Below are 54,953 nucleotides of genomic sequence, written 5' to 3' on the forward strand. Positions count from 1 at the left end.
CGAGGGGCCCCGCCGGGAACAGCTCACCGTCCGGCAGCTGATCGGCCGGCTCGGCGGCGGCCGGGGTCACCGGGTCGTCGCCGGTACGCCGGAGCAGGTCGCCGACCAGATCGAGCTGTGGTTCACCCAGGGCGCCGCCGACGGGTTCAACATCATGCCGCCGTACCTGCCCGGCGGGCTCGCCGACTTCGTCGACCACGTGGTGCCGGTGCTGCGTTCCCGTGGGCTGTTCCGCACCGAGTACACCGGTCGGACGCTGCGCGAGCACTACGGGCTGCCCCGACCGGCCAGCGCGTACGCCGCGTCGGCCCTGGTGCCGGCATGACCACCGTGGAACGGCCCTCGGCGGACATCGTCGAGCTGCGACCGGTGAACGCTGACCTGTTCCGCGCTCTGCTGCGCCGGCAGGCCAGCAGCGTCACAGTGGTCACCGCTGTCGCCCGTGCCACCGAACCGGCCTGCCTGGGCGGGGTCGGCGCGCCCAGCCGGGCGGGGTTCACCGCCACCTCGTTCACGTCGGTGTCGCTGGACCCGCCGCTCGTCTCCTTCTGCCTGGGGACGGCGTCGTCGAGTTGGCCGGTGCTGGCCCGCGCCGAGCACGTCGCCGTGCACCTGCTGGGCGCCGGGCAGCGGGAGGCCGCCACGGTCTTCGCCACCAGCGGCATCGACCGGTTCGCCGCGTACCCGGACTGGACGTCCGGACCGTTCGGCGTTCCGCTGCTCGGCGGTGTGCTGGCCCGGCTGCTCTGCCGGGTGGTGCACCGGGTTCCGGCCGGGGACCACACGCTGGTGATCGCCGAGCCGCTGGCGCTCGGCGACGGCGGCGACGGCGCACCGCTGGTGCACCACCGGGGTCGCTACACCACCGCCGGCTCGCCGAGGTGACGGCACCGACCGCGCCGGACCTGCTCGCGTTGGACCGGGCCGCCCAGGACCTGCTGTTCCGGGCGGCCCGCACGGCGAACACGTTCACCGACGAGCCGGTCACCGACGCCCAGGTCGCGGCGATCCACGACCTGATCCGGTACGGGCCGACCGCGTACAACGGTCAGCCGCTGCGGGTGCTGCTGCTGCGCTCGCCGGAGTCCCGGGCCCGGCTGCTGCCGTACGTCTCGTCGAGCAACCGGGCGAAGACGGCCAGCGCTCCGCTGACCGCGATCCTCGCGGCCGACGTGGACTTCCACGAACGGCTACCCGAGCTGTACCCACACCGGCCGCAGGCCCGGCACTGGCTGGCGGACCGTGCGGCGCGCGCCGAGCAGGCCCGGTTCAGCGCCACCCTTCAGATCGGTTACCTGCTGGTGGGCGTACGCGCCGCCGGCCTGGCGGCCGGCCCGATGGCCGGGTTCGAGGCGGCCGGGGTGACCCGCGAGTTCTTCCCCGACGGCCGGCACGAGGCGCTGCTGCTGCTCAACCTGGGCCACCCCGGCCCGGGCGCCTGGGCGGAGCGGCTGCCCCGGCTCGGCACCGGGGAGGTGGTGCGGACGCTGTGAGCGGGCGCAAGGTCAGCGCGGCTCCCACGCGTCGGGCAGCGCGGTGAGCTTGCGGACGTGCGCGGGCAGTCGACCGCTGACGATCTCGGCGAGGCTCACCTCGTCGACGACCCGCCGCACGGCGGCGCGGACGGCCACCCACAGGCCGGGCAGGTTTTCCGCCGAGCCTTCGTACCGGGTCTCCTCGGGGCGCAGCCCGCGTACCCCGGCCAGTGGGCCTTCCACGGCGCGCAGCACCGCGCCGACGGTCACCTCGCGGGGCGGGCGCGCGAGGGTGTAGCCGCCCTCGGCGCCGCGCTGGGCGCGGACGATGCCGGCCCGGCGCAGATCCGCCAGGACCGCCTCCAGGAACTTGCGGGGCATGTCCTGCTCCGCGGCGATGGCCTGGGTGGACAGCAGCGAGGGGTACGCGGTGGCGAGGCTCAACGCCGCCCGTACCGCGTAGTCGCCGCGCGCGGAGATCTGCACCCTGCCATCATGCCCGCCCGGTGACCCCGGGCCCTGCGGCGGGCGGCCCCGGTCTCGTGGCGTGCCCGCCGTTGGCGGATTCACCGGGGGTGCCGGGGCGGAACCGGCCGCCGTTGGCACCGGTCGGCTCGGCCGGCGGTCGAGGTCGGACGACCCGGCCGACCGCCGGTTGGTCCCGTGCGGCCCGGAACGCGCCGGGGCTGACCCCGACCTCGCGGGTGAAGAAGCGGCCGAAGTTCGTGGGTTCGGAGAAGCCGAGCCGCCGCCCGATCTCGGCGATCGGCTGATCCGTCGTGGCGAGTAACCGGCCGGCCTGCAACGCGACCCGCTCGTCGATGACCTGCTTGGCGCTGCGACCGGTGACGGCGAGGCAGGCCCGGGTCAGGGTCCGCACCGAGCAGCCGAGCTCGACAGCGTAGTCCTCCACCCGCCGGGTGTACGGATACCCGTGCTCCACCTCGCGGCGGAACCGGTGGAACGTCTCGTCCTCGGGCCGGGACGGCGACCGGTCGGCGTGGGCCAGGGCCAGTCGCAGCAGCAGCACGGCCAGTTGATGCCGGAGCAGCACGCGAGTGGTGGGACCGTCGGGGTGCCGCCGACAGTCCACCGCCAGTTGGCTGACCTCGCTGATCACCGCGTCCTCGTCCTCACCGGCCAACTGCCGCCAGGTCGCGGCCGTGGTCAGGTCGACGTCGAAGCCGCGCAGCGCCTCGGGATCCCAGGCGACCACTGTGGCGTCGAACTGGGGGCCGGCGCAGCGCAACACCTGGCCGGGGCGGACCCGCAGCAGCGTGCCGGGCCGGCAGGGCAGCAGGTGAAAGTCGAGTTCCGCGTCGCCGTGCCCACGCGTGGTGAGAATCAGCAGTTCCCGCTCGACGATCACCGGCCGACGCCAGCCCGGATCACCGGCAAGATCGGCCAGCGCGAACGTGGCTATCTCGTCGGCTACGGGAGACGCCGTTCCGATCGATGGCGCGGGGGAGGGATCGGTGGAGACCATCGCCTGCGACGGTAGCCCGAACCGCAGGTCACCGCATCCCGATCGACGTTCGAGCCGAAATCCGCGGTGCGCCCCGGGCTTGTCCCGGTCCTGGCGGCCAGGCTACGTTACCCGGCGGTAGCGCCTTCCGGTCCGCGGCCCACCCGGCATCCGCCGCACACCCCGACCGGCCGGCGGCCCCCGCCGACTCGCGATGGGATGGGCATGACGCAGCTGTTCTCGGTCGAAGGTAAGACGGTCCTGGTCACCGGCGGGTCGCGGGGGATCGGGCTGATGATCGCCCAGGGTTTCGTCCGGGCCGGCGCACACGTGATCATCTCGTCGCGCAAGGCGGACGTCTGCGCGGCGGTCGCCACCACCCTCTCCGCCGAGGGGCGCTGCGAGGCCATCCCCGCCGACCTCAGCGACGACGCGGGCGCCGAGACGCTGGCCGCGACCGTGCGCGAGCGTTTCGGTCGCCTCGACGTGCTGGTCAACAACGCCGGCGCGACCTGGGGCGCACCGCTGGAGGACTACCCCGAGGCCGCGTTCGACAAGCTCTGGGCGGTCAACGTCAAGGCCGTCTTCCGGCTCACCACCGCGCTGCTGCCGGCGCTGCGCGCCGCCGCCAGCGCCGACGACCCGGCCCGCGTGATCAACATCGGGTCGATCGACGGCATCCGGGTGCCGTTCATGGAGGTGTACGCGTACTCGGCCACCAAGGCCGCCGTGCACATGCTCACCCGCAGCCTCGCCCACCAACTCGCCGGTGAGCAGATCACCGTCAACGCGATCGCCCCCGGCCCGTTCGAGAGCAAGATGATGGCGTTCGCGCTCGACGACCCGGCGAGCCGGGCCGCCATCGAGCAACAGGTGCCGCTGGGCCGCATCGGGCGCCCCGAGGACATGGCCGGCACGGCCATCTACCTTTCGTCGCGCGCCGGCGCGTACCTCACCGGAGCGGTCATTCCCGTCGACGGCGGCATCACCACGCACGGCTGAACACCGGCCGACCCGAGGGGCGCTGTCCGCGTACCCCCCGGGTGTGTGCCGGGGCCGCGCGGACTCGGCAGATCCGCGCGGCGCCGGTGTGGCCGGTGTTGCCCGTTCGGGCGGTCAGCGACCGGCAAGCAGCCGGTTCACCGCCGTGTCGACGTCCAGGTGCTCGGCCTCGCGGCCGCGCGGGACGACGACGTAGGTCCGTCGAAGGAAACGCACCAGGACGCTGCGCGGCACCTCGAAGAGGGCGTTGCCGTCCGGTGACGAGAGGGCCAGCGCGACGAAATCGCCGCGCGGTGTGGCCCAGGGCCAGACCCGCACATCCCCGATGCCGGCCGGCTCGTCCAGGCCGGTGACCAGTAGTTCGCGAGCGAACGACCAACTCACCGCCTCGCCCCCGGCCGACTCGGCATGGAACAGGACATGGACCGCATACGGGTCAGCAGGGTCGTAACGCAGACTGGCACGCACCGGCAAGGCGGTGGCGTCAGGTGCGACGAGCCTTAGCGACGTCTCGACCTCTACGGTCGTCGGTCGGATGACACTCATGGACGTTCTCCCCCCGGCACCGCTGCGGAACGCGCGTGTCCCGCTTTTCCCATACTCAGGTGCTACTCCTGGCTACGCTCCGCCATACGCTGACTTCACCCAGTGGTGGGAAGGGGGACGGAAAGGCCGCGTGAATGTGAGCATTCATGTAGGATTTCCGGTTCTGCCCAGTGCGTGATCCCGCCCGGTATCGGGTGGCTCAGTCGTCGACTTACTCCGGTAACGTCCAGTCGGCCGTTGCAGTGACGGGCCCGAGCGACACTGGGGGGTGAAATGGTGACGAAGCAATCCTCAGTGGATGCGTCGGCGGCACCCGGCCCGCCGAAAGTCGCGGTCCGAGCAGCCGAAAAGCGGGGGTACGGAGTGCCGAAGGAGCAGCCCGAACGGGCCGGTCGGCCGGCGTCCGACGCCGGTCGTTCCGGTGGTGATGGCACCGGTCGCGGTGGCGTCAGCGGTGCCGGTCGCGGTGGCGGCACCGAAGCTGGTCGCGACGCCGGTGCCGGAATCGCCGTGCAGGACCCACCGCGCCGCCCCCGCTGGCGCGAGCGGATCTCACTGACCCTCGACCTCATCCGCGCCAACCCCACCGGCCGGATCGCACTCAAGATCTTCATCGCGATCGCCGGGGCGCTGGTGGTGACCATCGGCATCGCCCTCATCCCGCTCCCCGGGCCGGGCTGGCTGCTGGTGATCGCCGGCCTGGGCATCTGGGCCGTCGAATACCACTGGGCGCGCAGGCTGCTCGGCTTCACCCGCCGCCACGTCCACGGCTGGACGCGTTGGGTGACGAGACAATCGCTGCTGGTGCGAATCGTGCTCGGCTCCGTCGGCCTGGTCTTCGTGGCCACGGTGGTCTGGCTGTCCCTCAAGTACAGCCTCGGCATCGACGTGGTCGCCGAGGCGATGCAGTACCTCGCGACGCACTGACCCCGGATTTCCGGTCCGGTTCCACGATCGGGTAGAGTCAGTGGCGCTGAGGGCGATTAGCTCAGTGGGAGAGCGCTTCGTTCACACCGAAGAGGTCGCTGGTTCGATACCAGCATCGCCCACGCAGGTCAAAGGCCACTTCCCAGTATTGGGAGGTGGCCTTTCTGCTGTCGTACAGCAGCTAAGTGCAGCAACGGTAGGCGAGCGAGCGATGACTGGCGATGATAAATCCGCCTCTGCTGTTACTTTGCCAGCCGTGAATGATCAGCTGACGTCGATCGACCGGATTATCGACGTGACCGGATGGCGCCAGGAGCCCGAGGATCGTGTCGGCTGGGAGCAGGTGGAAGCCGAGCTCGGCGTCGCGCTGCCGTCGGACTTCAAGGAACTGTGCCGCCCGTTCGTGCCGGGGGCGTTTTACGCCCAGACCTTCTACGGCCGACCGACGATCACGCGCAGCGCTGCCAGCTGCGGCAGTGTGGCGGGCGACGTGCCGGTGGACTGCGCCGAAGGACGGGGCGGTGAAGGTGGCGAAGACGACCGGGTGCCGGCCCACCGAGGCGGGGACACCCTTGCCGCCGGTCAGGCCGCAGCGCACGACCTGGTAGGCGTCGCCCCGGTAGACCTGCCGCAGCTGGGGTGTGCGGACGATTGTCCAAGGCCAACGACGCGGACGGACCCCGCCGGACGAAGCGCCCAGATCTTGTGCGCGAGAACGTCGCGGCTCGAATTCGGCTGGCTCAAGGTGGCGGCCAGTGGCGCGAGCAGGGGGCGACGCGGCCAGCCAGGCGCAAGATGAGACCGGCAAGCTGCCAGCGTGTCTAGTCGACGAGCCAGCCGAGCAGCGTCTTGACCGGTGGAGTCAACGAGGAGGCGGCAACGAGGGCCGTGAGAATCGTGCTGAGGATCAGGCTTCGCCGGTGCACGGAGGTCCGCATCGTGGCCGTCAGGAGCCGGGGGACGGCGACGAGCGTTGCCGCTGCAGCGATGTACGGCGCTACGCCGATCACGACGATCATCGCTAGCGCCGTGGGCGCCCAGAGGCCCGGCCAGAGATTGGCGTTACCGGTGTGCTCGTCGCCCTGATGAGGCAGGTAGAGGTACCCGGAGAAGGATGCGGCCCGACCGATGGCGACGCCGATGGCGCCGATGTAGACGGCGGCCAGGACGAATTGCGTACGCGCCAAGGCCCGGCCGGAAGAACCTGGTGCAGGGGGCGGTTCTACGTCGGCGGTCGTCATGGCGCGAATGCTAGTTCCGATCAGCCGGGCCGGTGAGCCTGACGGCCTCTGCCAGTGCTGAGCAGCCAAACGAGCAGCCAAACCGGCGACCGACAGCGGACGAGCGCGGACGCGGACACCACGTCGCACAGAAGGACCAAACAGCTGACCAGCGCCGACCAAAGAGAGCCCGAGATGACGACCCCTTAGCTCCATGAAAGCGCGGGTGGCTCACCACCTGACCTGAACCGGGACCTCACCGCAGAACGCTGGCGATGCCAGATCGGCATGAACCCCGCCAGTTCCGTCTTCGACCGCATGCTGGATCCCTGTCAGGGTCGAGTCCTGTCCGATCGGCGCTGTCCGGCGCCGGTCCACGTATCAACAGGGAGCGATCATGGTTTTTGCGGCACACCGCCTGGTGGCCACGGCGGCAGTGGTGTCCCTGGCCGCCTGCAGTCCCGCCGATGCCGCCGAACAGCCGGCGCGGGACAGCACACCGACGGCGACCGCACCCGCCGCCGCCGACCGGGACCACGAGTTCCGGCAGTTGGAGGAAAGGTTCGACGCGCGGCTGGGGGTCTACGCGATCGACACCGGCACCGGCCGGACCGTGCAGTACCGGGCCGACGAACGGTTCGCGTACACCTCGACGATCAAGGCGTTGGCCGCCGCCGAGATCCTCGACGAGACCACCGACGCCGAGCTGGACCGGGTGGTGCGGTACTCGGCGGACGACCTGGTGACCTACTCGCCGATCACGGAGCAGCACGTTGGCGACGGCATGACGCTGCGCGAGATCGCGGACGCCGCCGTGCGGTACAGCGACAACACCGCCGGCAACCTGATGGTGCGCCAGCTCGGAGGACCGCAGAAGTTCGAGAAGGAACTGCGCGAGGTCGGGGACAAGGTCACCGATCCGGCGCGCTACGAGACCGCGCTCAACGAGGCGAAGCCAGGTGACCGGCGGGACACCAGCACCCCGCGGGCCCTGGCCCAGGACCTGCGGGCGTACGCCGTCGGCGACGCCCTCGAACCCGCGGACCGCGACATCCTCAACGAGTGGCTGCAGGGCAACACCACCGGCGGTGAGCTGATCCGCGCCGGTGTCCCGGACGGCTGGGTCGTCGGGGACAAGACCGGCGCCGGCGGGTACGGCACCCGCAACGACATCGCGGTGATCTGTCCCCCGGACCGGGCGCCGATCGTCCTCGCCGTCCTGTCCAGCCGTGACCAGAAGGACGCCAGCTACGACAACGCCCTCATCGCCGAGGCGACCAAGGTGGTGATGGCCGGCTGGTGATCGGTCGACCGGCGCCCTACTCCTCGCCGAGCGCCCGCCCGGACGAGTCGGACACCGTGGGGTGGCAGCGATGGAGGATCCGGCCGGGCCTGGAACGGCGACCGGCGGGCCGCTGCCGCCCCGCACCCCTATGGATCGAGGTGACCTGGATGCGGAAACGTGACCACAATGTGCTGACCAACGCCGCATCGCTACTCGTGTGTGGCCTGCTGGCCGGCGTGGTGGTCGCCGCGGCGGCCTTCCCCGCGGTGGCGATGTCCGGCCTGGCCGCGAAAGCCGGCGCCGAGACATTCGGTGCCCTGCCCACGGAGCTGGCGGTGGCCCGCGCGCCGCAGATCAGCTACCTGCTGGCCTCGGACGGCAAGACCCCGCTCGCGACGATGTATGACGAGAACCGACGCGACGTGAGGCTCGCCGACATCTCCCCGTACATGCGGAAGGCCATCATCGCGGCCGAGGACCATGACTTCTACAAGCACAACGGCGTCGACATCAACGGTGTCGCCCGCGCGTTCGTCAACAACCAGAGCGAGGGCTCCGGTCGGCAGGGCGCCTCGACGCTGACCATGCAGTACGTCCGGCTGGCCATCGCCTACTCGGCCACCCACCCGGCCGACGTCGTCGCGGCGACCGAGGACACCAGCGCCCGCAAACTGCGCGAGATGCGGTTGGCCCTCCAGGTCGACAAGGAATTCTCCAAGGACGAGATCCTCACCCGCTACCTCAACCTCGCCTCGTTCGGCAACGGCGCGTACGGCATCTACGCCGCCAGCCAGGTCTACTTCGGTAAGCCGCCGAGCAAGCTGAAGATCGAGGAAGCGGCGTTGCTGGCCGGCATGGTCAAGGCGCCGACCACGAACGACCCGACCACCGAACTCGGCTACCCGCTCGCGCTGGATCGGCGCAACTACGTCATCCAGAACATGGTCGACATCAAGGCCATCACCCAGCAGGAGGCCGACGCCGCCAAGGCGACCAAGCTGGTGGTGAAGGACAAGCGCACCCCGAACGGCTGCGTCGCCGCGAACGTCAACGAGTGGGGCTTCTTCTGCGACTACTTCTACCGCTGGTGGATGGATCAGGAGACGTTCGGCTCGACCAGGTACGACCGTGAGCGCCGGCTGAAGAGCGGCGGCTACACCATCGTCACCTCGCTCGACGTGCAGGTGCAGCGCGGCGCCGACACGGCGGTCCGCAAGGCCAAGAGCGTGAACAGCAAGGAAGCCGCAATGGTCGCGGTGGTCGAGCCGGGCACCGGCCGCGTCCGTGCCCTCGCCGTCAACCGCACCTTCCGGCCCGACAACCCGAGGAACCCGACCAACGGGCCGCACAGCAACCCGAAGCAGCGGGCGAAGGGCGTCTCGGGCAGCTATCCCAACACGATGAACCCATTGCTCACCGGCGGCGACGGCATCACCGGCTACCAGGCCGGATCGACCTTCAAGATCTTCACCGTCGTCGCCGCCTTGGAGAAGGCCATCCCGCTCAGCTACACCATCGACGCGCCGCAGCGGTTCCGCTCGGAGTACGTCATCGATCGTGCGAGCCCCACCGCGTGTCCAGGAACCGATCTCTACTGCCCCACGAACTCCGACAAGAAGGCCGGCGGCGTGCTGACCATGTGGAGCGCGTTCGCCCGGTCGACCAACACCTACTTCGTCCCGCTCCAGCAGCAGATCGGCGCGGAGAACGTGGTCGACGTGGCCAAGCGGCTCGGCATCCGGTTCCGGGTCGACCGGGAGGACCGGTGGGCCGCCGACCGGGAGGCCGCCCACGACTGGGGCGCGTTCACCCTGGGCGTCTCCGACACGACCCCATTGGAACTCGCCAACGCGTACGCGACGCTGGCCGTGGACGGCACCTACTGTGAGCCGATTCCCGTGCAGGCGATTCGCGGTCCGGACGGCGGGACCGTGGACGTCGCCGGCCCGCGCTGCGAGAAGCGGGTGAGCACCGGAGTGGCTCGCGCCGCCGTCGACGCCGCCCGCTGCCCCGTCGGGGACGACTCCGCCACCAGCCGGTGCGGCGGCAGCCGTACGGCGGCGCAGGTGAAGGCTGCCGTGGACGCTCCGGTCGCCGGCAAGACCGGCACCACCGACGCGGAGAACTACGCCTCCATGGTCGCCATGACCAAGCAGTACGCCGTGGCCGGCATCCTGACCGACCCGGACTGGCCACAGACCACCGTCAAGATGGGGCACCAGCAGCGGGACGGCATCAACCCTCCGGTGTACGAGAGCTTGGCGGCGGCGATGCAGGGCAAGCCACGCATCGATTTCGCACCGGCGCCGACGGACCTGACCAGCTGAGCCCCGCGCGACGCGTACGTCGAGACGTCGCAGTGCGGTAGTCAACGGGGCGGCACTGCCCGTCGGGGGCGATGAGCGGTGCAAGGAATGCCCGGGAGTGCGGACATCGAAGCGGCGGGCCCGGGCCACGAACGCCGGTTAACCCCACCAGGGCAGGGTGCCCGTGCGCAGGTGGTCGTGCAGCGACCGGGCGACCTGCGCCATCGTCGCCTCGCTGCCAGGCTGGGCGGCGGCGGGCACCCGGGAGGCGGTCAGCGCGGCGACCGCGTACGACTGCCCGTCGGCGTGCTCCACCACCCCCACCTCGTGGCGCAGGTGCAGCAGGGTGCCGGTCTTCGACGACCAGCGGGAGGCATCGGAGGTGAAGTCCGGGGCGAGCCGCTGCCGGTGCAGGTTGTCACCCAGCAGGGCGCGTACCCGCCTGGCGGTGGCCTCCTGGATCGTCGAGGGCCGCCAGAGGGCGTGCAGCAGGTCGACGAAGGCGTGGGCCGACCCGGTGTTGGCGCGGCTGACGTCGAGCTGGGCGACGGGGTGGCCCTGCCCGGGGGTCACCGCGCCGATGGCGAGGGAGTGGGCCAGGTGCACCTCGTCGGGGCCGAGACGTTCCGCCGGCGTGTCGGCGAGGTCGCTCGCCCGGTGTCGCACGGCGATGCCGTCGACGCGCAGTCGCTGCAGCTCGGCGGCGACCGCCGCCGGCGGTACGAGGTCGAACAGGGCGTCGGCCGCGACATTGTCGCTGATAGAGGTGCTCAGGTAGAGCAGGTCGTCCACGGCGATCCGCGCCGGGTGGCGGAAGCGGCTCAGCCCGGTCGGACCCGGTGTGGTGACCCTGCCGGGCGGGACGTCGACAGGTGTCGCCGGGTCCAGTTCCCCGCGCGCGATCCGTTCCAGCACGGCGACCGCCAGCGGGATCTTCACCAGCGACGCCGCCGGGTACGGGGTCTCCGTGTCGAAGCCGATCTCCGCGCCGGTGTCGAGGTCGCGGACCAGGAAGGCACCGTGCAGCCCCGCCTCGTCGAGCAGGTCCTGGGCGTTGCGGACGACCGCGGTGGCGCTCACGTCGGCTCTCCGGTCGACGGGCCGCCGGGTGGCGACCCCTCGGTCCGACTCTCGTGGCCGTCGGAGGCGCCCAGGCAGCGTGCGATGTCCGCGTACAGGACCGTGCTGAGCTGATCGAGGTCCTCGCGTACGCCGGCCGCGACGTCATAGCCTCGCAGGAGCCGCGGGCCGGCGAGCGGGCACCAGTGCAGCGCGAAGTCCTCGGCCTGCTCACGGGAGCAGAGCAGCAAGTCGGGGGAGCCGAGGGCTACCGCCGCGGCGTCGACCAGCGAAAGCGCGACCGTCACCTGGGCCGGTGCCAGGCCAACCGCCTGGCCGACGCGGGTCAGCGGGTCACGGAGGTGCGCGACGTCGTCCTCGGGTTGGATCAGGATGCGCCGGCGTGCCTGCGTGCGGGCCCGGCCGCTGCGCAGCGTCTCCAGGAACACCGTCGGCGCCGGAAAGGGGGTACGGGCGGCCAGCCCCAGCGGGACGCGCCAGGCAGCCGTCGCCTCCGGAACCGCCACGATGGCAGCGCCGACCTCCGGGGTCCGGCAGAGCTCTTCGCGCTGCTGCGGGCCGGCCGGCCGTACCTCCAGGTGGATCCGCTGCCGCCGCGCCGCGACCACCAGATCGGCGAGGCGGCGCGGGGGGCAGATCTCGGGTACGGCGACCCGCAGCGGGCGCAGCCGGGCCCGCTCGGCGTCGTCGGCCATCGCGTCGGCGAGGTCGACCAGGCGCCGGGCCGACGGCAGCATGTCCTGCCCGAACGGCGTCAGCCGCACCGCCCGGGACGACCTGTCGAACAGCCGCCCCCCGAAGTGCTCCTCCAACGCGGCGATGCGGCGGCTGGCGACCGACTGGGGGATGCCCGCGGCGGCGGCGCCGGACGTGAAGCTGCCGTGGCCGCTGACGGCGACGAAGGCCCGGCAGGCGGCGACCACATCCACCCCTCGAACCTATACCCGGAACGCATGGACGAACCGGCAAGGCACCTGCCCAGCATCGGGCCGGAGCCGGCGTTTCATGCGGCCGGCCGGCGGCCGGTGGATGACCTCTTCGGCGTGAAGGAACTACCAGCCGCCGACGAGCTGCAGAAGCAGCATGTCAAGTTGATCGAACGGCCCGCCCGAGTCCTTGGCCGTCCATCAACAGCAAACGCAGATCCAACGACAGCTCCCTGAGTCATGGTGGACTGCACCATGATCAAGTGGCCCGTCTGGTGCAGTTAACTCAGTGGGGAGGTCATTGTGGGCTCCACAGGAGAAGCTGGAAGGAATCCTCGCCGCAGGTGAGCCAGGTGCTGTCGCCGAGCGCGATCGGGTCTCCCGACACCGGTTTCGGATACTCCACCTGGCCGAGGATGTTCCCCCGTGCCGTGTCGATCAGCCAGTGCCGTGGCTGCTCGTTCCTGTCGCTGGTGCTCGCGATGACTGTGTGCTCGTTGACGAAGCCGCACCGGTAGCCCCAGGAGAGCTCTTCCTCCGCGTCTGGCGGCGTTTGAGGCCGGGGGTCGGTGGTGATCTCGTGCGTCACCGCGCCGTCGGGAAGGCGATGGATCGCAGGCTCCAATCCCCAGTGAGAGATCGTGAGGAGCCGCGTCCCGCAGGGGCTGACGTCGACGAGGCAACGGTCGTCATCCCCGATGCGGGTGACGGTGAGTCGAGCACCGTCCCACCGACCCCACAGCAGCGGGACGCCGTCCTGACCCTCGCCGACGCTGAGGCCCATCTGCCCAGGGGCGGGGTGGGGGATGTGGTGGGAGCCGGCGGCTGCGGTGTCGGTCGAGGCCCGTCCCAGGACGCGGCCGTCGGCGGCGTCGAGCACGAGCCACTCCTCGTCGAGTTCCGACTCGGCGTCATCTGGCAGCGGTGTGCGTACGTGAGCCCAGACCGTCGAGCCGTCCGCGCTGATCCAGCAGGAGCCCGAATCGGGGTTGCGGTGTTCCTTGTCGTCCGCGTACTCCTGGTAGGAGTTGTGGTGCGACAAGCAGGACGGGGCCCAGCATGCGTGGCACACCCTCCAGCGCAGCGCGCCGGCGGCGTCGACCGCGTGTAGTGCGTGCTCGCCGCTGAAGACCGCCAGGTCGATGGTGGGGCTGACCGCATCGATGCCGCCGGCTCGGCGGGGCCAGGGTGCCGGGAACCGGGCTGCGGGAGCGTGGTCGCCGGCGATGAGCCGTCCGAGGTCGTATGCCAACAGTTCGTCATCGCGCCGGATCACGACGAGCCGGCGGCGCGGCCACCGCTGGACGGCGGGCGTGTCGGCGGTGTGATCGGAACCGGGTACGCGAGCAGCGTTCGCCGGGACCCGGAAGGACGCCATAAGGCGGGGGGTGACGGGCACCCGTGCATCCTGCCAAGCCCGCTCACGGCGGGCGCGGTCGGTGACAGCGCCCTGCTGTCACTGGCCCTTGGCAGAAAGTCCGCTTGCCTAGCAAACGACACCATCCGCGTCCGTCGCCCAGTCATCGCGGTTGTTGTGGCTGGCGCGACCCTGGCAATGGGGGAGCAGATTGGGTGCAGGTTGGCGAAGTGGTTGCGTCAGACTTTGGCGGTCAGGTGGCGTAGGGCGCGGGCGGTGGGGCTGCCGGGGTCTGCGGTGATGAAGACGACCTGCTGGTCGTCGTCGGGGATGGCCAGCACGTCACAGTTGAGGCGCAGCGGGCCGAGCTGTGGATGGGTGATGGTCTTGGTCCGATGGCCAGGGGCGCGTACCGGGTTGGTGTTCCAGATCTCGGTGAACTCGGTGCTGCTAGCGCGCAACTCCGCCAGGAGGCGGGCGATGGGCTCGTCGCGGGGGTAGCGGTCGGCGGCGGCGCGTAGCCGCGCCACCGCGATGTGACCGAACTCCTCGGCGCTGGAGCTTTCGTAGCCGTTGAGGCCCAGGAACCGTCGGCGGGCCAGGTTGGGCTCCTGCCTGAGGTCACCCAGCAGGGCGTCGGCGAGCGGGTTGAAGTCGATCACGTCGTAGCTGGCGTCGGTGACGACGGCCGCCGCTTCGGGGATGCGGCGCAGCAGGTTGACCACGTACGGGCGGACCTGGCGTACCGGGCCGGCAGGCGGTGTCGGGCTCGCCTCGGCCAGCCGGAACAGGTGGGTCCGCTCGGCCGGCGACAGCCGCAGCGCCTCCGTGAGGGCCTCCAGAATCCGTGGCGACGGGTGGGGGCCTCGGGCCTGTTCGAGGCGGGTGTAGTAATCGACGGACATGTGTGCCAGCCGGGCCACCTCCTCACGGCGCAGGCCGGGGGTACGGCGGCGCGGGCCGGCGGGCAGGCCGACGTCGGCAGGGCCCATTTCGTCCCGCCGCTCGCGCAGGAACCGAGCCAGCTCCTGTCTGGCCATCGCACCTCCTCCACTGCCAGGTACCGGTTGTCCCTGGATGCGCCGGTTTGCCGACGGCATCGTCGACATCATGAACCCCATGAACGATTCCACAGCACTGGTCACCGGTGCCAACAAGGGCATCGGTAAGGAGATCGCGCGGCAGCTCGCGGCCGCCGGGCTCACCGTCTACGTCGGCTCCCGAGATCCGCTACGGGGACAGCAGGCCGTCGACGAGATCGGCGGCGACGCCCGACTACTGATCCTCGACGTCACCAACGCCCAGAGCATCGCCGAAGCCGCCCGTCAGGTCGAAAACCTGGACGTCCTGGTCAACAACGCCGGCATCTCAATCGATTTGAACCCGGCCACCGAGACCGACGTCGACGCCTTCCGCCGTACTTATGAAACCAATGTGTTCGGGGTCGTCGCGGCCACCAACGTGTTCCTGTCCGCGTTGCGTCGCTCCGCCCGGCCCCGGATCGTGAACATCTCCAGTGGCACCGGATCACTGGGCTGGAGCACCGGCCCGCAGCCGCAGTTCCCCGCGACGGGCTCACTCGCCGCATACCGGTCGTCCAAGACCGCACTGAACGCGCTGACGGTCTTCTACGCCCAGGCGCTCGCCGCCGACGGCTTCAAGGTGAACGCCCTCGCGCCCGGGCTGCGCAAGACCGATCTCAACGTGACCGCCGCCGCCAGCGGCGGAGACCCGGCCGAAGCCGCGGCCGGCGCGGTCCGACTGGCATTGCTACCCGACGACGGCCCCACGGGTGAATTCCTCTCCTGGGACGGGACGCCCGTGCCCTGGTGAACCGCCATCCACCGGAGGGCGCCCGACCGCAGCGGTCACGACAACCGAGTTGACCGCTGCGGCCGCCTGGCTCATCGGGACGCGCGCTATTGCCGCTGACAAGGCGCGGCGATCGTGGGCGTGCTCCCCGGTCGACCGATGCGGCTGCGGGAGCCACCGCTGGTGCCAACCAAGGCAGTGGGCTGGCAGCTCACGATCGGTCGGCGGCCCGGTGTGAGCCCGGTTGGGGGGGAGCAGGTTGGGAGCAGCGGGGTGCCTCAGCACCTGCATGGGGACTCTGGGATGGACGTCGAGGTCGGCTAGGAACGGCGCAGGTCAAGCCCCGCTGGCGAGGCAGCGGCCGACGGAGCTTGACGTCCATAGGAGCATCGGGATGGCACAGGTTCGACGGCGTTAGGCGGAGAGGATGCCTGCCTGGTGTTATCAGCGTGGCCCGATCAACTCCACCTAAGCCCGGCGAGTTGTTGCTTGAACTGTTTCAGGGTGAAGCCGTGGCTCTCGGGCGGTATAAGCGACAGGGAGTAGGTGACCTGCCCGAGCTCCCACCAGACCGTCCAAGAGCCTGGTGCGCCGTAGGTAGTGATGATGCCTTGCTGTGAGCGGATTGGGACCGTGGCGATAGTGGCGGGCCGGTGCACTCTGGTTGTGGGCTGCGCGTCGAGGAGCAGCATTGTGCCGCCAGGGTCGCGAAAGCTCTGAAACCAGCGTTCGTCGGGTCGCAGGTGTCCTCCGGAAGGATCCCACCGCTTGTCTGCAAGGACGTCCGGCACATCCCGCTGAAAGTAGGTCGGATGCGGCCGGGTGGTGGTGGCGTCGCGCAGAACTCTGTCACCGAGGGGTTTCTGCAGCGACACGAAAGCGGGCGCAGCGTCACCGGTGGTGGCGCATACTTCTTCCTCTGCTCGCACGATGCTCGTGGTCACCGAAATGACCACCTGGGTTTCGTCCTGACGGGTGATCGTCGCCTCGGGGGAACGCGTGGACTCTCCGCAGATTGCGCTGTCTATGCCGGTGGCCACGGTGATCGAGGTGTCATCGCGAGCGACGACCGCCGCGACCCATGGCAGCACGACGGATCCATCCGGCGTCGAGGCTCGATTCTCATGCTGCGGTGCCGCCGACGCGGACGATGTCGCCTCTTGTGGAGGTTCCGCTACGGCGTCTCGGCGACCTGTTCCGCAGGCACCACATAGCGTCGCGACGAGCACTGCTGCGGTGATGCGCCCAACCTTGCGCGAGCTAATGATCACCACCGCAGCCTGCCAGAAAGTGGAAGCTCACCGCTGCCCCTCACTGCACCGAGCCGGTGACCACCGACGAGCCAGCCGCTCGGGCGAATGCTCCGGGATCTGTGGGCAGCCCTCGGGGGAAGGCTGGGCACAGATGGGAGGCAAGATCGCAATCCGTTACGACCCTGGTCAAGGTCGCGGCTTGACACCTGTAGGAGCACCGGGATGGCAGCAGCGCTCGGGGCCTGCCGCTGGCCAAAGCAGGGTAGGTGCGTCGTCGTGGACACCACCTAGTGGTGGGCGGACTGCTGAGACCCGGGGGTTGTATCCCACTGATCTCTGTGGATACCATCAGGGCCGGCTAGATCAGCGGGGGCCTTAGATTCACCAGCAACAACGTCAATGTGGTATGCGTGGAGTGCGGCTACAAGCTGCCGTTTCGATACCGTCGGATTTTCAATTCGGCAAATCGGCCATGGGAATCTACCGTATTTGACCTAATGCCCCCGCACACTCACATCAGGCTGTCGAGATTCGATAGTCGTGTCGCTGGAGGTGTGTCGTGAGAAAAATTGGCAGGACGTTGGTCAGGGCGGCGCTAATTTCAAGCCTCGTAGCCGTCGGTGGGCTGGTTGCCGTCCAGCCGGCTTCCGCGCACAGTGGCACCTGGGAAAGGATCCGCAGCGGCTGCCGCTACACGGGTGGCGTGACGTCCAACCACCAAGTTGCCTGGACCCAGAAAGTATCGGGTAGTTGCACGGGGCACGCGTGGCTGTTGGTGAACTACGAGGAGGACGGCTGGATCGTCACTCGTGAACTTCACCAGGCCGATTACGTCGCGGATTCCCCGCCGGCTGGCTCGAGCTTCCGGAGCGTATGCCACAAGACTCAGGAGAACGAGTCCTACGGGTGTTCACACTAGGAGTGAGAACCGGCTCCGAACCACATGACGGCCGGTCGGCTGCAGTCATCCTGCAGGCTGGTAGGAGCCTCCTCGTGGCTGCGTTGATCCTGGGAGTGGCGGGCTGCTCGTCTTCGACGAATGCCGGGCAGCCTCAGCCGGACAAAGTAACGGCATCTACGCAAGTCGCACCGTCCGTCCCCGCAATGGGGTCGTCCGGCGAGGAGTCGGACCGGGCGGAATATGAACTTGCGGTCCGGCGACTGGAAACCTGCCTCAGCGCGTCGAAGGTCACCCTTGTCAACGACGGCTGGGATCCGATCGGCAACGACGAGATGATTCTCGGGTACGCATCGGCTGACCTGACGCTCGACGAAAAGATGAGCGTTGCCCGCCGGTGCCGGGCAACTCACCTCGATGCTGCGGCGGAGCGTTTCCGGAAAACCCACGCACCTTACGTGTCACCAGATCTGCTGGACACGATTCGAAAGTGCCTCGCCGCCAGGGGCGTACGGCTTGCGAACGAGGAAAAGAGCCCGGAAGGCATATTGCGAGCCGTGCCGACAGAAAGGCGCCCGGATTTGATCGAATGCGTGCATGAGGGTGGGCGCAAGTTATACCCAGATACGCCAATATCTTTCCCATAGTTCAGATGTCCGGCCGCTGTTGGCGGCCGGACATCCCCAGGGCTTATGCAAGGTAGAGACAGGACCGGATCGCCGGTTTTGAGGTAGTCACGGTGTCCACATCGGTGACCACATCCGCTGGCGCAACCAACGAGCCCGACCGAGGTCCGGATTCGCGACCAGCCCGAGATCCGCTGCCTGGACTACCCGTTCATGGCTGCCTGACGAGGCACTAGTTACCGACGCCGAGGCTCGACATGAACGCCGCCGGGTAACGGTCACCGAGTGCGGCACCCTTCGGCACGGCCGCCTCGATCTCTTCGAGATCCTCGGCCGACAACTTCACGTCCAGCGCCGGAAACGCCTCGGCCAGCTGCTGCCGGGTGCGTGCACCGACCAGCGGAACGATGGACGGGTCCTGCGCCGCCACCCACGCGATCGCCAACTGCGCCACCGTGCACCCCTTCGCGTCGGCGACCCGACGCAACGCCTCCACCAGGGTGAGGTTGTGCGACGCGTTCTCGGCGGAGAAGCGGGGACTGTGGTTACGGTGATCGTCCGGCCGCCCCGGCACCCAGTTCCCCGAGAGCAGGCCACGGCTCAGCACCCCGTACGCGGTCAGCCCGATGCCCAACTCCCGCAGCGTGGGCAGCACGTCGGCCTCGACCGCCCGCGACAGCAGCGAATACTCAATCTGAAGATCAGCAACCGGATGTACGGCGTGCGCCCGCCGGACGGTCTCCGCGTCAACCTCGGAGAGCCCCACGTACCGCACGTAACCGGCGTCGATCATCTCCTTGATCGTGCCAATCGTGTCCTCGATCGGCACCGACCGGTCGAGCCGGGCCGGCCGGTAGATGTCCACGTAGTCGACGCCGAGCCGGGTCAGCGAGTAGCTCAGGAAGTTCCGCACCGAAGCCGGGCGGGAGTCCTGACCGGCGAACCGCATGCCCGGCCCCACCTGCTGCCCGAACTTCACACTCAGCAGATAGCTGTCCCGGTCGCGTCCCCGCAACGCCTCCGACAGCAGCAGTTCGTTGTGCCCCATGCCATAGAAGTCGCCGGTGTCGACCAGCGTGACCCCCGCGTCCAGCGCGGCCCGTACGGTGGCGATGCTCTCCTCGCGATCGGCCGGGCCGTACGCGCCCGACATGCTCATCGCCCCCAGCCCCACCGCGGAAACCTTGGGACCCGTGTTACCCAGAGTGCGTGTCTGCATCGAAACTCTCCCTCATCGGTCGATCTCGGTTCCACCCTGCGCCGCTTTCCGGCCCGCCGACAGCGGAGCGCTTATCGTGGGAGCGCCGCTCCCTGGCTCGGTGCCCAGTCCCCGGGGCACCATGGAGGCATGCAGCGTGAGCAGCTCGCCGACTTCCTGCGGCGCCGGCGCGAGACCATCCGCCCCGCCGAGGTCGGCATCGCCGACGGCCCCCGCCGCCGCACCGCCGGCCTGCGTCGCGAGGAGGTCGCCATGCTCGCCGGCATGTCCGTCGACTACGTCGTCCGCCTTGAGCAGGGCCGCAGCAGCCAGCCGTCGACCCAGCTGCTCGGTGCCCTGGCCCGGGCCCTGCGCCTGACCGACGACGAGCGAAGCCACCTGTTCCACCTGGCCGGCCACCAGCCGCCGCCCGCCGACGGCATCGCCCGCCTGGCCAGGGCCGGCCTGGTCCGCCTGCTCGACCTGGTGGGCGATATCCCCGCCATGGTCCTGTCCGACCTGGGCGAGGTCCTGGCGCAGAACCGCATGTCGATCCTGCTCAGCGGCGACCACACCGGGCTGACTGGCGACCGCCGCTACGTCGCCTACCGTTACTTCACCGACCCGGTCATCCGCGACCTCCACGGCCCCGAGGAATGGCAGCGGCACGCCCGCCAGCAGGTCGCCGACCTGCGCGCGGTGGCCGGCCGGCGGGCCGGCGACCCGGCTGTGACGGGCCTGATCGAACGGTTGCGGGCTGCGAGCGACGACTTCCGGCGGCTGTGGGCCGAGCACGAGGTGGCGGTGCGCCGGGCCGACCGCAAGACGTTCATGCACCCGCGCGTGGGCCGCATCACGATGGACTGCGAAACCCTGGTCACCCCCGACCTCGGCCAGCAGCTGCTGGTGCTGACCCCGGCCGACGCCGAGGCCCGGGAGAAGCTTGAGCTGCTGCGCGTGCTGGGGGTCGAGGAGTTCCCGGCCGGCGTGCCGCACTGACAGTGCCCGCGGTTCCCACGCCCATGGGAGCTCTGACGACCCGTCACCGCGCCCGAAGTGCTCACCGACGCTGGACAGAGAGACGGGGGCTTCGACCTGTGGTGATGCGGTCGAGCGGTGCGGCGTGACCTCCCAGTAGAGGTCGAAGTGCTCAGGGCGGCGTGGTTTGACCCGTATCCGTATGCTCGCGAATGTTCGAGCACTATCGGGAGGGCGATCTATGTCGATGTCACGGGACGCGAGTGGGGACTTCGCCAGCATGCTCGATGCCACTGTCGGTGCCCTTCGGGCGGTGAGCCCACAGCCGGAAGACGAGGAAGTCGCCCGGCAGCGGCGGATCGGCGAGGCAGCGGATGGTCATGTCTCTGCCGAGTTCGGTGCCGACGGTCGGCTTTCGTCGCTTACCGTGGATCCGCGCTTGATGCGCCGGGGCTCCGCCGAGCTGTGTGACCGGATCGTCGAGGCGGTGAATGCGGCGATCGACTCCATGCGTAGCGGCGTCTCCGCGCCGGGTGCTGCGGACCTTACGCAGCTCACCGAGCAGCTGCAGCAGGTCAGGGATACGGCCGTGCCGCGGCTGAGCACGTTTCTGCAGGCATTGACCGAGGCGCAGGCCCGGATGTCCGGCGGGAGTGCTGACCGGTGAGCGGTTTCGAGGTGGAGCCCGCAGCCCTGCGAGCCGGCGCTGATCAGGTGATCGGCGCGGCCGATCGGTTCATCGGGCAGCTCGAGAGTTTCGAGGCGCAGATGGCCGGCTACGGCGAGCCCTGGGGCGGCGACGACATCGGCTCGCTGATCGGGGGCGTCTACACCGGAGTTTCGGCCTGGGTGCTGGACTGCATCGGTGTGGCTGCCGAGGAGATCGGCGCGGCGGGCAGCGATCTGACCGCGATGGCTGACAACTACGAGTCGGTTGAGCGCGAAACCGCGAACGCGATGCGCGACATCCTCGGAATTCTGGGGTGAGGGATGGGACTTCAGCTGCCGGGTGAGCTGGTCACCGCCCTCGGTTGGATCGGCTTTTCCTGGCCGGAGGGTGACGAGGAGAAGCTGTTCGAGATGGGGCAGGCCTGGATCGACTTCGCCGGGACGGTCGCCGACGCCTCCGGGGAGGCGGGCGCGGCCGCTGCGGCGGTGATGTCGAAGCAGAGCGGCGAGGCGATGCAGGCGTTCGCCCAGTGGTGGGAGAAACCGGAGAGCGGGCCGGGTACCCTGCCGGACTACGCTCAGGCGGCGATGCTGGTCGGCACCGGCCTGATCATCTGCGCCGGGATCGTGCTCGCGTTGAAGATCCAGATGATTGTGCAGCTGGCCATCTTTGCCTTCCAGGTGGCGCAGGCCATCGCAACCGCGGTCGTCACCTTCGGCGCGTCGCTGGCTGAGATCCCGATTTTCCAAATGATCACGCGGGAGATCGTCGGCCTGCTGGTCGACCAGGTGATTGCGGAGCTGATAAGTGGCTAGCCGGGGCGGTCCCCGGAAGCGAGGTGGCGCGGCCAAGCCGAAGGTGGGCAAACTCGTCGGCGCGGCGGTGAAGAAGGCCTCCGCACCCCCGGTGAGGCGCAACAATGATCTGCCCGAGGTCACCATCCGGGTCCAGCGTAAGAGCACACACCACCGCACCGACTTCGACCGCAAGATGGCCGCCCTGAAACGGCTCAGCGATCAGGAAAAGCTGTTCAAGCAGGCGAACCCGGTAGCGCGCGACACCAGCATTACCGGCGGGTTCAAGGACCGGATCATCCGGAAGATCCACAACAAGTACATCAAGAACAACAAGGGCAGCGACGCGCAGAAGGCCAAAGACCGTGAAGCGGCCGAGCGGATGAAGCAACGGGTACGCGACCAGAACCCCGATCATGTCTGGGAGCTGCAACTTGGCGGTCCTGACGAGGTCAGTAACCTGAAGCTGATGGACGCCGAGACCAACCAGGACATCGGCACCCAGATCCGGGTGCAGATCATGAACCTGCCGGACGGCACGCCGATCCGAATAGAGGTAGTGGATTGAACCCCGATCTGCGGGAACTCATCGAGGAGTTGCGCGCCGACCTGGTGGCGGACGAGGACAACACCGTCAGCTGGGGAGAGATCAGCGCGGGCGCGCCGACCGACAAGATTCCGGCCGAGGTGCCACAGCCGGTACGCGAGCTGATGGAGGTCGCCGAGAGCATCGCGGCCGGTGGGTTCTACCTGCCCGGCATCTCCTCCTCAGCGCGTATGCAGAGCGGTCTGAAGATGATGCCGGAATACACCGGCGTCGCCGCCGAGCCCGACGAGTGGTTCTACCTCGGGCGCCTCAAGGAGGAGCCGCTGTTGCTGCGGCGCGACTCCGGCGCGGTCTGGTACTTCCCGCAGGTCAGCACCGACGAGTGGTTCATGCGCGAGGCTTTCCAGGAGATCGCCCCGGACCTGGACTCTTTCCTCGATTACTACCTGTTCGGCGCGGGCTACGCCGAGATCGGCTCTGACGATGACGACTGGTGGCGGTTCCTTGAGGAACAGGACCTGACCACGCCGGGCGAGCAGGAGGACGAATGAGCGTGTCGTTGGCGGAACTCACCGCGCTCTGGGGCGCCGACGGCGTGATCGAGGTCCCGGCCGGTCTGCTCGGCGACGTGCTCACACCGGGAGTCCTGCCGGCCGGTGCCGCTCTCCCGGTCGAGGTGCCGATCCTGTTCACCGCGGACGTCACCGCCCCGGGCATGACGCCGTTCGGCAAGTTGAAGATCGAGATTGGCGACGAGGGCCCGCGGATGTACGTCATCCTCGGCAGCTCGCCCGATGACGCCCAGATGCTCTACATCCTTGACTCGCAGAACGGCTCGGTCATCCTGCTGGACCTCTCGACGCCGAACTTCGAGCACGTCAACGCCTCGTTCGCTGCGTTCGTCGAGTTCCTCTACAGGCTCGGGCAGCTTATCGCCACCGACCCGGGCGGCAGGGCACGCGCCGAGGTCGCGGCGGCCATCCGCGCCGAGTTGACGCGGGTCGACCCGTCCGCATTCACCGATCCGGAATCGTGGTGGAGCATCGCCTTCGACCAGCTCGAATCCACCGCCGCGTAGCCTCGTGCCTCACCCCGGCTGCGGACCGGCCCCAGCAGGGGACTGACAACAGACGCCGCACCCGCATAACGTCCACTCGATGATCCGACCTGCGTTCCTGGACGTCGCTGAAACCGCCGCAGCCCTGTTGCACGAACCGATGCTGATCGAGCGATGGTCCACGCCCAGCGCGCTGCCCGACTTCTCCACCGGCGGCCTCGCCCGTCATCTGGCCAACCAGCTCACCCACACCGCGACCTTCCTCGCCGCGACGCCGGGAGCGTCAGCCATCTCGGTGCTGGAGCGGCACAACCAGCAAACCGCATCGTGGACCTCGGCGACTGGGGTCTGCACGTCGATGACTTCCTACTGACCCGGGTGGTGGAACTGGTCGTGCACATCGACGACCTGGCAGTCAGTCTCGGGCTGCCGACGCCAGCGCTGCCAGAGGCAGCGGCCGGAGCGACAATCAAGCTGCTGAGCAGCCTCGCAGCCTGGCGACACGGTTCCCTGAACGTGATACGTGCGCTGGCTCGGCAAGAACGAGCCCCCGCCTCGATCGTCGCCCTCTGAACCGTCAGAGCCCCGCTCACGGCGTCGAGACGGTGTCCTCATCTAGCCGATGTGAGTGTGGTCCTCAGTTCCAGCCCCTTCCTGTCCGAGTCCACGCGTCCTGGTCCACCGGTCGAGGGTCTTGTCGCAGCCACGTGACGATGCTTTGTGCGTGTTCCTCGGGTGCCCCCGAGGACGACTCGATTCGAAGGGCGTCGTCGAAGTATGGGAACGCTTCAGCGCGCTCGCGGACGAGTGCTTCGTCGAGGTCCGTGGCTTGGTGGCGCTCCCGGAAACGGCTCACGGCCTCGTCGGGAGTCACGAAGAACTCGACGACCCGGAGCGGCGCAGAGGATCCCGCCAACGCTTCCAGCAGACTGGCTCGCTGGTCACGGCGGGCGTAGGTGCACTCGAGCACCACGGTCTCGCCACCATCTACGAACATTCGGGCGAGGAGGTGCGCGCCGGCGTACGCGCGCAAACGGTCGTCACGATTTCGATCGGACGCAGGGAACAGAAGCTCGAATAGCGTGTCGACCTCCAGGTAGATCCGACCGTGACCTGAGGTGGTCAGCACCTCTGCCAGAGTCTTTCCAACTGTGGACTTGCCCGAGCACGGAGGGCCCGACAACACGACAATCCCGCTGCTGGCCATGTCCCTCGCGGTTTCGTGATCGTTGACGACGTTCCAAGCAGGCGGACGATGGTGCGCAGGCACTTGAGGATCCTAACCACCCGGATCTGTCGCGATGGGGCCCGATCACGGCGGTGGCGAGGCCGGCGGCTGCGCGTTCGGGCGGTGGGCCCGCCCTCTGGTCACTGTCCGCGTGGCACCATGTCGCGTTATGGATCATCAGGGGCAGTTTCGTCGTGCGGCGCTCGCGTTAGGCATCCCGGACGACGAGGTCAGCCGGTTCATCCAGCACCTGCGTTTGTCGATCCGGTTGAGCGGGGGATCCGGCGGTGTTCCGGTCGGGCAGTTCGGTGGGTTGCCGCGGCTGCCGGTGGGCATGGACTGGCCGTCGGACGGGGTCGATGCGTTGCCGTTCATCTTCTCGGTCGACTGTGCGGCGCTGCCGAGAGTCGACGGCTTCGGGCTGCCGGCAGGCGGTTCGCTGCTGTTCTTCCTGAACCACGAGCAGGCGGCTGCCAGCGGGGAGCGCAGGTATGGGCGAGTCGTGTATGTGCCGGCTGGTACCGAGACCGAGGTGGCGGCAGGACGCACCGACCCGGCGTTCGTCGGCGAGCAGTATGAGGTCGGCGCCACGCTGCGCGCCGAGTTCCCCGATCGGTTCGGGGCTGACGACGAGGACGACGAGGCGGACGACGACGAGGACGACGACGACTTGTCGCCTTTCCAGCAGCAGTTGGCCCGTGACCTTGAGGGTGACCTGCCGCACCTTGACGAGCTCTGTGCGGTGGCCAACGATCTCTGGCCGCCTGACAGCGGGTACGCCAGCGCCTATATCGGCGGGTATGCCGACGAGGAGGTGATCAAGAGTATTGCGGAGCAGACCCTCGCGTGGCGCGAGAAGATCGGCGAGATCGTCATCCCGGTCGCGAAATGGTATTCCCATGTGGAGAGGGAGACGCACCGGCTGACGAGTGAGTGGGTGTCGCTCGCCCGCTTTCCCGTAGACAACGAGCTCTATTACCGGAGTGCCGGGAGTTTCGTGATCCGTCACGACGACCTGGCCGCCGGTCGGCTGGACGAGGCGCTTTCCATGGGCGAGCTGATCCCCTAGAACACCGGCGGCCCGCCCGCCCGCCGGTTGGGAGGGCGACGTCGGCGACCCAGCCGCCCGGATCTGCCGCCGACCGTGCGCGCTGCGCCTCGGTGACCCGGTCGCGGTTGACCAACGTCGGCGTCGCACTGCTCGCTGGAGACCTCTGCTTCCGCAGGGGCGCGTTCGGCCTGGATGTGCGCGATCCTGTCGGTGACAACGGCCGGGTCGGCTCCGACGTCGAGGGCGACCCGGTAGCGCGCTCCAACGTGGCGTCGCACCCGATACCCGAGGCTCGGATGCGCCGCGTCAGCCCATGTGTTGGTCGTCAGACGTCGCGAACGTCCGCAGATGGTCAACCGCCGCGGAGAGCGCGTCCTGCAGGGGGCCGATGTCCCGGGCGACCTGGGCGAGGAGCATGCCGCCTTGGTACGCCGCGAGGAACATGTCGGCGAGCCGCGCGGGGTCGGCGGACGCATCGATGCGGCCGAGTTGCCGCATGCGATCGAGCCCGGCGCGGAAGATCTCGCGCCACTGCGCGAACACCTCCGCGAGCCGGTCGTGCACGTCGAGATCGGTCTTGACGATCTCGCTCGCGAGCGAGCCGAGGCTGCAGCCGTCTTCGAACGGACGCCCCGAGAGGACGTAGAAGTCCGCCCAGTCCTGGAACGCCTCGATGGTGTCGAAGCTGGCGAACCGTTCGCTGCGGTGGAAGCCGAGGACGCTGTCAGCCTGCCAGTCGATGACCGCCAGGACGAGGCTCTCCTTGGTGGGGAAGTAGTGACTCAGCTGCGATCCACTCACGCCCGCAGCGCGGCGGACGAGCTCGTTGTTGGTTGCGTGCACCCCTTTGCCGTAGATCAGCGCCGCCGCGTGCTCCAGGATCCGCTCGCGCGTGGCCTGGCCCTTGGGAGTGAGCTTCTGGGCTGCCTCCGCCCCGTTGTTCACCTGCATGTGATCAACATACACACACTGGGCTCGGGAACCCACTTTTGCTGCGCCCAGTCCGACTGATGGACGAAATCGTCCAGTAAAGTCACGTGGCGACCGCGTACTCTAGTGGTCGCTCGCGCGTGGCCTGACCCTTGGGGCTTTGGGGCTGCCCACACTCCGCTGCTCAGCACATGTAATCAGCGTTACACAGACTGGGCTTGTAAACCCACTTTCGATGGGCTTCACTCAAGCGAGTGGACGAAATCGTCCAGTCAAGTCACCCTGGAGGTTCAGCACCATGTCTCGCCTGACCGCTCCCGCGCGCGCCGACATGGACGCGAAGACGCGGGGTGCCCTCGACGCCATCGCGAAGCAGTTCGGCTTCGCCCCCAGCATGTTCACCACGCTCGCCGCGAACCCGACAGTGCTCGAAATCGTGATGGGCCTGCAGGGCAGCATCGCGAAGCTCCTGGACGCGAAGACGCGCCACACGATCGCCCTCGCGGTCTCTCAGTCGAACGGCTGCCACTACTGCCAGGCACTCCACGGTTTCATCTCGTCGAACCTCGGCGGTATGTCGCCGGAGGAGATTGAGCTCGCCCGCAACGGCACGTCCAGCGACCCGAAGCGCGCCGCCGTCGCGAGGTTCGCGCAGCACGTGATCGAGACGCGTGGCCAGGTCAGCGACGAGGACCTCGAAGCGATCCGCGGGGCCGGTTACATCGACCCGGAGATCCAGGCGATCGTCACGATCGTGGTCGTCACCCTGCTCACGAACTACCTCAACAACGTCAGCGACGCCGTCGTCGACGTCCCCGGCGCCGACCACCAGTCGGCCTGACTTTCCTCTCCATCCGGCGTTCAGACAAAAAGAGAGCATGATCTTGAATCTCGACAAGCTGATGACGAAGCACCTCACCCGCTACTTCGACCCGAGCAAGAGGATCCCGGAGGAGACGTTCCAGCAGTTGCTGCGTTACCTGCGCACCTCACCGACGACGATCAACATTCAGCCGAACCGTTTCCACGTGCTGGAGACGCAGGACGGCAAGGACAAGCTCGCGAACGCACTGGTCGGCCGCTTCGCGGACAACGCGGAGAAGGTGCGCAACGCCTCGCACGCCATCATCTTCACCACGCGCAAGGACATCCCTGACACGCACCTGCAGGAGATCTTCGAGAAGGAGCGCGCCGACAGGCGCTTCGCCGACCCGGAGATCCAGAAGGGATGGGAGGCGGGCGCCTCCAACTTCGTGGAGATCCAGACGAAGAACTATGGCGGGGACGTGCTCCACTGGCTCGAGAAGAACACCTACCTCGTCGTCGGCGCCACGATGATGGCCGCCGCATCCCTCGGGGTGGACGCGACGCCGATGGAGGGCTTCGACCGCAGGACCGTGGACGCGGCCTTCGACCTGACCGGCACCGACTACACGACCACGCTGCTTCTGGTGCTCGGCTACCCCGACGAGGCTCGGGTTTCCCGTCAGCCGGTCTCGCGGTTCGACGCGGAGAAGATCTTCACGCACATGTGACGGACGCGGCGGACGTCGGGCCGCCGCGCCAGCCCCGTTCACTTCGACCCGGTTGCCCGGCGTCCGAGCGATCAACCCACAGCCGATCCACGGATCGAGGCTGAGGACTTCGAGGAGGTCAAGATGGAGATTGATAAGGCTGTGCAGGAGCGAGCCGCGGCCCGCGCCGCCGAGCTTCCCGGCTCCGAGCACGCACACCAGTCCACCGGCGACTGGGAGGTATGGAAGGTCGGTGGCAAGGTGTTCATGCTGCAGACGTCGATGCCCGGCGAGCCCGTTGTGATCCTGAAAGCGGATCCATCCGACGCGGACGCGCTCCGCGCCGCTCATGCGAGCATCTCGCCCGGCTACCACATGAACAAGAAGCACTGGATCACGATGCGGGCGGGTGCGGACGTCGAGCCCGCGCTTGTCGACAATCTCGTGACCGAGTCGTACCTCCTCGTCGTCGCCGGCCTGCCGAAGCAGAGCCGTCCCGTCGATCCCGCCTCATTCCGCGTCCCGCCGTCCGCCGACTGATCACGCTGACGCCGACCGCGCCCAGAGTGCTGCCCCTCATCCGCGCAGCGCCCGCACCGGCGCACGGCGCCCTTACGGGGCCGGCCGCATCTCCGACACCTACTTTCACCGGAGCCAGCGCCGACATCCTCGCCATCGCCAGGCTTGCCCACCTGAAGACGCGGCACCCGACCTGCGCCCGCCCCTCAAGGCTGGTGGGAATTCCGAAGCGGCTGTCCACCGACGGGGACGTCCCCACCACTGGTGCTGTCGTTGTCACCTACAGGAGGTCATCTCTTGGATACCAGGATCCAGAACGTCCGACTGAACGCCACGTCGAACGAGCAACTCATGGCTCTGGCGAACGCAGGAGCCGCAGCCTTCGGCCATACCGCCACACTCCAGGTGGAACGGACCTTGGCCCAGCTTCTGCGTTTACGTGTCGCGCAGATCAACAACTGCAGCTACTGCCTTCTGGTGCATCACGCCGCCGCCCGTACCGCCGAGATCCCGCCGCCCAAGGTCGAGACCCTCACCGCGTGGTGGGAGACGCACCTGTTCTCCGAGGCGGAGCGAGCCGCGCTGGCCTACACCGAGGCGTTGACCCGAGCCGCCGACGCCACCGTCAACAGCCGCCTCCAGGAAGCCCACGACAGGATGACCACGCACTTCACGGAGGGCGAGATCCTGGAAATCGTGGGCATTGTGATCAACATGAACATCTGGACGCGACTCAAGCTCGCCGAGGGCGCCATGCCCACAACGGCGCCTACCCCGTGAGTTGATACGCGGCCCTGCCATCGGAGCAGGTTGGCACCTGTGCGGTGGACGTCGAAGTCGTCATTCAGCCGCTCGGAGCGCCGGCACCGCTGTGAACAGGCGCTTCAGGATGGACGCCCCTTCGACGGATCCGAAGGCGCAGCCATGGTGCTTTCGGTTGTCAGTCGGGCAGCATCCGCACTCCGATGCGGCTGTGGGAGCCAGCGCTGGTGCCAACCATGGCACTGGGCTGGCACCTCACGATCGGCCCACTGTTCAGGGTGTCGCACTCGGCGGCGGACAGGGTCACCGACCCCTCGGCCCCCACTGCTCGCTCTGGCGTCGGCGCTTCGGCGGCGGGTCGACCAGCTCACCGTCGTCGGCGGCACCCTCAGACCAACATGGCTCCGCGAAACCCGGGGACATCAGTCCACATGTCACGGTGCGGTGCCGGCCGTTGTGCGGCATGACAATGTCAGGCGTCGACTAGGGGGCAGGTTTGCGATCGTTCACGAAGACGTCGGCACGCCCGTCGCTGAATAGTTTCCCCACCATGTTTTTCCGATTCCCCTGCGACTGCGGGGAATGATTGTAGGAGGGGAAGATGCTCAGACGTCGCGTGCTCGGCATCGGGCTTGCCGCACTGCTGGCGGTCTCCGTGGCCGCCGTTGCTTCTCCGGCCAGTGCAGCAGGGTCTGCGATGGCTGCCGGGGCGATCCCCCAGCCGGTGCTCGATGCGGCGGAGGCTCTGGCCGGAGGGCAGGCCGCAGCGGTAACACCTACGTTCAGCCGGAAGCCGACCACTCGTGGACCGGTCGCGGCAGCCGCCGAGAATGTGATCACCTGCTCCGCGCGGGCCCAGTATCCGCATGCGTCGACCGGCGGCAACGGCATCCCGGGCAGCATCGACGGCAAGGCGGATTCGTGGTGTGACGCGCCAATCCCGTACATCGGTGCGCAGGCCGAGTTGTACCAGTACGTCCCAGGCAGCGGCTTCTTCCTGGTGTCGGTCGGAAGCCTGAACTCCGGCCCGGGGAACAAGACGTACACAGGTGTCGCCTTCACGATCTGCCAGAGTGTGCCGAACTACTACGTCACCAAGGGCATCCACACGTACACCGCTCCCGGCGGCTACTACCCACCGTCAGTGACGCTGACAACACAGTCGCCCATCGTTCAGGTCACCTGCTGAGGAGGCCGCACGGATCAAACCGGTCGACCGTCGCGGTGCCAGCGGCGGTCGACCGGCTACGCCCGGCCTCGTCATGCCTCCCGCAGTCGGTCGGCGAACGCCCAGGCGACGACGGCGGTCAGGATCCGCACGCCGCGGGTCGAGGCCGGACGCAGCCCGATCAGCTCCTCTACGCGTCGCAGGCGATAGTCGAGCGTGCGGGTGTGCACACCAAGCGCCCGTGCCGTCGCCGGTCGGGACATGTCGTGCAGGTAGTACGCGTCGAGGGTGCGGATCAGGTCCGGGCCGGCTTCGAGTCGGGTGATGAGCTCCCGCAGCCAACCGTCCATCTGGGGCAAGCGGGCGGCTCCGAGTTCGACGAACCTGTCCGCGACGCTGTAGAGGTGCTGGGGTCTGCGCTCCGCCGACGTCAATCGGCTGATCTGTCGAGCCTGGTCCAGCACACCGGCCAGCTGGCCCACCGCTCCGAGGGCCGCCCCGGAAGCGCACCCACGGCCGGAGTCCATGGCGACGCCGCGGACCAGGTCCAGGGTGCGATCCGCCGCCGGACCGTATACGCCACCGTCGACAAGCCATGCCGACGTGGCCGTCGACGCGTCGACCGATGCCGGCGTGACAAGTACCAACTCCGCCGGCCCGAGCCAGGACATCGGGATCCGCCAGGACGCCATGGCTGTCGCGACGATGCGTTTCCGAGCCGGCGCGGTCAGGCCCGGCGGGTCGAACCGAACAACCGTCACCAGCCAGTGATTCGCAAGACGTACGCCGGCCGCCCGAGCGATGCCCGTCGGCGGTGGTTCGTCGGCCAGCAGCGACCGCGCGAGCATCTGGACCTGAGCCGACATCGACCAGGTCTGTGCAACGCCAACAAGGTACCCGTCCAGGTAGGCGCCGCGGGCCCGGTTGCCCTCCCGCCCGAGCCAGTTGGCCATGTGGAGCACATCCTCGGTGTTGGCCGCAGTAGCGGTCTCCACCACATCGCGCAGCATCAGTGCGGTATGGGTGCTGAGCGCCTGCCGTTGCGACGCCAGCGAGAGCCGATCCTCGCCCCGTCGTCGGCCGACGTCGCCGATGGCCGCCAGGTCGTCCTCGTCGAGCGACGTGTCGTCCCGTACGCGCTCCAGACTCACCCGTCGGATGAAACGCGCGAAGTCGAGCATGTGCGCGAGCTGCTCCGGTGACGGCGACGCGTATTCGGGCACCTCGCGCTGGTAGGTGTTGACGGCACGCAGGGCATTTACGTCAATCCGCCGCTGGAGCGCCACGATCAGGTCCGGCACGACACCTCCTGCAAGGGACGTCGGACGCCTTCCGATTGATGTTCGCCGATCCTATCGTCGGACCTCGACGCAAACGGCGACGTGGCGACAGCGCTGATCGCGGGTGGTCACGCTCGGTGGCTGGCCTTTGAGCCGATCTTGGGACAGCGGGGCCACTCGCCCAGCCGCTAGCATCGCGCTGATTCCCGTCCCCCATTACGGAGACCCCCATGCGCACACTTGCCGCCGCCCTCGTGGGCGCGTTCGTGGCCGTCCTCCCGGCTACGGCCGCCCTGGCCGCCGACCCCAAGCCGGATATCGCGGTGACCTCCGCCGCCGACAAGGCCAACTACGCTGAGGGTGAAACCTTCACCGTCACGGTCACGGTGCAGAACAAGAGCTCCGTCGACGCCAAACGCGTGCACTACACCGGCGGCGACAGCGAGGGCGTCGACGGTGTCGTCTACGGTGAGCTGTCGACCGGCTTCGACCTCGCCGCCGGCGCCACCAAGACCGTTCAGCTCACTGGCAAGACCAACCGCCTGGCGTCGCAGTCCGGCTACGGATTCGTTGCCTTCTCGCTCGCCGCCGACAACGGCGAAGCCAACGACGCCGACAACATCACCAGCGTGCGGCTGCCGGTGGCGGGCGTCTTCGACGATCTCGGCGGTTACGTCTTCCAGGGTGAGTCCTATGGCGCCGAGTGGACGCCCGGGACGCCTGGCGTCCCGGGTGTCAAGGTCGTCGCCACCAGTGCCGACGGCAAGACGAAGTACGCCGAGGCCATCACGGACGCCAAGGGCCTGTTCCGGTTCGCCCGCCTCCCCGCCGGCGACGTCCTGCTGACCTTCACCGCTCCGGCGGGCTGGAAGGTCCTGGCCGGCGAGAACGGCGAGGACGACCACACTCTGGCGCAGGTGCGCGCCGACGACAGCGACGAGCCGCGCGTCTTCGTGCCGGCGAAGAAGGTCCCCGTGACTTCGCCGAGCGTCACGCCGTCGGCGTCGCCGTCGCCGTCCCTCTCGCCGTCGCCGTCCCTCTCGCCGGCGCCGGCGCCGGCGCCGTCGGCGTCGGCGTCGGCGAGCGCCGGCCCGGGCCTGCCGGTCACCGGCGACAACACCATGCTGCTCGCCGGCGCGGCTGCGGTCGCCGTCGCGGTCGGCATCGCGCTGGTGCTCTTCGCACGGCGCCGCCGCGTGCACCTGCGGGCCTGATCGACCGAGATCGTTCCGGCGGCCGAACGGCCGCAGGCTGTCGCACCCCCCGTTATGTCGAGCAAGACGAAGGGCGCCGAGGCCCCAGCACCCGCTGGAGCCTCGGCGCCACGACTCCGGCCGCGACAACGCCTTCAACGCGCTTCGCGGGTGGACGCTCGGGTTGGCCGGGCTGCACCCTGACGGAAGTTTGGACGTGTTGAGACGCCCCCACCGGCCGAGGCTGGCGGGGGCGCGACTGTTTGCAGCTGCCGGAGGCTACTGCTCGACACTGACAAGGCTGGGCGAGTCGCCCTCTCCCGATACCTTCGCACTCACGAGTGAGGTGAGCACCGACAGCACCGCCGCGCCGGACGCGATGCCGCCGGCTGCTGCCCAATCCGCCTGCCAGGCGTTGAACACGACGTCAGCGCCCCAGTAGAGCAGCAGACCCTGTGCGGCGCTCTTCACCGCCCGCTCGGCGGTGGCCTTCCAGAACTTCGTGGTGAACATTGTGGTACCTCCAGGGGTCGGTTCATCGGACGGTCCATACGTCAAGAATGCCTGGTCAGGGGCGGTTAGTGCGTGCCGCGCTGTCCGGGGTCGACGGCCGGTACGGCACCGGTGGTGACCAGGAGACGATCCCGGCGCACGACGAGAGCCTCCAGTTCGGAGCGAGACCCGTTGAAGCGCGGCAGGACGTGGAAGCGCACGGCTGCCCGGCGTCGCATTTCGGCGACCTTGCCGTGCGACACCAGCACCGACGGCACCCGGCGCACCACGGGGTGCCGTTGCGGCGGGTCACCACAGCTCATCGAGGGCCGCGACCTGCTTGCGGAGGGTTCGGGCGTCTCCCGGCGGCAGGACGGCAACGGCGACGTCCAGGATCCAACGCAACTCGGGCGGGTTCGGGCAGCATTGCGTTATCCCGCAGCCAGCAGTCGGGTCCCACAAGCGGCGCCCGGGTTGGCACATGAACCATGACCAGGTCCGCAGTGCATCAGACACTGCCTGGTCCCAGAGGCGGGTGCGTTCGAGGTAGGCGATGGCTTTCAATCCGCGGGCCGAGAGCCCGGGGATGACGGAGGTTGACCCGTCAAGTGGTTGCCGGTAGATGGAATCGGCACGCAGTTGTGCGGGGCGCCTACGCGGCATTTCCCTTTCGCGGAGTCGACATGCCGATCATGGTTGCACACCCCTGTTCGGCCCACCTGCCCGAGAACATGCGTGCGCGGTTGTCGCCCCATTGTGGTATGACGGGATAATCGGATTGACCGCGGGCGCCGCGATCGTGGCGAGCGCTTTTTGTCGCAGCAGGTCGCGGGCATCCTTCTCGTCGCTGTAGCCCTCTTTGTGGGAGTGACCAGCCGTATCGCGGCGAAGTCCTCGGGAACTCGCCTGCCCATTCCGGCTAGCGCTGCGGGCATCGGTTACCTGGCAGCTCTGGCGGTAGTGGTGATCGGGTCCTTGATCATTGTATGGACCGTGGTACGTCCGGACGGTCCTTCCTGGCTCGCGTGGATGCTTGCTGCTCTCGTTTTTGTGGTCACCCTCAGCGGGGCATGGGTGGCGAAGGCGGAGCGAGCCGCATAGGCTCAAGGATAAACGCCACATTCTGCCGCGCTAGTGTCGCGTCCAGCTAGGTTCGCCCTATCCGCAACGCGCTAGATTTCCAGCCGCAGTCCGGTCCATCGGTGCAGCCATCCCTTGACCTCCACGCGGCGCTGTACCTTCGCGCGGCCCGCTGCGTTGTCCATGGTTGGAGACGGGCGGACAACCATTCCCACAAGGTCGGTCAGACCGTGGCAGGACACCAGACGAACAGAATCGCCCCGCAGAGTCACCGCGACGCACGTCGCGGTCTCGGGCCAGCGCGATATGCCGTCCAGGGTTGACGTGTAGGGCTCATCGCCATTGCGCAGATGCATCCGTGCTTGATTACGGATCTCCCACGGCACCTCAGGCAGGGCCACCAGGGCTTGGGCTTCGGCGCGTGCGTCCTCGCGTGGGTCCAGCTTGTCCGGGTCGAAGTAGGCGATATCCACGTCGCGATCGGGCGAGACCGGGATGCCGCTGATCGCGTCCCAGACGCGGTTGCGTACGAAGCCAGCACCGATCCACCAGTCCGGTAATCCAAGATCGGCCGCAGCCCGAAGGACTCTCATTGCTCCCGGGTCTGATTCGATCACGCCCACGACGTCCTGCGCGCTCATGACCATCCCAGGGACTCTAATCCAGCAGACGCGCACACCGCCTGCGAGGCGAGCGCTGAGAGGAGAGCGAAGTCGCGACCCTCCTGCTCTGTCGCTGTCACCACCGCAGACATCCGGTCAAGCCGCTGATCGCTCGGAGACAGTTCGCTAGCGGTTACCCCGGCGCGCGGGGCCACCATAAAGATGGACACGGTTGTCGACAACGCAGTCCGGTTCGCCGCGCAGAAGCCGGTCGCCCGCAGCATTGCCGTTGCTGACATGGACCACCCAGTCCTCGTAGTACCAGCTGGGGTCGCACGCGCAGTCGGTGAACCGGAACCGGAAATTGGCCCGGTACCGGCCGACCTGGCCATGGGCGAGGGTGAACAGGCGGGTCGACACTCCCGCCCGGGGAAACGCCGCCCCGCCGGGCAGACGCTCGACGGTTACCGCCGAGCCCTCGAAGGCGAGCCATAGCGTGAGGCTGCGGGCGATGCTCACGCCACCGGCCAGTACGTCGCTGCGCAGTGTGTAGCTGGCGGCCTCATCAGCCAGGACGTCGTGGACTACCACATCGCCTGTTGGCAGCGGCGCGGGAAGGACTACCGGTCGGTTGAGTCCTCGACGGGCGTTGGCCTGTGCAGCGCCCCGCCCGGCCGCGCTCCATCGCACACGTACCCGCTGGATGACGATCACGCCCAAACCATGGCCCACGGCCACAAGTCCCGCCAGCCGATATCCACTCACGGATCCGCGCCCTACATCGACTCCTCAATCGCCAGCAGCTCCTTGTCGGCCGGTCGCTTGTCCCGCCGTGCTAACCAGGAGGCGTAGGCTGCTGGACCGGGTATTGCGACTGGCCTACTTTTCCGACGGGCTGGTGGTGCCAGGTGAGAGCAGTCGTGTACGACCGGTACGGGCCCCCGGATGGGTTGCGGATCGAGGATCTCCCCAAGCCTTCCCCGGCTGCCCAACAGGTGCTCGTCAAGATTGCGGCGACCTCGGTGAATTTGAGCGACTGGGAGACCCTGCAAGGTTCGCCGCTGTATTCGCGCATCGGTGGGCTGCGCTCCCCGGCACGCCGGACCCTCGGCTCGGACATCGCCGGATGGGTCGAGGCGGTGGGTTCCGCCGTCACTCGGTTCCGACCCGGTGACGAGGTGTACGGCGACAATCTCATGCTCAAGGGCGGCTTCGCCGAGTACGCGGTCGCGCCCGAATCGGTCCTGGCCCGCAAGCCCGCCGCCCTGACCTTCGCCGAGGCGTCGGCGATCCCGCAGGCGGGCGTGATCGCACAGCAGGGCACTGCTGGCGCCGTAGCCGGCAGCCGGGTCCTGATCAATGGCGCCGGCGGGGGATCCGGCGCGTTCGCGATCCAGCTGGCCAAACGACTCGGCGCCCAGGTGAGCGGCGTCGACAACGCGGGCAAGCTCGACTTCATGCGGTCCGTCGGCGCGGACGAGGTGATCGATTACCGCAGCCAGGACTTCACCCGCAGCGGCCCGTACGATCTCATCCTCGATCTGGTCGCGCACCGATCGGTGTTCGCCTATCGCCGGGCGCTGGCCCCCGGTGGCCGCTACCGGTGCGTCGGCGGATCGGTCCCGGCGCTGCTGCGCGTCCTGACGGTCGGTGCGGTGGCCGGCCGGCTCACCAACCGCCGCTTGGGCGTGCTCGCCGTCCGGGAAGGGCCGACCCACTTCGGACCGGTGGCCGATCTCTGCGTGGCGGGTGACCTCGTTATCCACATCGACCGGGTCTTCACCCTCGACGAGACGCCCGAGGCGTTGGCCTACGTGGGCACGGGACGCGCCCTTGGCAAGGTCGTTGTGAGCGTCACCTGACCAGCGACCGCAGCATCTCATCGACGACTGGCGCCTCCTGTGGTGAATGTGAAAATCGCGCCGCTGGGTGGTGCCTGCTGAGGTTGCCCGTGGAACCGATGAACGCCGACAGAGAACAGCACGTCACCTGGTGCGTGGAATGCCTCCTCGGTGAAGCCAGAGCCGGCGAACCAGCCGCGTATCGCCGGGGTGAGGTCGGGATCGCGCCGGGTCCTGGTCCAGATCACGGTTGCGTCGGATGCGCATAGCCGCGGCAGGGCGTTGATCGTTGCTCGCACGTCGCCGTCGCTGATGTTGCCCAGCACCCCGGCGAGAAGGACCAGATCCGCAGGGGCGGCCGTGCGGTACGCGGCGAAGTCGCCAGCATCGGCCTGGGTGGCGGTGATCCCGTTGAGCCCAGCGGCGGCGACAGCCATCCGGGCGGCGGTCACGTTGCGAGGGTCGTACTCGATCAGCTCTGCGCGTACCCGGTCGGCGTCCGACCGCAGCGCAAGGGCGCCGATGAGGTCATGCCCTTGGCCCGCGCACACGCTGACGACCCGGAGCGAGGAGTCCGGCCGTTGGTCGAGCCAGTCGTTGATGTGCTGCTGAATGAGGCGAAGCCTCCGCGACAGCGGCGACGTGTCGTCCTCGTAGGGCAGGTGCCACTCGTGCCAGTCACTAGTAGCGGTCACCGAAGCCATGCTGCCACCGGCTCGCTCCACCGTGCCCCGGCGTTCAACGCGCGGCGGCGAGCCAGACCAGATTGGCGGGCACCGACGCACCACATCCCAGGTGGCCTTGAAAAGGATCGTGCCCGCGTGGCGTCGTTGCGAGGCGTGACGTTCTGCCCGGTGCCGGACATAAGTACATAGGGGGTGTGATGGACGCTGCGAAGGAGCAGTTCACCGAGTTGTACGAGTGCCATCACGGTGACGTGTGGCGGTACGTCGCTCGGCGGGTGGGTGCGTCTGACGTCGGTGATGTTGTCGCCGATGTCTTCCTGGTCGCGTGGCGGCGTCTGGACGATGTGCCGGTCGGATCGGCGTTGCCGTGGTTGTACGGAGTGGCGCGTCTGGTGTTGGCCAACGAGGCCAGAGGCCGTCGACGGTGGCAGGAGTTGACGCTGCGGGTGGCAGCGGAGCCTGATCGGACGGTGCAGGTGGATCACGCGGACGGTGTTGTCAGCCAGCGTGACGTCGCGGTGGCGTTCGACCGGTTGTCCGCCGGCGACCAGGAGATTCTGCGGCTGGTGGCCTGGGAGCGGTTGGCGCCGACCGAGGCGGCAGCTGTGCTGGGTCAGTCGCGAGCAACGTTCGCGATGCGGTTGATGCGAGCCCGTCGCCGGCTACGAAGGCAGCTCACCGATGCCGGGGACGGGGCGGGGCGGACGTCGAGCGCGGCGCCGTCGATGTCGGATTGGGGTGGATGACATGAACGCCGTGGATGAGGTGCGTCAGGTGTTGGGCGGCTTGGACCCGGCCCGTACCGCCCCGCCGTGCGATGACAGCCGCCGCAGGCAGGTTCTGGCGCGTATCCTCTCCGACGACTGCGGAGTAGGCACCGCCAAGCGGACAGTGCCGCGACGTCGGCTCGTGCTGGCTGCGGTCGGTGCGGTGGTCATGGCGGCGGCCGGTGGTGGGGTAGCGGTTGAGCTGTACCGCCAGCCGGAGCCCGCCCATGCGGCGACCCCGGCGTTGCTGACCTATGGGCCGCCGCCGACCGCGGAGCCGGCCAGTACCCGGCTTCGGCGGCTGGCTGCCGTGGCGGCGCGGCAGCCAATGCCACCGCGGCCCGCCGGAACGGTGGAGTACCTGGAATCGACGAACTGGTTTCTGAACTCCTCCATTTCCGGCGGTAGGACGGTATCCGTTGTGGTGCCACAGCGGTGGCGGTCCTGGCGGACCGAGGACGACGCGGGTCGAACGGTCAAGAGGGATCTGCCGCCGATCTTTCGCTCAGACGCCGACCGTCGGCAATGGGAGAAGTGGGGTGGTCGCGTCGAGTCGTCGGAGGCAGTGCACGACTACGCGCCCGGTGAGTTCCACGGCGGCCGCTTCCGCGGTGCGGTTCCGACGGATGCCGCCGTGCTGCTTAGCTGGTTGAGAGCAGGCACGTCCGAAGCTCAGGCACCGGTGCAGTACCTGGAGGACATGGCCGAACTCGTCGGGGTGCGGCTGCTGAATCCGGCCCAGCGGGCGGCGGTGCTCGCACTCCTTGCCGAGCTTCCGGGCATCACGGTCACCGGCACCGTCACCGACCGTGCGGGACGCACCGGGGAAGCCTTCTCCATCACGACCAACGCGCACGGCTTGCCTGCCCAATACACGGTGATCGTCGATGCGCGTTCCGGTGCGCTGTTGGGGTACGAGGAGGTGCTCACCACCACGGCGGGGAAGCTGAACGTCACGATCCCCGCAGTGATCACCTACCGCTCATACCTGCTAGCCGAGTACGCCGCCGCGCCACGTTGACAGGTTCGTTGACCACCAGCTGACACCGCTGTTCGGCCACGCGTCAGGCACCCGACGTGCTGCGCGACATCGAAGCCCGCCGCCACCGCGACAAACCTGGATCTTGAGGTACGGGCCGGTCTCCAGCGCGACGACTATCGAGTACGGCTGTGGCGCCCGGTGGGGTTGAGTTGGCCGATGCCGCACTCGGCGGCCGGGATGCCACGCCAGCCGCCGTCGGTAGGGCCGTCGTGAAGAACGACCATCTCAGGGTGCGTCGCTGGGTCGGTCCTCCCACACCAATGCCTCCGTACGTTTGCTGACCAGCACCGCACGTGTCTTCTTCCACAACGTACTGATTCCGGAGAGGAGGCCTCTGGTGAGATCTTCGAGGCCCTCCGTGAGGCTGGCATACGACTGCGACCGGAAGACCGCGTAGCAACCCGCGAAGACCATCCAGGGAATGACGCCGAACCCCGGCTGCAGGCCTACCCCGTACAAAGCCGCCGCGAGGCCGCCGGTCCCAGCGATCAGCACGAGCATGCGCCCCCTGGTGCTGCCACTAGCCAGCATCGCGACCGCCGTCACGAAGGTCGCGGAGAAGACCCAGCCCAACTGAGCGTCGGCCGAAGGCATCTTGAGGCCGTCGGCCATGAACACGCCGAGGGGTGCGGACAGGAGGAAGGCGGTGAGCGCCGCAATGTTCCACGGGCTTGTCAAACGGCCACGCTTCTCCAACATGGTCTTGTTACCGCAGTCAGCGTGGTCCTTGTTGTGCGTGCCGGGGACGACCGGCTTACCTGTGTACGGGAGCAGCGCCGCGATCTGCGGCTTTGCTCGCAGTTCCGGCGCGTACTGGATCTCGCCGTTGACCTCGGAGCAATAGCTGCTGGCCTCCAACGCCCAGGTAAGCGTTACGAACATTATCCCGAACGCGCCGAAAGCGCCTGCCACGAGCCAGGTTCGGGCGTCGTTGGGGCCGAGCCCGATCAGCCAGCATGCGACGGCGGCGCGCAGCACGTAGCCGAGCCCGACGGCGACCCAGATGGCCACGGTGACCGGCGTCGTCGCCTCCGGTCGATCGGAGGCGGGGCGGCGCCGCAGGGCCTCGTACAGCACGGCGATACCGAATACCGAGCCGATGAGGCAGGCCGTAACCCACGCCAGGTCGAGGTAGACGCCGATGCCGACCGCGAGTGCGACACGGACGAGAGCTGTGAAGGCTGACCGACGCACGTTGCGTCGCATCGTCTCACTACTGTTGCCGACCGGCAGTCGCCGTCGTGCTTGCCTCGCGGGATGAGCGACATCGTCAGCCAGCCCGATGATGTCGTTCCATTGATAGCGGGCCGTGTAGATGAGCCCTTCCATCACGAGCCAAACCAAGCCTGCGGTTACCAGCTCAGCACGAGTGAGCCGAAGAGATCCGGCCCAGAGCAGAAGACCTCCGACCGCCGGCACGATGATCCACTTGATCCAGTCCGCGGTTCTTGGCACCAAAAGGTAGGACCAGAGCCTTCGTTGGCCGACGAGTGGCGGTTCGGGCCGGCTGAGGCCGAGTGTGCGTGCGGAGTACTTCGTCGCATGCCTGTAGAAGAGCGAGTTGCCGCCGACAGCGGTGGTCATGACCTCGATCGTGAACAGAAGAGCGAACAGGCCGTACACGAGGAACATGATCAACTGCCACGGCTGGTTGAGGCGTAGTGCGACGTACAAGGCCAGTCCGCCGAAGACGACCACGACGCAGAAGTACGTCAGTAGGGCGAGCAACCGGTAGCCGAGCCGCCCGCGGCGTAGGCTGTTCACCTCGGTCGTCACGCCGATGAGGCTGGCCGGACGCAGCTCCGGAACCGCGGCCAGCCGGCCGATCGCGTACGTCTGCAACTCTGTCTCGATCGCGCGTATGTAGTAGGAGCGCATGGTCGCGACGATGCCAATCATCTGCATGTACGCCAGAACGGCGAAGGTCGGCAACGGTGTCGCGGCGAGCAGCGCATCGTGGGCCCTGATGCAGCCTTCCGTCTGCGCGAACTGGCAGGTCTGGCTTACGACCGCCACCACGGCAGTGGCTAGGGCCACGGCTACGCCGATCATCGCCGCCATGGTTGCGACGAATGAACGCTCATCATCGCGAGCCATCTCGTAGTCGCTGATCAGCACGGCGAGCCGAGCCTGATCAACAGCGTTCTCGGCGGTGCCTACCGTCACACGGGCCACGATCATCAATGTGACACACCGCAGCAAGTGGGGACATCCACCGGGACGTTCGGAACCCGGGGAGGGGAGCAGGCCCGTCGCGGAGGCTCATTCGTCTGCCGCGAAGCGCTTGGCGTCAGCGGACGATGACCAGGTTGGCCATGTCGACGACCGGCCGGTAGCCGAGGGCGGCGTAGATCCTGTTCGAGGTCGGGTTGGCTTGGTCGGTGAACAGGCAGACCCGCGTACCGTCGGCCTGGATGCGTCGGGAAACCTCGGCGACCGCGTTGCTGGCCCAACCACGCCCGCGTTGGGCTGGCGGTGTGTACACCGGGCCCACGCGGGCCACCCCGAACGACGGTGGGTTGGCGCCGGTGAGGTGCACCGGCTCACCAGTGTCGTCGACCCAGAACCACAGCCGTCCGGCGTGGAGTCGGCGCAGCATGTCCGCGTGGTCGGGCAGTTCGTCGGCACTGGTACCGCGCGGGCGGCCGGCCTGTTCGTCGGCGTCGCCCATGAACGCGGCGAGCCACTCCGTGACCAGTTCCACGTCGTCCTCGGTCGCGACCACCAAGCGGCCAGTCGTAGGTGACGGCAACGCCAGCTCACCGAGCTCGTGTAGCCGGGTGTGTTGGCTGACCTGAACTCGACCCCCGCCGAGGCGGGTCAGCTCGGCGGCGCACAGTTCAACGGCAGGCAGGGCCCCGTTGATGGCGACGATCTCCTCCGCGCGCTCGTGCAGCGCGTGGGCCAGCGCAACGGCCGCCTCGTCGGGCATGGGCAGCAGGAATGGCGGGTAGGGGGCGTATGGCGCGGCGCGCATCCCGGCACCGACCACAGCGCCGCAGTCGTCGCTGACCACCAGCCACCAATTGCGGTCGGGCTGCGAGATCCCCTCGGCCCGCTGAGACAGCAGCCGGTGCGCGACGGTCGTCACGACAGTGCTGACGACCGGATCGGCGGCCAGGTGAGCACCCGCCGCGGCCAGGAACTCGCCCGGATCGGTGAAGAAACGCAGCCGCAGTCCGGCGATCGGGACATTGCTCATCCGCGTACGCTAGCCACCGCCCACCAGATCGACACGGGAATATCGTGCCGCGCCTCCGAACCACCGCCCGCGGTCGGACTGACGAGTGGCGACTCAGCTGCCGTCAATCGTCCGCGGCGTCGTGCCCTCGCTGAGCTGCGGAGGCTTGGGCAGCGGGATGGGAACCGTTGACAGGCCTTGGATGGCCATGGAGTAGTACGTGTCGAAAAGGTCGAACACCTCGTTGGCCTGGTCGAGGGTGAGGTCGTCGGCACCGGTGCCGGCCGGCCAGTCGTGCGAGGAGACGTGGTACTCGGAGTCCATGGACATCACCTGAACCGATCCGATCTGCCTGGGCGTACGAGGCTCGCAGCAGTGAAGACGTATGGCGTGCCGTTCTGGTTCACAGCCGAGATGTCGTCGCACTCCAATCGCTCGATATTGTGGCTGAGTGTAACAGGGCTTCGCCCTAGTGAAGGTGCTCCTTGGGGCCACCGAATCCGTCGGTTCTGGTCGATAGATGAATGAATTCCCAAGTCCTCGCGAGGTAAGCGTAACCGGTGGTGCTTGCGTTCAAAACGGCTAGCAGTGTCAGTACGCTCCAGGCCATCGACGTGATGCCCAAAATTTGCATATCGGCCGGGACTTTCCATTGCAGGAAGGGAAGTCCTGCTTTGTAGACCATGAACAGCCCGCTGGCGGCGATCGAACACAGCACGGTGGCCAACAGGGAGATCCGCGCCGCGAGCGTTCCCTCAAGCAGACGCCTCGGTTGGCTGTCAAAGCCGAGCCAGGCTGCGGCGACAGCCGGAAACACCAGAAGGAACGCCGGCACGTCGGTCCCCGGGTCGGGCTCACGGGATGCGACGAAGCCGATCAGCCAGATGAGGAGCGCCGCCGCGGTGGCGGCGATGAGCGCGCGGAAGACCGAACCCGGCGGCACCTCGTAAAAGCGGAACCGCACATCCGGGATGCGGTCACCGTTGGACAGCTTTTCTCTGGGCTCGGGAAAGAAGCGTGTGTAGAAGTGGGCGTAGCGTTGGCCGGCGCGTCGGCGGAAGCGGTAGTACGGCGGCGGTGTGGTCAGTTCCAGCAGAGGACTCGTCTTCTCCAATGCGAAGCTCTGCTCGAGCCTTGCTTGGCGATCGTTCCAGTGGGCGTCCAGGTATCCCACCAGATCCTGCGCCTTCTGTACGCCGACGAACACCCCGTCCTGGCAGTCGATGACGAGGTGGTAGCTCTGCGTGGTCCACGCGTTGTCCAACGATATGGAGAAGTCGACCGGTCGAGAGCCGAACAGCAGGCGGGCGCGCGCCTTCATCCAACTCAGGATGCCTTCGGACCAGGGCGCAAGGGTGAGGGTGGGCGTCATCATCCGCTCGTACGAGACAACGAATCGGCCATCCACCGGACAGGGCACGGCCGCGACCACCGCGTAGTGGGATGACAGCTTCTTGATCAGTTGCGCCGCAAGCTTCAACGCGGCAGGGTTCGCGAGCTCCGGCCGGCCGTTCGCATGTGCTGCCCGGTACAACGCGTTGCTGCCCTCGTGATCATTAGCCTCATCGCTCTTGGTCGTGGCCCGACGCATCACCGCCTGGAGGGCGGTCCGCTCCGCTTCGAGAGCGTCCGAATGTCTGCCGTTGGAGATGTCCTCGCCGTAGGCGATGTCGAGGAGGGTCCGGAGGACTTTGGCGACGAGCTGCAGATACTGCCGGTAGGAGAGCACCGGCACCGCGCTGCCGTCGGCGGCCAGGACCCGCAGGTTGTCCACCATCTCGCCCTTGCGGGGCACGAGCACGGGAAAGAGAATGACGGCCGGATGCTGCGTGGCGTCTGCGGCGTCGGTCCGACCACCTTCGGCGACGTCGTTGCTTGTTGTCGTCCGCTGAGCCGGAATTCCTGGCTTCTGGAGTGTCGCGGTATCGGCAGAGTTCAGCAGCCGTTGGACGTCCCGTGACGGCAACTGCGCATCGATCGTCACGAACTGGGTCAGCGTTCGCTGGCCCGGATCATATCGCTCGGTGAGCCGCTGACGAACGTGTGCGGGGTAGATGACGGCCGAGGCGAAGATGCGCGCTTGGGCGGGCCCGGCGTTGTCGGAGGTGTTGCTGATCTGAGCTTGACCAGCGGTCCGTTGCAGGACGTTGACCTGGTATTCGGGTAGCCCCCATACCTTCGTGGGTCGATGTGAGGTTCGTTGCGGCAGGACGTAACGACGTCGGGTGTGTATGAAGAGCAGCAGACCGAGTACGACCGCTCCAAATGCCCGCAGCGTCCATCTGATGTCGGTGCCCCAACTGTTCGGTGTACCGACGATTATGAAGGCAAACAGGAGCGTCATGGCGGCGCAGGTGACGAAGACGGAGAAGGTCGATGGCGGCGATGCCACCCCGCGCTTTCCGATGACACGGGCCGATGACTGTTTATCCGGTCGCTCTGTTTCCTGTGCGGCCGGTGCGTGTTCGAGCGAGGAGACCACATTCACCCCCGGGTTACCGCTAGGACTCAATGAAATTCACGTTCGGCTTTACAGCCTCGCGGCTGCCCATACGGCGAAGAAGATGGGTGTCAGCGACGCGACAGCAGGACCGGGCGGGCGGTCACAGTTGCTCCAAGCAACGGATTGATTACGGTAGACGACCGGACGGGCGGCTGGTCCTCTCAGCGGTTGAGCAGCGGACTTCGGTGGACCGTTCGGACGGCTCGGCTCTGCTCGGGAGCGGGCGGCCTGCGGTACGCGGACAATGGGGCGATGAAGCGAGAGGTACGCCTGATGCGGTTGACCGGTACGCGGGCGAACGGCGCGGTGGCGACGGGTGCGGAGGCTGCCGGCGCACGGGCTGCCGGGGCTGCGTCGCTCGGCGCCCTGGCCGTGGGGGCGCTGGCCGTAGGGGCGCTGGCCGTGGGGGCGCTGGTCATCGGGCGGCTGTCTATCCGCCGCGCGGTCGTGAGGGAGCTGCGCGTCGGCCGGTTGGAGATCGACGAGCTGGTGGTGCACAGCCGACCCACTGCCGAGGAGTAACGCGCAGCCGCTCGGGGTGCGCCTGGTGGCACCGCGTACGAAAGTCCTGCGGGGTCTCGCGCCCGGGTCAGGTCTGACGCCCGTCCGTCGGCGGGGTGTGCTCCCGCCGACGGACCTCAGCGGCAGACGGGGCCTACGGTTTGCGGGCGAGGAGCCCGACGAAGGTGTGATAAGTGTCGGTCTGCACCGTGGCGGGGGCATCCGGCTCTGGGCGCCACTCGGCCAGCGGTACCAGGCCCGGCTCCAGCACCGTCAGCCCATCGACGAACGAGAGGATCTCCTCGTCGGTACGCCAGCGGCCGGTGCCCAGCGACTCGTTGAAGACCCGCTCGACCTCGCGGGCCTTGCGGGAGCCCTCCGGGTCGCGCTCGCCCGGGTCCCGGAAGTGTGAGATCGCGACGTAGCTGCCGGAGGGCAGTGCGTCGATCAACGCCGCTGCCACCGCTCGCGGGTCCTCGTCGTCACCGAGGTGGTGCAGGATCGCGAAGAGCAACAACCCGATCGGCCGGTCGAAGTCGAGGAACCGACGTGCGTCGGGATGGTTGAGGATCTCCTGCGGCTCCCGGATGTCCGCCTGGATCACCGTCGCGGTGCCCTCCGCGGCGAGCAGGGCCCGCCCGTGCGCCAGGACGATGGGATCGTTGTCCACATAGACCACCTGAGCCTTCGGGTTCTGCTCGGTGGCGACCTCGTGCACGTTGCCCTGGGTGGGCAGCCCCGACCCGATGTCGAGAAACTGGTCGATGCCCGCCTCGGCGACAAGGAAGCGAATCACTCGACGCAGGAAGGCCCGGTTCGCCTGGCCGGCGGCCGGCCCGTCCGGTGTGATCCGCAGGGCGTGCTCGGCGACCTTTCGGTCGGCCTCGAAGTTGTCCTTGCCGCCCAGGAAGAAGTCATAGACCCGGGCCACGCTGGGAATGGTGGGGTCGATGCCGGCGGGTGCCGCCTTGTCGCGGGTCATAGGCGTCTCCAAACGATCGGGGTTGGCGCGGGCAGAGGCCTGCGGGCCGTGCCGGCGTTGCGGCGAGTGTAGCGATCGGAGGGGTTGAATTTCGCCCCGCTGGTATCGCTCCCAGCCGAGCCAGGGGCGTGAATGGCGCTGACGCAGGAGGAGGGGTCCGGCGATCCGGCGCGAGTTGCGACCGCAGCCGACCGAGGCGTGAGATAGGTTGGCGATCATCGATGTCTCACTGCATGGTCGACGTATGACAGGCGTCTCCTGGTCCTCGCTGTTCTGCCGCACGCGATCGGCTCTGCTGGCCGCCGTCCTGCTGTCGACGGCGGTTCTCGGAACCGCCCTGACCGCAGCCCCGGCGGTCGATGCCGCCACCGCGACGCCCGCCGCCTATCCGAGAGTCGCGCCGGCACCCGGTGGGGCCGCGGCGCCGACCGGAACCGCGCCGCTGACGCCTGCCAGCACGCCGAGCACCGCGCCCGTCCCCCCGAGCGCGCCCACGAACCTGACCGCCAGCGAGGTCCGGACCGGGTCGGTCACCCTCACCTGGACGGCCGCCACGTCCGGCTGCTGCGCCATCACCGGCTACGACATCACCTACTATCAGGAGTTTGGCGATGTCATCCTCAGCGCTACCGCCGGCGCGGTCACCAGCACCACGATCACCGCGCATGTTGGGCCGGGCATGCAGCTCTCGTTCCGATTGATCGCCCGAGACAGCCTCGGGCAACGCTCGAACTGGTCGGACATCCTGACCGTGGTCACACCGGTGACGGACACCGGCCCGGACACCACCCCGCCGAGCGCGCCGCAGAGCCTGACCGTCGGCGCTGTGACCGCCTCGACCGCCACGCTGTCCTGGTCACCGTCGACGGACAACGTCGGCGTGTTCGGGTACAACGTCTACCGGTTCGACGGCTGGTTCACCTCCAGGCTGATCGCCACCGTGCCGGGTACGACGTACACGACGTCGCTACCTACGTCGACGCCGCTGCGCGATCTGTACTACGTGCGGGCCCGGGACGCGGTGGGCAACGTCTCGATCACGTCCAACACGGTCGAGGTGCCCACGACGCCGCCGCCCTCCACCTGCCGGGTGACCTACCGCAACCAGTCCGAGTGGCCGGGCGGCTTCGTCGCCACGGCGACGGTCCACAACGTCGGGACGGCGCCGGTCGACGGCTGGACCGTGACCTTCAGCTTCCCGGGAGACCAGCAGGTCACCTCGGGGTGGAACGCCACGCTCGGCCAGACCGGTGCCACCGTGACCGTCCGTAACGTCGACTGGAACCGGGTCCTCGCGCCAGACGGGTCGGCGACCTTCGGCATCCAGGGCCGGTGGGGCGTCAGCGACGCGCCGCCGACCGGTTTCTCGCTGAACGGCGTTCCCTGCACCGTGGGCTGAAGGAGTCTCGTGAACACGCATTCGGTCACCCCCCACCGCCGCCCCAGGGCTCTGATCGGGGCTGTCACGGCCGGCATCCTCGTCGTCGCCGCCACGCTCGGCGGCACGCCCGCACCCGTCTCGGCCGCGAACACGCTCACCATGCGAGGCGCCGACGTCTCCTCGTTGCAGCGCAGCCTGGATCTGGGAGCGAAGTACTACGACGCGGGCGGCGTGGCCCGCGACCCACTGGACATCCTGAAGTCCGTCGGCGTCAACTACGTCCGACTACGCGTCTGGAACAACCCGATCAGCGGCTACAACAACAAGAACGCCGTGTTGGGCCAGGCGAGGGCGGCCAGGGCGAAGGGCCTCAAGGTGCTCATCGACTTCCACTACTCCGACACCTGGGCCGACCCTGGCAAGCAGTACAAACCCGCCGCCTGGGCCGGTCACAGCCTGAGCCAACTGCGGACCGACGTCTACACCTTCACCTACGACGTCTGCTCCAGCCTCCGAGGGCAGGGCACCCCACCGGACAGTGTGCAGATCGGCAACGAGATCAATGTCGGGATGCTGTGGAACGAGGGCAGGGTCGTCAACAACGACTTCGCCCCGCTGGCCGGCCTGCTGAAGCAGGGCTACAACGCGACGAAGGCGTGCGGCAGCGGCATCCCGGTGATGATCCACACCGCCAACGCCGACAGCAACGCCAACGCCCGGTGGTTCTACGACGGCATCCGCGCCCAGGGTGTGCAGTGGGACATCACCGCCCAGTCGTACTACTGCATGTGGCACGGCACCCTGGCGAACCTCTACAACAACATCGTCGACCTCCGTGGTCGCTACGGTAGGCCGGTGGTGATCGTGGAGACCGCGTACCCCTTCACCCGCAACAACGCGGACAGCGAACCGAACGCCATCGGCGACGCGACCTGTGACGGCATCAGCGCCACCTGGTCCGGGCAGGCGCAGGAGTTCGACTGGGTTCAGAACACCGCCCGCAACGCGGGGGCCATCGGTGTCTTCTACTGGGAACCGACCTGGTACGCCGTCCGCGGCAACGGCTGGGACCCGGCCAACATCAACGGCACCGGAAACCAGTGGGACAACATGGCCGTCTTCAACTGGTCCGGGCAGGTGAACCCGGGCGTGCGCTGGACGCCCTGACCCCTGGTGCGTGCGTGGAGCAGCTGACTGGCGAGAGATGTCCGCCCATGCTGTTACTTTGCCGGCCGTGAATGCTCAGCAGACGTGGATCGACCGCATCATCGCGGTGACCGGATGGTGCCATGATCCTGAGGGTGATGCCGGCTGGGAGGAGGTGGAGGCCGAACTGGGGGTCGTACTGCCGTCGGATTTCACAGAGCTGTGCCGGCGGTTCGCCCCGGGGGCGTTCTACGCGTACCTGGACCTTCTACGGCCGGCCGACGACCACGCGCAGCCGTTGCTTGGGACCTGGGCCGATTGTCGACAGTGGGCAGCCTGGCAAGGGCCGGCGCAGCTGTGGGCCCCCTACGAGTTGTACGAGCCCGACAAGGGGCTGGGACTGATCCAGTGGGGCAGCGATCAGACCGAGGGGGAGTACTACTGGCTGGCCGACCGCTCGATGGAGCCTGATCGGTGGCCTGTTGTCGCACGCCGCGACGGCGTCGCGCCGTGGCACCAGCTCGACATGTCGACGGCCGAGTTCGTCTACCGGGTGATCGCGGATCCGGCGTTCAAGCCGTTCACGGTGGCCGACCCACCGCGGAGGCCCTTCTATCTGCCGCACTGGGGGCCGTTCCCGATGAGCGCCGAGGACTGGAACGCCCTCACCGACCCGAATCGCGCAGGCTGAACCACGTCCTGAAGGAGCGCCTTGGCCAAGGACGCCCGGGTGGACTTCGAGGTCGGCGAGGAGCGTCTCGCCGGTTCGGCTGGCGCCGCCGCACGCACGACGCCAGCCTACGACCAGGTGATGGGGGAGGGCCAGCAGGTACGCGTCTGCCAACTCACCTTCGTCACGAACATCGGCACATAGAAGAACCCTTCGCCGGGTCGTGCGCACTCGGTGCCGGTGAGTTGCTGCCCGAGATACGTGTAGGACCAGGTGATCTCGGCGTTCCGGGAGGTGCGGTTGTAGAAGTTGAAGGCCGGGACGTTGCCGGACCATTCGGTGCTGGTCACCAGCGACGGAGTCGCGGTAGGACCCTCCGGCGGATGATCCCAGTTGGGCCAGATGCAGAACGTGCCCTGCGGGCAGTTTCCGGGACCCCAGATGTCATTGGATGCTTGGGAGGGTGCCGCCGAGGCGGCGGGGGCGGTGGCCAGCACGGCGGTGATGGACGCGGCGACGGCGAGGGACTTCAACAGCACGGTTCACCTACTTCAATAGACGTCCGTGGATGGATATTGAAGATTACCGGTGGAAAGTTGAAGGGTCAAGCAATGGGGGCGGCGTGCGCAATCATCCGATCACCCGTCGACAGTGGGCTCGGACTGTTGGCCCGGAGACCGATGGCCGCGGCCCTCCCGCAAGCGATCAGCGGTTGAGGTAGGCGGTCAGGCCACCAAGCTCCTCGCTGGCGATGAACACCGACCGTACGTTGAGGATGGCCTCCTCGACGTGGACGGGACAGCCCCACGCCGCGTCGCCCCACGAATCGGCGATCTTGATCTCGGCTCGCGCGGTGCAACCGGCGGCACCGCCGAGCTGGCAGTGCTCCGGGTGCGGCGCGGCGGCCTGCGCGGCCGCGGCGGCCCGCATCTGGGTGGCGAGTTCCGCGGCGGCCGTGGCCCGCTGCTCAGCCTCCGCGCGCAGCTCCCGCTCCACGCGCAACACCTTGGCCAACTCGTCATTGGCTGACTTGGCGCGTGCCTCGGCGTCGAGCTTCGCCTGCTCGATGTGGTGGCGTTCGATGGCCAGGGCTGCGGTGCCGGCGAAGAGCCGGGTGAGGGCGAGGTCGCTGTCCTGCGGGACGCGCGGGGTGCGGTGATACATCGCGAAGGTGCCCAGCAGGCCGCCGTCGCGGGCCAGGATCGGCGTCGACCAGCAGGCCGCCAATCCGGCCTGGTCGGCCAGGTCCCGGAAGTCGTCCCAGAACGGATCGGTGGCGATGTCGGTGACGATGACAGGTTCCCGCCGGTGGGCGGCGGTGCCGCAGGAGCCGACACCTTCGCCGGTCGCGATGCCGTCGATGGCCCGGTTGTAGAAGTCGGGCAGGCTCGGCGCGGCGCCGTGGCGCAGGTGCCGGGCGTCGGGGTCGGCGAGCAGGACGGAGACGAGCACCTCCTGCGGTGCGAGGTTCTCGATACAGCGGGCCATCCCGTCGAGCACCTCGGTCAGGGGCGCCTGGCGGGCGATCTGCTCCAGCAGGGCGCGGTGTTCGGCCATCAGCCGTTGGGCATGCTTGACCTGTGTGGTCTCCACGCCGAGCACACGAATGCCGGTCACGTTGCCACCGGCGTCCCGACGCGGCTCGTAGGTGAAGTCGAAGAACGCCTCCCGCGCCTGCGGGCCGCTACCCAGCACGATCCGGACGTCACGACCGGTGTAGGGCTCACCCGTGCGGAAGACCTGGTCCAGTAGCGCGATGAACCCTTGACCGGCCAGCTCCGGCATCAGCTCGGCGAGCGTGACCCCGACGCGGGCCCGTTCTTCGCCGATGGTGGCGAAGAACGCCGGGTTCGCCGTCTCCACCACGTGCGTTGGCCCCGCCAGAGACGCGAAGACGGCGATGGACTGCCCGAACAACGCCCGCAGGTCCTCCTCCGCTGCTCGTTCGGCAGCCGCCGGACCCGCAGCGGCAGTAGACCGTTGGTCTGGCACTGCGGTCATGGTGTGGTCTCGCCTCTCGTCTGCGGACAGGGGGAACGCCGGTGGTGCCACCCGCGGGGTGAGGGTGGTCGTGGTGTGGTGGTGGCTGGGCTGAGGCCACCGACGGTGCAGCGTACCCATGTACCCATCATTCGGGTTCTACCCACCAATCACGCACCGCAACCCGTCGCCGAAACAGTCGCCACAGCCAGTAGTCCCGGTCAGGCCGACGGTGTTCGTCAACCCCGCTCTTGCGGTGCGGGCTGGAGTTGCTGTTGCCAGGGATCACCGGAGGCGCCGGCGGCGAGGTGTTGTTCGTAGCTGGCTACTTTGCCGTCGATGAGTTCGAGGCAGTCGCGCAGCTGTGCCAGCTGCTCGATGACGTGGCGCTGGTGTTCGCGGAGCAGCTTGAGCCGCTCCGCCTCGTTGCCGCTGCCCTCGCGAACGAGCTGGGCCAGCCGGCTGATCGCGGTGAGTGGCATCCCGGAGGCCCGGAACTTCACGCAGTTCGCCAGCCACTCGACGTCCCAGGCGCTGTAGACGCGCCTGCCGGACCCGTCCCGCCGCACCTCGCTGGCTAACAAGCCCTCACGTTCGTAGAGCCGCAGGGTGTGCACGCTCAACCCGGTGCGCTGCGCCACCTGCCCGATGCTCAGGCCGTTGTCCGCCATGCCATCGACCGTAACCCGTTGACCTAGACCTGGGTCTAGCACCTAGCGTCCGCGGCATGACCCAGACCGCATTCGGTGCCCACAGTACGACCGCAGACGTCCTCGCCGGAATCGACCTGACTGGCAGGACCGCCCTCGTCACGGGTGGCTACTCCGGGCTCGGTCTCGCCACGACCCGCGCGCTCACCCGAGCCGGGGCCCGGGTCGTCGTACCAGCTCTCCGGCCGGACGCGGCGCAGCAGGCACTCGCCGACGTAGCCGGCGTCGAGGTCGACCGGCTCGATCTCGCCGACCTCGCCTCCGTCCGCGCGTTCGCCGACCGGTTCCTCCGCAGCCATCCCGCCCTCGACATCCTCGTCGCGAGCGCCGGCATCATGGCCTGCCCGGAGACCCGGGTTGGACCCGGCTGGGAAGCGCACTTCGCGATCAACCACCTCGGCCACTACGCGCTGGCGAATCTGCTGTGGCCCGCGCTCGCCGCCGCCGACACCGCTCGTGTCGTCTCGGTCGCCTCCGGGCGCAACCCGGCCTGGCGTATCCGGTGGCACGACGTGCAGTTCGAGCACGGGTACGACAAGTGGGAGGCGTACACCCAGTCCAAGCTCGCGAACATCCTGTTCGCGCGCCACCTCGACCTGCTCGGCGGGCCGCACCGCGTCCGCGCCTTCTCCGTCAATCCCGGCTGGATCCGCACTCCGCTGCAACGGCACCTCACGGTCGAGGAGATGGTCGCCGCCGGCTGGATCGACACCGACGGCACTCCTACGCCGGGACTGTTCAAGACCGTCGAGCAGGGCGCGGCGACCCAGGTCTGGGCCGCCACGTCAGCCCCGCTCGACGCGACCGGCGGCGACTACTGCGTGGACTGCCGCACCACCGACGGCAACCCCACCGACAGCAGCGAGGCAGCCCGCCTCTGGGCGTTGTCGGCCGACCTGACCGGCCTCGATCTCATCGGGCGAGCCTGAGCAGTGCCGCGCGCCCCAAACCTCAGCCCTGAAGCGCCACAGTCAGCAGTTCCCACGTGGCGGTCAGGCCCCGGGTGTCACCAGGTCCGCCGTCTGCGGCCGGCTGGTCTGCCGGTGTTCGGCCGGGCTGAGCCCGCGTACCCGTTTGAAGGCCGCGCTGAGCGCGAATGAGCTGCCGTAGCCGACCTGACGGGCCACCGCGCCGACGGTGGCGTCCGGTTCGCGCAACAGGTCGGCCGCCAGCGCGAGTCGCCAATTGGTCAGGTACGCCATCGGCGGCTCGCCAACCAGTTCGGTGAACCGGCGGGCCAGCACGGCCCGCGAGACACCGGTCCCAACTGCCAGGGTGGCCACCGTCCAGGGCTTCGCCGGGTGCTCGTGCAGCAGCCGCAGCGCCCTGCCGACCACCGGATCGCCGTGTGCCCGGTACCAGGCGGGCGCTGCCGCCTCCGGTCGGGAGAACCAGGCCCGGAGTACGGCGATGAGCAGTAGGTCGAGCAGCCGGTCCAGGACCACCTCCTGCCCCAACTCGTCCTTGGCCATCTCGTCGCTGAGCAACGGAACGAGCGGACTGTCCAGTGCCCCGGCTGGCAGCACCAGGAGATCGGGCAGGACCCGCAGCAGCCGTTGACTCACCTCGCCCTGCAACTGGTACGTACCACTGAGCAGCACCGCCGTCCCGTCGGCGCGTTCACCCCAGGTCCGGACACCCAGGTCCATCACCTCGCACAACTCATCGCCGGTGGGGGTGGTGCTGCGCTCACCGGGATGGATCACGGCCTGTGGGGGCGTGGCCGGGTCGTCAGCGACCGTGTACGGCTGTGGGCCGCGAATGATCGCGACGTCACCGGGGTGCAGCGGCACCGGAGCACCCCGGTCCGGAACCACCCATGCCGAGCCGCGCAGCATGGTGAGCAGGGTGAGCGGCGCGCGATCCTGGATTCGTACCGACCACGGCGGGTCGAACACCGACCGCATCAGGAACGCACCACGCGCCCGTGGCCCGTCCAGCAGCCCCGCGAGCGCATCCATGTCCTCAGGCTAGCCCCGTGAGGGCGGTGGCTGAGACGCCGGGACATGGGTCCAAGACTCTCAGCCATTCCTGGTGCGGTCGCCCTCAACTTGACTGGTGGCATGACAAAGAACGTTGATGAGCAGCCGATTCTCGTGCTGGGCGGCACCGGCAAGACCGGCCGCCGGGTGGTGGACCGGCTGGTCAAACTCGATCGGCCGGTACGGGTCGGCTCCCGCTCCGGTGAGCCCCCGTTCGACTGGACCGACCGGCGCACCTGGGCGTCCGTACTGGACGGGGTTTCCTCGGTCTACCTGGTGTACTACCCGGACCTGGCCGCGCCGGACGCCCTCGCGACGGTCCGCTCGTTCACCGAACAGG

Annotated in this window: 58 protein-coding genes, 1 tRNA gene and 3 pseudogenes (1 of these 62 running past the window's edge); 34 read left to right on the forward strand and 28 right to left on the reverse strand. The window is 68.4% G+C overall.

The genetic code is table 11. From position 1 onward, the window contains the following. From DLJ59_RS09910 to DLJ59_RS09920, 3 genes and pseudogenes are all read left to right on the forward strand, one after another. A pseudogene (locus DLJ59_RS09910) lies at window positions 1-325 on the forward strand (LLM class flavin-dependent oxidoreductase); the annotation flags it as partial. Beyond that, window positions 322-885 carry a flavin reductase family protein gene (locus DLJ59_RS09915; protein ID WP_124772207.1) on the forward strand — a complete coding sequence of 188 codons (564 nt, stop codon included), beginning with the start codon at window positions 322-324 and terminating at the stop codon, window positions 883-885. The pseudogene DLJ59_RS09910 and the gene DLJ59_RS09915, both read left to right, overlap by 4 nt. Further along, on the forward strand, window positions 882-1,493 hold the full coding sequence (locus DLJ59_RS09920; protein ID WP_124772208.1) for a malonic semialdehyde reductase: 612 nt from the start codon (window positions 882-884) through the stop codon (window positions 1,491-1,493). The genes DLJ59_RS09915 and DLJ59_RS09920 overlap by 4 nt, the downstream gene beginning before the upstream one ends. 12 nt (window positions 1,494-1,505) lie before the next feature. Here DLJ59_RS09920 and DLJ59_RS09925 read toward each other — a convergent pair whose 3' ends face one another. Together DLJ59_RS09925 and DLJ59_RS09930 are read right to left on the reverse strand one after the other, a co-directional pair. Beyond that, the gene (locus DLJ59_RS09925) at window positions 1,506-1,961 is read right to left on the reverse strand and encodes an RrF2 family transcriptional regulator (RefSeq protein WP_030333674.1); all 456 of its coding nucleotides are present in this window, start codon (window positions 1,959-1,961) and stop codon (window positions 1,506-1,508) included. Window positions 1,962-1,968: 7 nt separating this feature from the next. Further along, window positions 1,969-2,961, reverse strand: a complete 993-nt coding sequence (locus DLJ59_RS09930) for a helix-turn-helix transcriptional regulator (protein ID WP_124772209.1) — start codon at window positions 2,959-2,961, stop codon at window positions 1,969-1,971. Window positions 2,962-3,165: 204 nt separating this feature from the next. Between DLJ59_RS09930 and DLJ59_RS09935 the strand changes: the two genes are divergently transcribed. Beyond that, window positions 3,166-3,942 carry a glucose 1-dehydrogenase gene (locus DLJ59_RS09935; protein WP_124772210.1) on the forward strand — a complete coding sequence of 259 codons (777 nt, stop codon included), beginning with the start codon at window positions 3,166-3,168 and terminating at the stop codon, window positions 3,940-3,942. 114 nt (window positions 3,943-4,056) lie between these two features. Here DLJ59_RS09935 and DLJ59_RS09940 read toward each other — a convergent pair whose 3' ends face one another. Next, the gene (locus DLJ59_RS09940; RefSeq protein WP_007457244.1) at window positions 4,057-4,488 is read right to left on the reverse strand and encodes an SsgA family sporulation/cell division regulator; all 432 of its coding nucleotides are present in this window, start codon (window positions 4,486-4,488) and stop codon (window positions 4,057-4,059) included. Between the two features lie 294 nt (window positions 4,489-4,782). On the opposite strand from DLJ59_RS09940, the gene DLJ59_RS09945 reads away from it, so the two are divergent. Continuing rightward, the gene (locus DLJ59_RS09945; RefSeq protein ID WP_425271406.1) at window positions 4,783-5,415 is read left to right on the forward strand and encodes a PGPGW domain-containing protein; all 633 of its coding nucleotides are present in this window, start codon (window positions 4,783-4,785) and stop codon (window positions 5,413-5,415) included. 50 nt (window positions 5,416-5,465) lie between these two features. Next, window positions 5,466-5,537 (forward strand) — tRNA-Val (locus DLJ59_RS09950). A gap of 59 nt (window positions 5,538-5,596) precedes the next feature. Here the strand turns inward: DLJ59_RS09950 and DLJ59_RS38060 are convergent. Together DLJ59_RS38060 and DLJ59_RS09960 are read right to left on the reverse strand one after the other, a co-directional pair. Beyond that, window positions 5,597-6,048, reverse strand: a pseudogene (locus DLJ59_RS38060) (replication initiator); the annotation flags it as partial. Window positions 6,049-6,236: 188 nt separating this feature from the next. Next, on the reverse strand, window positions 6,237-6,656 hold the full coding sequence (locus tag DLJ59_RS09960) for a hypothetical protein (protein WP_124772212.1): 420 nt from the start codon (window positions 6,654-6,656) through the stop codon (window positions 6,237-6,239). Between the two features lie 376 nt (window positions 6,657-7,032). Here DLJ59_RS09960 and bla point away from each other — a divergent pair, with 376 nt between their 5' ends. Next, the gene (bla, locus tag DLJ59_RS09965) at window positions 7,033-7,938 is read left to right on the forward strand and encodes a class A beta-lactamase (protein ID WP_124772213.1); all 906 of its coding nucleotides are present in this window, start codon (window positions 7,033-7,035) and stop codon (window positions 7,936-7,938) included. Between the two features lie 149 nt (window positions 7,939-8,087). After that, window positions 8,088-10,235: pseudogene (locus DLJ59_RS09970) on the forward strand (transglycosylase domain-containing protein); the annotation flags it as partial. 150 nt (window positions 10,236-10,385) lie between these two features. Here DLJ59_RS09970 and DLJ59_RS09975 read toward each other — a convergent pair. The 4 genes from DLJ59_RS09975 to DLJ59_RS09995 all read right to left on the reverse strand — a co-directional run bounded on the left by DLJ59_RS09975 (window position 10,386) and on the right by DLJ59_RS09995 (window position 14,629). Beyond that, window positions 10,386-11,306 carry a serine hydrolase gene (locus tag DLJ59_RS09975; protein ID WP_124772214.1) on the reverse strand — a complete coding sequence of 307 codons (921 nt, stop codon included), beginning with the start codon at window positions 11,304-11,306 and terminating at the stop codon, window positions 10,386-10,388. Continuing rightward, window positions 11,303-12,235, reverse strand: coding sequence for a LysR family transcriptional regulator (locus tag DLJ59_RS09980; RefSeq protein ID WP_124772215.1), 933 nt, complete (start codon window positions 12,233-12,235; stop codon window positions 11,303-11,305). Before DLJ59_RS09980 ends, DLJ59_RS09975 begins: the two co-directional genes overlap by 4 nt. Before the next feature lie 295 nt (window positions 12,236-12,530). Next, window positions 12,531-13,631, reverse strand: coding sequence for a hypothetical protein (locus tag DLJ59_RS09990; protein ID WP_208648616.1), 1,101 nt, complete (start codon window positions 13,629-13,631; stop codon window positions 12,531-12,533). 197 nt (window positions 13,632-13,828) lie between these two features. Further along, a complete protein-coding gene (locus DLJ59_RS09995) occupies window positions 13,829-14,629 on the reverse strand; it encodes a helix-turn-helix transcriptional regulator (protein ID WP_124772217.1) in 801 nt (266 codons plus the stop codon). A gap of 79 nt (window positions 14,630-14,708) precedes the next feature. On the opposite strand from DLJ59_RS09995, the gene DLJ59_RS10000 reads away from it, so the two are divergent. Further along, window positions 14,709-15,422 carry an SDR family oxidoreductase gene (locus DLJ59_RS10000; protein WP_124772218.1) on the forward strand — a complete coding sequence of 238 codons (714 nt, stop codon included), beginning with the start codon at window positions 14,709-14,711 and terminating at the stop codon, window positions 15,420-15,422. Between the two features lie 437 nt (window positions 15,423-15,859). Here DLJ59_RS10000 and DLJ59_RS10005 read toward each other — a convergent pair whose 3' ends face one another. Beyond that, window positions 15,860-16,492, reverse strand: coding sequence for a hypothetical protein (locus DLJ59_RS10005; RefSeq protein ID WP_124772219.1), 633 nt, complete (start codon window positions 16,490-16,492; stop codon window positions 15,860-15,862). Window positions 16,493-17,647: 1,155 nt separating this feature from the next. On the opposite strand from DLJ59_RS10005, the gene DLJ59_RS10010 reads away from it, so the two are divergent. Continuing rightward, complete coding sequence (locus DLJ59_RS10010; protein ID WP_124772220.1) at window positions 17,648-18,199, forward strand: hypothetical protein; 552 nt, start codon at window positions 17,648-17,650, stop codon at window positions 18,197-18,199. 211 nt (window positions 18,200-18,410) lie between these two features. Here the strand turns inward: DLJ59_RS10010 and DLJ59_RS10015 are convergent, their stop codons facing one another. Next, a complete protein-coding gene (locus DLJ59_RS10015; protein WP_124772221.1) occupies window positions 18,411-19,397 on the reverse strand; it encodes an aldo/keto reductase in 987 nt (328 codons plus the stop codon). A gap of 129 nt (window positions 19,398-19,526) precedes the next feature. Between DLJ59_RS10015 and DLJ59_RS10020 the strand changes: the two genes are divergently transcribed. The 8 genes from DLJ59_RS10020 (at window position 19,527) to DLJ59_RS37315 (ending at window position 23,795) form a co-directional block, all read left to right on the forward strand. Beyond that, a complete protein-coding gene (locus tag DLJ59_RS10020; RefSeq protein WP_124772222.1) occupies window positions 19,527-20,375 on the forward strand; it encodes a helix-turn-helix transcriptional regulator in 849 nt (282 codons plus the stop codon). A gap of 259 nt (window positions 20,376-20,634) precedes the next feature. After that, complete coding sequence (locus tag DLJ59_RS10025; protein WP_244235936.1) at window positions 20,635-21,021, forward strand: YbaB/EbfC family nucleoid-associated protein; 387 nt, start codon at window positions 20,635-20,637, stop codon at window positions 21,019-21,021. Next, entirely contained in the window at window positions 21,018-21,341 is a 324-nt protein-coding gene (locus DLJ59_RS10030) for a WXG100 family type VII secretion target (RefSeq protein WP_124772224.1), read from the forward strand. Before DLJ59_RS10025 ends, DLJ59_RS10030 begins: the two co-directional genes overlap by 4 nt. 3 nt (window positions 21,342-21,344) lie before the next feature. Continuing rightward, window positions 21,345-21,839 (forward strand): WXG100-like domain-containing protein, encoded by a 495-nt coding sequence (locus DLJ59_RS10035; RefSeq protein ID WP_124772225.1) that lies wholly within the window; start codon window positions 21,345-21,347, stop codon window positions 21,837-21,839. A 43-nt stretch (window positions 21,840-21,882) separates the two neighbouring features. Further along, window positions 21,883-22,386 carry an endonuclease gene (locus DLJ59_RS10040; RefSeq protein ID WP_244235937.1) on the forward strand — a complete coding sequence of 168 codons (504 nt, stop codon included), beginning with the start codon at window positions 21,883-21,885 and terminating at the stop codon, window positions 22,384-22,386. Beyond that, entirely contained in the window at window positions 22,383-22,916 is a 534-nt protein-coding gene (locus tag DLJ59_RS10045; protein ID WP_124772227.1) for a hypothetical protein, read from the forward strand. The genes DLJ59_RS10040 and DLJ59_RS10045 overlap by 4 nt, the downstream gene beginning before the upstream one ends. Further along, a complete protein-coding gene (locus DLJ59_RS10050; protein WP_124772228.1) occupies window positions 22,913-23,443 on the forward strand; it encodes an SUKH-4 family immunity protein in 531 nt (176 codons plus the stop codon). The genes DLJ59_RS10045 and DLJ59_RS10050 overlap by 4 nt, the downstream gene beginning before the upstream one ends. A gap of 79 nt (window positions 23,444-23,522) precedes the next feature. Further along, on the forward strand, window positions 23,523-23,795 hold the full coding sequence (locus DLJ59_RS37315; protein WP_244235938.1) for a hypothetical protein: 273 nt from the start codon (window positions 23,523-23,525) through the stop codon (window positions 23,793-23,795). A gap of 264 nt (window positions 23,796-24,059) precedes the next feature. Here DLJ59_RS37315 and DLJ59_RS10060 read toward each other — a convergent pair whose 3' ends face one another. Further along, on the reverse strand, window positions 24,060-24,629 hold the full coding sequence (locus DLJ59_RS10060; RefSeq protein WP_124772229.1) for a P-loop nucleotide/nucleoside kinase family protein: 570 nt from the start codon (window positions 24,627-24,629) through the stop codon (window positions 24,060-24,062). 190 nt (window positions 24,630-24,819) lie between these two features. Between DLJ59_RS10060 and DLJ59_RS10065 the strand changes: the two genes are divergently transcribed. Continuing rightward, window positions 24,820-25,719, forward strand: a complete 900-nt coding sequence (locus DLJ59_RS10065; RefSeq protein ID WP_124772230.1) for a DUF1963 domain-containing protein — start codon at window positions 24,820-24,822, stop codon at window positions 25,717-25,719. 288 nt (window positions 25,720-26,007) lie between these two features. On the opposite strand, the gene DLJ59_RS10070 is transcribed toward DLJ59_RS10065, so the two are convergent. Further along, window positions 26,008-26,652 (reverse strand): TetR/AcrR family transcriptional regulator, encoded by a 645-nt coding sequence (locus DLJ59_RS10070; protein WP_124772231.1) that lies wholly within the window; start codon window positions 26,650-26,652, stop codon window positions 26,008-26,010. 277 nt (window positions 26,653-26,929) lie between these two features. Here DLJ59_RS10070 and DLJ59_RS10075 point away from each other — a divergent pair, with 277 nt between their 5' ends. The 5 genes from DLJ59_RS10075 (at window position 26,930) to DLJ59_RS10095 (ending at window position 30,615) form a co-directional block, all read left to right on the forward strand. Further along, a complete protein-coding gene (locus DLJ59_RS10075; RefSeq protein WP_124772232.1) occupies window positions 26,930-27,472 on the forward strand; it encodes a carboxymuconolactone decarboxylase family protein in 543 nt (180 codons plus the stop codon). Between the two features lie 37 nt (window positions 27,473-27,509). Further along, window positions 27,510-28,166 (forward strand): nitroreductase family protein, encoded by a 657-nt coding sequence (locus tag DLJ59_RS10080; protein ID WP_244235939.1) that lies wholly within the window; start codon window positions 27,510-27,512, stop codon window positions 28,164-28,166. 123 nt (window positions 28,167-28,289) lie between these two features. Beyond that, window positions 28,290-28,685 (forward strand): MmcQ/YjbR family DNA-binding protein, encoded by a 396-nt coding sequence (locus DLJ59_RS10085; RefSeq protein ID WP_124772233.1) that lies wholly within the window; start codon window positions 28,290-28,292, stop codon window positions 28,683-28,685. Window positions 28,686-29,015: 330 nt separating this feature from the next. Beyond that, entirely contained in the window at window positions 29,016-29,444 is a 429-nt protein-coding gene (locus DLJ59_RS10090; RefSeq protein WP_124772234.1) for a carboxymuconolactone decarboxylase family protein, read from the forward strand. A 583-nt stretch (window positions 29,445-30,027) separates the two neighbouring features. Then, entirely contained in the window at window positions 30,028-30,615 is a 588-nt protein-coding gene (locus tag DLJ59_RS10095; RefSeq protein ID WP_124772235.1) for a hypothetical protein, read from the forward strand. A gap of 71 nt (window positions 30,616-30,686) precedes the next feature. Here the strand turns inward: DLJ59_RS10095 and DLJ59_RS10100 are convergent, their stop codons facing one another. After that, window positions 30,687-31,895, reverse strand: coding sequence for a PucR family transcriptional regulator (locus tag DLJ59_RS10100; RefSeq protein WP_124772236.1), 1,209 nt, complete (start codon window positions 31,893-31,895; stop codon window positions 30,687-30,689). Window positions 31,896-32,104: 209 nt separating this feature from the next. On the opposite strand from DLJ59_RS10100, the gene DLJ59_RS10105 reads away from it, so the two are divergent. Next, window positions 32,105-33,088, forward strand: a complete 984-nt coding sequence (locus tag DLJ59_RS10105) for an SdrD B-like domain-containing protein (protein ID WP_124772237.1) — start codon at window positions 32,105-32,107, stop codon at window positions 33,086-33,088. A gap of 258 nt (window positions 33,089-33,346) precedes the next feature. Here DLJ59_RS10105 and DLJ59_RS10110 read toward each other — a convergent pair whose 3' ends face one another. From DLJ59_RS10110 to DLJ59_RS10125, 4 genes are all read right to left on the reverse strand, one after another. After that, window positions 33,347-33,580 (reverse strand): holin, encoded by a 234-nt coding sequence (locus tag DLJ59_RS10110; RefSeq protein ID WP_124772238.1) that lies wholly within the window; start codon window positions 33,578-33,580, stop codon window positions 33,347-33,349. Between the two features lie 65 nt (window positions 33,581-33,645). Further along, window positions 33,646-33,882 (reverse strand): hypothetical protein, encoded by a 237-nt coding sequence (locus DLJ59_RS10115; protein WP_124772239.1) that lies wholly within the window; start codon window positions 33,880-33,882, stop codon window positions 33,646-33,648. 849 nt (window positions 33,883-34,731) lie between these two features. After that, on the reverse strand, window positions 34,732-35,286 hold the full coding sequence (locus DLJ59_RS10120) for a nucleotidyltransferase family protein (protein WP_124772240.1): 555 nt from the start codon (window positions 35,284-35,286) through the stop codon (window positions 34,732-34,734). Window positions 35,287-35,427: 141 nt separating this feature from the next. Further along, the gene (locus DLJ59_RS10125) at window positions 35,428-35,955 is read right to left on the reverse strand and encodes a hypothetical protein (RefSeq protein ID WP_244235940.1); all 528 of its coding nucleotides are present in this window, start codon (window positions 35,953-35,955) and stop codon (window positions 35,428-35,430) included. Between the two features lie 194 nt (window positions 35,956-36,149). On the opposite strand from DLJ59_RS10125, the gene DLJ59_RS10130 reads away from it, so the two are divergent. Continuing rightward, window positions 36,150-37,103, forward strand: coding sequence for an NAD(P)-dependent alcohol dehydrogenase (locus tag DLJ59_RS10130; protein WP_124772241.1), 954 nt, complete (start codon window positions 36,150-36,152; stop codon window positions 37,101-37,103). Between the two features lie 17 nt (window positions 37,104-37,120). Here DLJ59_RS10130 and DLJ59_RS10135 read toward each other — a convergent pair whose 3' ends face one another. Further along, the gene (locus DLJ59_RS10135) at window positions 37,121-37,777 is read right to left on the reverse strand and encodes a class I SAM-dependent methyltransferase family protein (protein WP_244235941.1); all 657 of its coding nucleotides are present in this window, start codon (window positions 37,775-37,777) and stop codon (window positions 37,121-37,123) included. A 188-nt stretch (window positions 37,778-37,965) separates the two neighbouring features. Here DLJ59_RS10135 and DLJ59_RS10140 point away from each other — a divergent pair, with 188 nt between their 5' ends. Both DLJ59_RS10140 and DLJ59_RS10145 read left to right on the forward strand, forming a co-directional pair. Continuing rightward, window positions 37,966-38,514: an RNA polymerase sigma factor gene (locus DLJ59_RS10140; protein ID WP_124772243.1), complete on the forward strand. Its 549-nt coding sequence runs from the start codon at window positions 37,966-37,968 to the stop codon at window positions 38,512-38,514. A 1-nt stretch (window position 38,515) separates the two neighbouring features. Then, window positions 38,516-39,556: a CU044_5270 family protein gene (locus DLJ59_RS10145; RefSeq protein ID WP_124772244.1), complete on the forward strand. Its 1,041-nt coding sequence runs from the start codon at window positions 38,516-38,518 to the stop codon at window positions 39,554-39,556. A 246-nt stretch (window positions 39,557-39,802) separates the two neighbouring features. On the opposite strand, the gene DLJ59_RS10150 is transcribed toward DLJ59_RS10145, so the two are convergent. The 4 genes from DLJ59_RS10150 to DLJ59_RS10165 form a co-directional block, all read right to left on the reverse strand. Further along, window positions 39,803-41,752: a hypothetical protein gene (locus tag DLJ59_RS10150; protein ID WP_124772245.1), complete on the reverse strand. Its 1,950-nt coding sequence runs from the start codon at window positions 41,750-41,752 to the stop codon at window positions 39,803-39,805. Window positions 41,753-41,867: 115 nt separating this feature from the next. Then, window positions 41,868-42,779: a GNAT family N-acetyltransferase gene (locus tag DLJ59_RS10155; protein ID WP_124772246.1), complete on the reverse strand. Its 912-nt coding sequence runs from the start codon at window positions 42,777-42,779 to the stop codon at window positions 41,868-41,870. 93 nt (window positions 42,780-42,872) lie between these two features. Beyond that, window positions 42,873-43,082 carry a hypothetical protein gene (locus DLJ59_RS10160; protein ID WP_124772247.1) on the reverse strand — a complete coding sequence of 70 codons (210 nt, stop codon included), beginning with the start codon at window positions 43,080-43,082 and terminating at the stop codon, window positions 42,873-42,875. Between the two features lie 145 nt (window positions 43,083-43,227). Continuing rightward, window positions 43,228-45,246, reverse strand: a complete 2,019-nt coding sequence (locus DLJ59_RS10165) for a hypothetical protein (RefSeq protein ID WP_124772248.1) — start codon at window positions 45,244-45,246, stop codon at window positions 43,228-43,230. 267 nt (window positions 45,247-45,513) lie between these two features. Here DLJ59_RS10165 and DLJ59_RS10170 point away from each other — a divergent pair, with 267 nt between their 5' ends. Then, on the forward strand, window positions 45,514-45,783 hold the full coding sequence (locus DLJ59_RS10170) for a hypothetical protein (protein WP_124772249.1): 270 nt from the start codon (window positions 45,514-45,516) through the stop codon (window positions 45,781-45,783). A 133-nt stretch (window positions 45,784-45,916) separates the two neighbouring features. Here the strand turns inward: DLJ59_RS10170 and DLJ59_RS10175 are convergent, their stop codons facing one another. Continuing rightward, the gene (locus tag DLJ59_RS10175) at window positions 45,917-46,744 is read right to left on the reverse strand and encodes an SAM-dependent methyltransferase (RefSeq protein WP_124772250.1); all 828 of its coding nucleotides are present in this window, start codon (window positions 46,742-46,744) and stop codon (window positions 45,917-45,919) included. 244 nt (window positions 46,745-46,988) lie between these two features. Between DLJ59_RS10175 and DLJ59_RS10180 the strand changes: the two genes are divergently transcribed. The 3 genes from DLJ59_RS10180 (at window position 46,989) to DLJ59_RS10190 (ending at window position 49,962) form a co-directional block, all read left to right on the forward strand. Beyond that, window positions 46,989-48,143 carry a cellulose binding domain-containing protein gene (locus DLJ59_RS10180; protein ID WP_124772251.1) on the forward strand — a complete coding sequence of 385 codons (1,155 nt, stop codon included), beginning with the start codon at window positions 46,989-46,991 and terminating at the stop codon, window positions 48,141-48,143. A gap of 9 nt (window positions 48,144-48,152) precedes the next feature. After that, complete coding sequence (locus tag DLJ59_RS10185; RefSeq protein ID WP_124772252.1) at window positions 48,153-49,292, forward strand: glycoside hydrolase family 53 protein; 1,140 nt, start codon at window positions 48,153-48,155, stop codon at window positions 49,290-49,292. A gap of 67 nt (window positions 49,293-49,359) precedes the next feature. Next, window positions 49,360-49,962, forward strand: coding sequence for a hypothetical protein (locus DLJ59_RS10190; protein WP_124772253.1), 603 nt, complete (start codon window positions 49,360-49,362; stop codon window positions 49,960-49,962). Between the two features lie 107 nt (window positions 49,963-50,069). On the opposite strand, the gene DLJ59_RS10195 is transcribed toward DLJ59_RS10190, so the two are convergent. The 3 genes from DLJ59_RS10195 to DLJ59_RS10205 all read right to left on the reverse strand — a co-directional run bounded on the left by DLJ59_RS10195 (window position 50,070) and on the right by DLJ59_RS10205 (window position 52,592). After that, entirely contained in the window at window positions 50,070-50,480 is a 411-nt protein-coding gene (locus DLJ59_RS10195) for a hypothetical protein (RefSeq protein WP_124772254.1), read from the reverse strand. Window positions 50,481-50,646: 166 nt separating this feature from the next. Beyond that, window positions 50,647-51,942 (reverse strand): GAF domain-containing protein, encoded by a 1,296-nt coding sequence (locus DLJ59_RS10200; RefSeq protein ID WP_124772255.1) that lies wholly within the window; start codon window positions 51,940-51,942, stop codon window positions 50,647-50,649. A gap of 218 nt (window positions 51,943-52,160) precedes the next feature. Next, window positions 52,161-52,592: a MerR family transcriptional regulator gene (locus DLJ59_RS10205; RefSeq protein ID WP_124772256.1), complete on the reverse strand. Its 432-nt coding sequence runs from the start codon at window positions 52,590-52,592 to the stop codon at window positions 52,161-52,163. 56 nt (window positions 52,593-52,648) lie between these two features. On the opposite strand from DLJ59_RS10205, the gene DLJ59_RS10210 reads away from it, so the two are divergent. Continuing rightward, the gene (locus DLJ59_RS10210; protein WP_124772257.1) at window positions 52,649-53,560 is read left to right on the forward strand and encodes an SDR family NAD(P)-dependent oxidoreductase; all 912 of its coding nucleotides are present in this window, start codon (window positions 52,649-52,651) and stop codon (window positions 53,558-53,560) included. A gap of 63 nt (window positions 53,561-53,623) precedes the next feature. Here the strand turns inward: DLJ59_RS10210 and DLJ59_RS10215 are convergent, their stop codons facing one another. Then, a complete protein-coding gene (locus tag DLJ59_RS10215) occupies window positions 53,624-54,592 on the reverse strand; it encodes an AraC family transcriptional regulator (protein WP_124772258.1) in 969 nt (322 codons plus the stop codon). A 102-nt stretch (window positions 54,593-54,694) separates the two neighbouring features. On the opposite strand from DLJ59_RS10215, the gene DLJ59_RS10220 reads away from it, so the two are divergent. Next, window positions 54,695-54,953, forward strand: the start of a protein-coding gene (locus DLJ59_RS10220; RefSeq protein ID WP_124772259.1) for a Rossmann-fold NAD(P)-binding domain-containing protein. It continues 599 nt past the right edge of the window; 259 of the gene's 858 nt are visible here — the first part of the coding sequence; the start codon lies at window positions 54,695-54,697; its stop codon lies beyond the right edge, outside the window.

Origin of the sequence: Micromonospora inaquosa (assembly GCF_003857055.1) — a bacterium.
GTDB lineage: Bacteria > Actinomycetota > Actinomycetes > Mycobacteriales > Micromonosporaceae > Micromonospora > Micromonospora inaquosa.

Coding starts and splice junctions, on each gene's coding strand:
- DLJ59_RS09915 (WP_124772207.1), top strand. CDS start 322: ATGACCACCGTGGAACGGCCCTCGGCGGACATCGTCGAGCTGCGACCG.
- DLJ59_RS09930 (WP_124772209.1), bottom strand. CDS start 2,961: ATGGTCTCCACCGATCCCTCCCCCGCGCCATCGATCGGAACGGCGTCT.
- DLJ59_RS09935 (WP_124772210.1), top strand. CDS start 3,166: ATGACGCAGCTGTTCTCGGTCGAAGGTAAGACGGTCCTGGTCACCGGC.
- DLJ59_RS09940 (WP_007457244.1), bottom strand. CDS start 4,488: ATGAGTGTCATCCGACCGACGACCGTAGAGGTCGAGACGTCGCTAAGG.
- DLJ59_RS09960 (WP_124772212.1), bottom strand. CDS start 6,656: ATGACGACCGCCGACGTAGAACCGCCCCCTGCACCAGGTTCTTCCGGC.
- bla (WP_124772213.1), top strand. CDS start 7,033: ATGGTTTTTGCGGCACACCGCCTGGTGGCCACGGCGGCAGTGGTGTCC.
- DLJ59_RS09995 (WP_124772217.1), bottom strand. CDS start 14,629: ATGGCCAGACAGGAGCTGGCTCGGTTCCTGCGCGAGCGGCGGGACGAA.
- DLJ59_RS10000 (WP_124772218.1), top strand. CDS start 14,709: ATGAACGATTCCACAGCACTGGTCACCGGTGCCAACAAGGGCATCGGT.
- DLJ59_RS10015 (WP_124772221.1), bottom strand. CDS start 19,397: ATGCAGACACGCACTCTGGGTAACACGGGTCCCAAGGTTTCCGCGGTG.
- DLJ59_RS10020 (WP_124772222.1), top strand. CDS start 19,527: ATGCAGCGTGAGCAGCTCGCCGACTTCCTGCGGCGCCGGCGCGAGACC.
- DLJ59_RS10025 (WP_244235936.1), top strand. CDS start 20,635: ATGCTCGATGCCACTGTCGGTGCCCTTCGGGCGGTGAGCCCACAGCCG.
- DLJ59_RS10035 (WP_124772225.1), top strand. CDS start 21,345: ATGGGACTTCAGCTGCCGGGTGAGCTGGTCACCGCCCTCGGTTGGATC.
- DLJ59_RS10050 (WP_124772228.1), top strand. CDS start 22,913: ATGAGCGTGTCGTTGGCGGAACTCACCGCGCTCTGGGGCGCCGACGGC.
- DLJ59_RS37315 (WP_244235938.1), top strand. CDS start 23,523: ATGATCCGACCTGCGTTCCTGGACGTCGCTGAAACCGCCGCAGCCCTG.
- DLJ59_RS10060 (WP_124772229.1), bottom strand. CDS start 24,629: ATGGCCAGCAGCGGGATTGTCGTGTTGTCGGGCCCTCCGTGCTCGGGC.
- DLJ59_RS10065 (WP_124772230.1), top strand. CDS start 24,820: ATGGATCATCAGGGGCAGTTTCGTCGTGCGGCGCTCGCGTTAGGCATC.
- DLJ59_RS10070 (WP_124772231.1), bottom strand. CDS start 26,652: ATGCAGGTGAACAACGGGGCGGAGGCAGCCCAGAAGCTCACTCCCAAG.
- DLJ59_RS10075 (WP_124772232.1), top strand. CDS start 26,930: ATGTCTCGCCTGACCGCTCCCGCGCGCGCCGACATGGACGCGAAGACG.
- DLJ59_RS10080 (WP_244235939.1), top strand. CDS start 27,510: ATGATCTTGAATCTCGACAAGCTGATGACGAAGCACCTCACCCGCTAC.
- DLJ59_RS10085 (WP_124772233.1), top strand. CDS start 28,290: ATGGAGATTGATAAGGCTGTGCAGGAGCGAGCCGCGGCCCGCGCCGCC.
- DLJ59_RS10090 (WP_124772234.1), top strand. CDS start 29,016: ATGGCTCTGGCGAACGCAGGAGCCGCAGCCTTCGGCCATACCGCCACA.
- DLJ59_RS10095 (WP_124772235.1), top strand. CDS start 30,028: ATGCTCAGACGTCGCGTGCTCGGCATCGGGCTTGCCGCACTGCTGGCG.
- DLJ59_RS10105 (WP_124772237.1), top strand. CDS start 32,105: ATGCGCACACTTGCCGCCGCCCTCGTGGGCGCGTTCGTGGCCGTCCTC.
- DLJ59_RS10110 (WP_124772238.1), bottom strand. CDS start 33,580: ATGTTCACCACGAAGTTCTGGAAGGCCACCGCCGAGCGGGCGGTGAAG.
- DLJ59_RS10115 (WP_124772239.1), bottom strand. CDS start 33,882: ATGAGCTGTGGTGACCCGCCGCAACGGCACCCCGTGGTGCGCCGGGTG.
- DLJ59_RS10120 (WP_124772240.1), bottom strand. CDS start 35,286: ATGGTCATGAGCGCGCAGGACGTCGTGGGCGTGATCGAATCAGACCCG.
- DLJ59_RS10140 (WP_124772243.1), top strand. CDS start 37,966: ATGGACGCTGCGAAGGAGCAGTTCACCGAGTTGTACGAGTGCCATCAC.
- DLJ59_RS10145 (WP_124772244.1), top strand. CDS start 38,516: ATGAACGCCGTGGATGAGGTGCGTCAGGTGTTGGGCGGCTTGGACCCG.
- DLJ59_RS10155 (WP_124772246.1), bottom strand. CDS start 42,779: ATGAGCAATGTCCCGATCGCCGGACTGCGGCTGCGTTTCTTCACCGAT.
- DLJ59_RS10160 (WP_124772247.1), bottom strand. CDS start 43,082: ATGGACTCCGAGTACCACGTCTCCTCGCACGACTGGCCGGCCGGCACC.
- DLJ59_RS10170 (WP_124772249.1), top strand. CDS start 45,514: ATGAAGCGAGAGGTACGCCTGATGCGGTTGACCGGTACGCGGGCGAAC.
- DLJ59_RS10175 (WP_124772250.1), bottom strand. CDS start 46,744: ATGACCCGCGACAAGGCGGCACCCGCCGGCATCGACCCCACCATTCCC.
- DLJ59_RS10180 (WP_124772251.1), top strand. CDS start 46,989: ATGACAGGCGTCTCCTGGTCCTCGCTGTTCTGCCGCACGCGATCGGCT.
- DLJ59_RS10200 (WP_124772255.1), bottom strand. CDS start 51,942: ATGACCGCAGTGCCAGACCAACGGTCTACTGCCGCTGCGGGTCCGGCG.
- DLJ59_RS10205 (WP_124772256.1), bottom strand. CDS start 52,592: ATGGCGGACAACGGCCTGAGCATCGGGCAGGTGGCGCAGCGCACCGGG.
- DLJ59_RS10210 (WP_124772257.1), top strand. CDS start 52,649: ATGACCCAGACCGCATTCGGTGCCCACAGTACGACCGCAGACGTCCTC.
- DLJ59_RS10215 (WP_124772258.1), bottom strand. CDS start 54,592: ATGGATGCGCTCGCGGGGCTGCTGGACGGGCCACGGGCGCGTGGTGCG.